Genomic DNA, 47,939 nt, shown 5'->3' on the forward strand with positions numbered 1-47,939 from the left:
GCGCGTCCCACTTCTCGGCGTGCGCCATCACCTCGCGTTCGAAGAAGTCACCGGCCAGTTCCGACAGTGCCCGGACTTCGTCGTCGTGCCAGGACGGCACGTGCTTGATCCCCATTGGTTCCCTTTGCTTTTCGACGGCCGCTACCGGCCGTGCATTCCCACCGACGGTAGTTCGCGGCTCACACCGCACGCAGTTCGCGCTTGAGCAGCTTGCCGCTCTGGTTGCGCGGGAGCGTGTCGACGAAGCGCACGATCTTGGGCACCTTGAACGGAGCGAGCCGTTCCTTGACGTGCACGATGAGATCGGACTCGGCGACCTCGTGGCCGTCCTTGAGCACGACGACGGCGGTGACCGCCTCGATCCACTTCTCGTCGGGCGTGCCGATCACTGCCACTTCCGCGACCGCCGGGTGCGTGTACAGCGCGTCCTCGACCTCGCGGGACGCGACGAGGATGCCACCGGTGTTGATGACGTCCTTGATGCGGTCGACGACGGTGATGTAGCCCTCCGCGTCGCGGGTGACCAGGTCGCCCGAGTGGAACCAGCCGTCGCGGAACGCTTCCGCGGTGGCCTCCGGGTTGTCCCAGTAACCCAGGCACAGCTGCGGCGACCGGTACAGGATCTCGCCGGGCTCGCCGTCGGGCACGTCGTTGCCGTCGGCGTCGACGACGCGGGTCTCGACGAACAGCACGGCCCGGCCGCAGGAGGACGGACGATCGGCGTGCTCGTCGGGGCCGAGCACGCATGCGAGCGGGCCGATCTCGGACTGTCCGAAGCAGTTGTAGAACCCGAGATCCGGGTAGCGCTCGCGCAGCCGGTTCAGCACGGTCACCGGCATGATCGACGCCCCGTACTGGGCCTTGCGCAGCGACGACAGGTCCCGGGTCTCGAGATCGGGATGGTTCGCGAGCGGCACCCACACGGTCGGAGCGAGGAACAGCGATCCGATGCGCTCGGATTCGATCAGCCGCAGGATCTCCGGGATGTCCGGGGACGGCAGCAGGGTGATCGTGGCGCCGACCGCGAGGTACGGCATGAGGAACACGTGCATGGCCGCCGAGTGGTACAGCGGCATGCAGATCAGCGGGTTGTCGTCGGCGGCGAGGTCGAGCGCGACGATCGACGACGTGTACTCGTGGACGAGCGCACCGTGGGTCATCATGGCGCCCTTGGGCTTCGACGTGGTGCCCGACGTGTAGAGCAGCTGAACCAGGTCGCCGCCGGACGCGCCGCCGTCCACGTCCGGGACCTCGCCCGCCGAGGCGACGGCGAGCAGCGAGTCGTCGGCGTCGCGCAGCGGCACCACGTGCTCGGCCGGCACGACCGGGAGGACGTCGTCGAGGTTGGTGCGCAGCGGCGGGTCGAAGAGCACGGCCTTCGCCCCGGACTGGCCGAGCAGGTAGCTCAGTTCCTCGCCGCGCAGCGCGTAGTTGATCGGCACGTGCACGAGCCCGGCGCGCGCGGCACCGAGGTAGCCGAGTACGTAGGCATCGGAGTTGGTGCCGTATCCGGCGACGCGGTCGCCCTGCTCGAGCCCGAGGGATCGCAGGTGAGCCGCAGTGCGGGAGACCGCGGCGTCGAGTTCCCGGTAGGTGAACGTGCGGTCCGCGAAGCGCAGCGCGACGCGGTCGGGGAAGCGGGCAGCCGAGCGGTGCAGCACACCGTCGACGGTGTTCGAGCGAGGATCGAGACTCATGGAAGTCAGGCTATAGGACGTCCAACCTTTGGTCGAGACCCAAGATCACCGCTCTTTCGACCCCGGTTCAGCGTCCCTGCCAGACCGGCGAACGCTTCTCGACGAACGCCGACATGCCCTCCTGCGCATCGCAGATCACCGCATTCGCCGCCATCGTCTCGGCCATCGCCTCGTACGCCTCGTCCTGCGGCAGATCGATCTGCCGGTAGAACGCTTCCTTGCCGATCCGCACCGTCGCCGACGACGCCGAGACGATCTTCGCCGCCAGTTCCGTCGTCCGGATCTCCAGCTCCTCGGGCGGCACCACGAAGTTCACCAGCCCCCAGTCGGCGGCCGTCTCGGCGTCGATCGTGTCGCCGGTCAGCAGCATCTGCAGCGCACGCTTGCGGCCGACGGCGCGGCTCACCGCGACCATCGGCGTCGAACAGAACAGGCCGATCCGCACACCCGGAGTTCCGAACACCGCGTCGGTCGCCGCGACCGCGAGATCGCACGACGCGACGAGCTGGCATCCCGCCGCGACGGCCGGGCCCTGCACCGATGCGATGACCGGCTGCGGAATCGACTGCACGGTGCGCATCATTTCGTTGCACACGTCGAAGATCGCGCGTTCCTCCTCGAGCGTGCGCCCGATCATCTCCCGCAGGTCGTGCCCCGCCGAGAACACCGGACCGTCCGCCCGGATCACGATCACCCGGCTGTCCGCGGAGAGCGCGCGCAATCCCCGGATCACCTCGCGCATCGTGTCGACCGACAGCGGGTTGCGCTGCTGCGGGCGATTGAGGGTGAGGACGCCGATTCCGCTGGCGTCGTCGACGGCGATGAGAACGGGAGCAACACTGGTCTCGGTCATGGCCCCAGACTGCCGCACGAATACGTCCGGCACCACCGCAACGGGCCGGCCCGTCAGCGCGGTTGCAGGACCCGGATGTCCCCCGCCGCGTGACGTACGTCGAACAGCAACTCCGTGACCCGCCAGCCGTCCGCGGTTCGGTGCAGCGTGTGCCGGTAGACGCCGAAGCATTCGTACGGCTCGAGCGAGACTCGCTCCCCGGCACCGAAGTGGCAGACGCGGGCCTTGCACGACGACCTGGCGAGGTCCCCGTCGATCTCGACGACGAGATTGCCGAACAGGTGCTGTGACGGGCCGCAACCGTCGAGATTCGACCGGATCATCCGGACGATCTCGGTCCGTCCCGTCAGCGGTGTGCTGTCCACGCTGCCGTAGCGTGCCACCGCGTCCTCGGTGAAGAAGTCGTCCAGGCTCGCCCAGTCGCGGTCGTCGAGGGCATCCGAGTAGCGGTTGATCACCGCGGCGACATCCGCGCGGTCGGTAGGGAGACTGCGTGTGGTGCCGCGCAGATGTTCACCCGTGTTCCCCGGCAGGTCGAACAACGAGTAGTCACGGAACGCGAAGCGCCACCGACCGTCCACTCGTTCGAACTCGTCGAGGTAACGGCCGGCTGCGACGACCTGCAACGGGAGATCCTCGGTCGCCTGCAGCACGGTGTAGTACGAGCGGCACGTGGCGCGCCCGACGGCGGCATCGACGTCGAGCAGCGGATTCGCGACGACATGCTTCGTTCGCGGGGTGCCGCATCGATGGATCTTCACCATCGAGCGCCACATGTCGGCCAGACCCGCTCCCCCGACGCTCTCGTGCTCGCCCCCGAACCGCACGCGTGCGTGCGAGAACAACGACGCCGCATCCTCGAACCTGCCCGCATCCATGTGCTCGGCGTAGCGGTAGAGCAGATTGGTGATCGCCGTGGCATCGGTGCTCGACTCGTGAGTCATCGCCCGAGGCTCGCACCGCATCGGCAAACGCACAACCGGCCGTACCGATGGACGGGAGGCCCGGATCGAACGGCCCGGGCGCCGGGCATTCGACGTGGGCAACGAGTCGCGGAGCAAGGACCGATCAGACCGCGCTGCGCTGCAGCGGTCCGTCGACCGGGCGGAAAGTACCGAGCAACCGCCCCAGCGCGGACGCCACCTGATCAGGGCATTCGGCGAGGATCCGATGCCCGGCCCCCACGATCCGCACGAACTCGGCGTGCGGCAGGAGATCGACGATCGCCTCCGAATGCGCGATGGGGACGTATCGATCCGCGGTTCCGGCGGCGACGACGACCGGCACCCTCGCGAGGGCGACCAGCGCCGCGGATTCGTCGAGCACCGCGAACGCCGCGAGCAGACGCGACCACGCCACCACCGACGTGGTGCTCGACAGCACCAGCCCGGCGGTCCGCAGCCACGAGTCGCCCTCGCGGCCGCGGGACAGCAATGAGCACAACCGGCCACCGGCCCGTTTCGACACCTCCATCGCCCGAGGTGCGCGCGCGACCGCCCCGTGCAGCATCGACGCGGCCGGGTGCCGCAGATAGCGACCCACCCCGTGTTCCGCGAGCCCCGACGCAGCGGTCGCGATGAGCGCGACCCCGACGATGCGGGCGCCGATCGCGGCGGGATACAGCCGCGCGTAGGCCATCGCCACCATGCCGCCCATCGAGTACCCGGCGAGCACGATCGGTCCCGTGGGCACCAGCGTCCGCAACACGGCGTCGAGGTCGCCTGCGAGGCCGTCGAGCGTAAGCGAGGACACTTCACCGGATCCCGAACGTCCGTGTCCCCGTTGGTCGTAACGCACGATGCGCACTTCGGCCGCCAGGTGGCGGCGGACGTCGTTCCAGCTGTCGGCGTCCTGACAGTGGCCGTGCACGAGGACGACGGTCAGCGCGGCGTCCCGCGGTCCCTCGATCGTCGCGGCCAGCGGCACCCCGTCGTCGGCCACTACTGTGACACGCGAGATCCCGCTACTGGCGGGCCTCCTCGGCATCACGGAGGCGGGCCTCCTCGGCATCTCGGAGGCGGGCCTCCTCGGCATCTCGGAGGCGGGCCTCCTCGGCGTCTCGGACATGGGCACTCCTGCGATGAGGTCTGCCCGAATAGTCGCCCGAGGGTCGAATGTCGTTAACCGCTTTCACCGAATCGTGATCACTGCTCGACGATCAGCCCGAGCGCGGAGGCCATCGCGACCGCCTGCGTGAGGTCGATCTTCGCGCCTTCGAGCTTCGCCGTCGTCCACAGCGCCGGTCCGGTCTGTGCGCCGCGCAGGTCCGCACCGTCGAGTCGCACACCCGTCGTGCGCGCACCCGTCAGGTCGACGCCGCGCAGCGTGGCGGTGCGCAGGTCCGCTTCGACGAGATTGGTCTCCCGCAGCCGGCAGCCGGTGAAGTCGACGCCGCGCAGATCGGCCCGGCCGAGCGAGGCCAGGGTCAGGTCCACCTCGTCGAGCACCACCGGCCGCATCCGGCACTGCTCGAAGGTCGAGCCCAGCAAACTGGAAAATCGGAATTCACTGTGCCACAGAGTTGTTCGATCGAAGGTGCAGGATCGGAAAGCGGTGGCGGTGTGGCGGGACCCGGACAGGTCCGCGCCTGTGAAGTCGCAGTCGGTGAACACCACGTGATCGGTGATCAGTCCACTGAGGTCGGCATCGCGGAACGTGCAATCGGTGTAGGTGTGGTTCGTCCACTCCCGGCCGTCCAGCCGCGCATCCGAGAAGTCCTCGCCGACGATCTCCACCGTGTCTTCCGCGCCCATGCACCCGATCCTGCCCGACGGCCGGGGCGGCACCGGCCCCGGCTCGCCGCGCAGTCGATCCCGTCAGTTGGCGGGTGTGTGGTGCTCGTGGGTGAACGGTTTCGTTCCGTGCACCTCGGGCCCGCCCTGCGGGTTGGTGTCCACGCCGTGGTTCTCCCGGATATCGGTGCCGAGCCACTGCTCCGTCGGCGCTTCGACGTACTTCCATTCCATGCCCTGGGGCCACGGTCCCTGGCCTTCGTTCCAGGGTCCTCGCACCGAGTCCGCACCGTTGGACATGTTGAACGCAAGGTTCTGGAATCGGTCGTCACCTGCGAGCGCACCGGGCGGGAAGTTCACCGGCAGTTCGTTCAGGGCCGCGGTGAACTGCTGGTAGTGCGCGACCTCGCGTGTCATCAGGAAGGTGAGCGTCTCCTGCACGCCGGGGTCGTCGGTGAACTGCTTGAGGTACTCGTAGACGATCTTCGCCCGCGTTTCCGCGCCGAGATTGCTGCGCAGGTCGACGGTCGGATCGCCGTTGGCGTTGACGTATGCACCCGTCCAGGGGACTCCGGCCGAGTTGCTCACGTCGGGACCGCCGCCGGTCAGCGCCAGGTACAGCGGATTCACGGCAACCTGATGGATCGCCTGTTCCTTACCGTCGGCGGTGGACACCAGCGGCATCCAGTCGCACCGTTCGTTCGCCATCTTCAGGTCGTCGTTGAGACCGTCCAACAGCATCGTGATCATCGATCCCACCATCTCGAGGTGACTCAACTCCTCGGTGGCGATGTCCATGAACAAGTCGTACATCTTCGGGTTCTTGCGGCGCAGAATGAACGCCTGCGTGAAGTACTGCATCGCGGCTTTCAGCTCGCCGTTGGCGCCACCGAACTGCTCTTGGAGCAACGTGGCGAATCGCGGGTCGGGTCGGTCGACCCGCACCTCGAACTGCAGGTCCTTGTTGTGGATGAACATGTCACTCCTCGTCTGTGTGTGCACAGGGTCTGGAGGCGGGTACCCGGGACGCACGCAGGGAAACTGCCTCCGCCGGACACCGTGCGTCGTTTACCGCAGGACCGCGCCGGGTATCACGTCGCGACCACCACCGAACCGGAGGCGATGACAATGGTGGATGCGTTCACAGTCCTGAGAAACGACCACGAGAGCGTGCTGGGCATGTTCGAGGTTCTCGACGGAGCCCCGCAGGGCAGCGGTGCCCAGCTCAGCGGATTGGGCACCATGGTGACCGATCTGGTCGTCGCGGAGTCGAGACACGAAGCGATCGAACAACAATACTTCTGGCCCCTGGTACGGGAACGACTCGAGGACGGCGACAAACTCGCCGACGACGCGATGTCACAGGAGAACTCGGGCAAGCATCTCCTTCAGAAGCTCGAGAACGGCAAACCCGGCGAAGACGAATACCACGGTGCACTGGCCGCTTTCATCACTGCGGGCCGTAAGCACATCGCGTACGAGCAGAACGTGGTCTGGCCGCGTCTGGCCGCCGAACTGAGCGAAAGCGAACTTCAGGAACTGGGGACAACTCTCCTCAACGCCAAGAAGAAAGCGCCCACGCGCCCGCATCCGGACACACCGTCCGGACCGGGCGCGCAGAAGATGATGGGCACGGCCGCCGCCACGCTCGACAAGATGCGCGATGCGGTCACCGGGCGCAGCCACCCACCGGACCCACCGACTCCGTAGTCGATCCGAGCGAGGCGATCAGCGCGGAGCCAGCGCGCGGATCGCTTCCGCGGGATCGCCCGGGGTCGCCAGCGCGATCGCCGGCGTCGTCACGCCGGCCTCGGTGTAGCGCTCGATGTGTTCCCTGCAGGCGTCCGGATGGCCGTGGATCACGAGGTCGTCGACGACGCTGTCCGGGATCGCGTCGAGCGCGCCCTTGCGGTCGCCTTCCTCCCACAGCCGCCACATGCCGGCGAACTCGTCCGATCGTCCGAGGAACTCGTGGAACGCGCGATAGACGGGGACGTTCATATAGGCGGCGATCATGCGCCGCCCGAGCGCGCGGGCGGTGTCGGTGTCGAAGCCCTGGAGCACGAAGATGCGCGCGACGATCTCCTTGCCGTCGCCGCCTTCGTGCACGTAGGGGGCCACGGTGCGCACGTCGTCCGCGGACAACCAGTTGACGATCGCCCCGTCCGCTTCCCGGCCGGCGAGCCGCAGCATGCCGGGTCGCAGGGCGGCGAGCAGCACCGGCGGTGCGGGATCGGCGACGAGTCCCGGACGGAACCCGTCGACCGTGAACGTGTCGTACTCCTGGCTCACCTTCTCCCCCGCGAGCGCGGACTTCAGGAAGCGCAGGGTGTCGCGGGCACGTTTGAACGGCTCCTCGAACGGTATGCCGTTCCACTTCTCGACGATCACGTTGGACGAGGTGCCCACGCCGAGCACGAACCGTCCCGGCGCCGCGCTCGCCAGGGTCGCCGCGGACATGGCGAGGGTTGCGGGGCCGCGCGTGCAGACGGGGACGATCGCGGTACCGAGACGGAGGGTCGGCGCCCACACGCTCGCGAGGGCGAGCGGAGTGAAGGCATCGGCGACGCCCGCCTCCGCCGACCACACGTCCGTGTAGCCGAGATCCGGGAGCTCTTCGATCAGTTTGCGCTGGTCCGGGAGCGGAATCCCGTCGAGGGGAACGGTCAGTCCCCAACGTCGTGTGGTGTGCGTCATGTTCGCCACCCTAACTGCACGGCGTCACCGGCAACATCGCCGACAGCACAGCGCCGGGCATGCTCGCCGCGCGCGACCCGTGACCAAACCGTTATAGTCGGCGTCATGACGTCAGTTCTCGGTATGTCGGTCGGTGCCAGCGCTGTGCGGTTCGCGCGCCGCGACACCGAGCGCCTCGACGGCCCCATCTTCCGATCGCACTCGGTGACCGCACTACTCGAACGGCCGGAGGAACCGGCCACAGAATCCCTCGAGACGGTCCTCACCCGAACCGGCGAGATCGACCAGATACAGGCCATCGGCGTCGCGTACCGGAACGAGGCACAGGCCGATGCCGTTCAAACCGCGATGGCCCGACTGGACATCGACAACTTCCAACTGGTCCCCGAAGTGACCGCCGCGCTCGAAATGCTGGAAGCGTCAGGCGATCTCGGCGACCACGAGACGCTCGTGCTCTACGATCTCGGCAGTTCCGGCCTCACCATCACGGTCGTCGACCGCGCCACGAGATTCGTGCTGAGCACCGCACGCTCGAACGAGATCAGCGGCGACCTCGTCGACCGGCTGATCTACGACTACCACCTCGAACAGCACCGCTTGACCGGCCCCACCGACACAGCGGCACAACTGGCCCTGACTGCCAGGTGCCGCGACGCGAAGGAGCAGCTGTCCACCAGCGGGGCGGTGTGCATGCCGGGCGAAGGCGGTCTGCTGCTGCTCTCCCAGGACAGCTTCGACTCGCTCATCGACGACCCCGTCAAGACGTCGGCTCGTCTCACCCGCGAAGTCATCCGCCGCTCGGGGCGCACCCCCGACGCCGCGGTACTCATCGGTGGCGGTGCCAACATCCCGCTGGTCACCTCCGTGATGGAGTCGTGGCTCAACATTCCGGTGATCGTGCCCGCACAGCCCGAACTCGTCGCGGCGGACGGTGCGGCCCTGCTCGCGCAGCCGGCGACCGACACCCTCACCAGCGCGGTGGTAGCCCCGACGGAAACACCCGCGCTCGGCCCGTCGAGCCACGACCTCGACACTGTCGAACTCCGGACCGTCGAAATCCGGCACACCACCGACACGACCGACACGGTCGACACGACCGCACTGCCGTCGAAACGTCTGGGCTTACTCATCGCCGGCGGTGTCGTCGCCGCTGTCGCTGTCGTCGGCCTCGCCATCGGCCTGCTTCCGGGTTCCGACGACGACGCGCAACCGGCCGTCACGCCACAGAACACCCAGGCACCCTCGGCTACGCAGACAGTGGCGCCACAGCCCACCACGATCGCGGGTGCGTCGACGTCTCCGGAAGACGCTCCGCCGGTGATCGACAACCAGCCGGTGATCGAAGACCAGCCGAGCGTCCCCGCACAGACCCGGGCGCCGGCCACCTATCAGTCTCGGACACAGTCTCCGACGCAGACGTTCACGACCCCGCAAACGCAGGAAAGTGCGTCGGACGACGCGTCGGATCCGGCGGCCCCACCGCAACCAGCGGGGCTCCTTCCCAACGTGCCGCAGTTCCAGCTGCCCGCACTTCCCGCGCCCCCGCAGATCCCCCTTCCCGAACTGCCCCGCAGACCAGGGTTCTGAATCCGGGTGCGACGACGAGATCGATGTTGTTTGCGGAATCTGCAGGGGAAGTCGCGAACAACACCGGTCTCGACCGACAAGTAATGCCCGGGACCTCGTGGGTCCCGGGCATCACTCTTGTGGTCCGACGTTCGTTCCAGAGGCGCTCCGGTTACTACGCGGACCTGGTCTCGATGAAGACCGGGCTCAGTTGCCGGCGCCGGTGGCGGGCAGGATCCGGGTGCGGACCTCGCCGAAGCCGATCCGGGAGCCGTTCGGGCCGGGCGCGGTCGCCGAGATCGCGATCTCGTCGCCGTCCTCGATGAAGGTGCGGGTCTCGTCGCCGACCTGGACGGGTTCGGCTCCACCCCACGTGAGTTCGATGAACGCGCCGCGCTGGTTCTTCTCCGGGCCGGAGATGGTGCCGGAGCCGAACAGGTCACCGGTGCGGGTGGCGGCGCCGTTGACGGACGTGTGCGCGAGCATCTGCGCGGGCGACCAGTACATCTGCGCATACGGCGGGCGGCTGACGACGACCCCGTTCCATTCGACCTCGAGGTCGATGTCCAGGCCCCACTTCTCGTTGCCCTGCAGGTACGGCAGCGGTTCCGGGTCCTGCACCGGAGTGTCGATGCGGGCGGCTTCGAGTGCGGCGAGCGGCACGACCCACGGGGAGATCGACGTCGCGAACGACTTGCCGAGGTTCGGGCCGAGCGGCACGTACTCCCAGGCCTGGATGTCGCGGGCGGACCAGTCGTTGAGGATGACCGCGCCGAAGCAGTGCTCGGCGAACTCGTCCGGCTCGATCTGCGAGCCCATCGGGCTGCCGACACCGACGATGAACCCCATCTCGGCTTCGATGTCGAGGCGGATGGACGGTCCGAAGACCGGCGCCGGATCGTTCGGGCCCTTGCGCTGGCCGCACGGGCGCACGATGTCGACACCCGAGGTGACCACCGTCGACGACCGGCCGTGGTAGCCGACGGGAAGGTGCTTCCAGTTCGGCATCAGCGGATCGGGGTTCTGCGGGCGGAACAACCGTCCGAGGTTCGACGCGTGGTTCTCCGACGCGTAGAAGTCGACGTAGTCCGCGACCTCGATCGGAAGGTGCAGCGTCACGTCCGCGATCGGGAACACCGCGTCGTCCGCGACCTCCCCGGACACGAGTTCCTTGATGGCGGAACGCACTTCGTCCCAGCGACGGCGGCCCTGTGCCATGAAGGCATTGAGCGACGGCTCGGCGAAGACCACGTCGTCCTCGAAGACCCGGCTCAGGTCGAGCACCGTGTCGCCGACGCGGACGCCGACGCGCGGTTCGGAGTCCTCGGTGGAGAAGATGCCGTAGGGAAGGTTGTCGATGCCGAAGAGCGAACCCTCGGGAATGTCGATGACGGTCATGCGGGTGATCCTTCGGTAATCGGGAGAACGGTTGCGGGCACCAGGCCGAGGTCGATCAGATCGACGAGCGGTTCGACGATGCTGCAGGTACCGAACGACCGGAACCGGCTGCGCACCTCGGTGATACGTGCCGGCGACAGCGCGGAGAGGCGGGTGGCGACGGCGGCACCGTCGCGGTCGGCGAGCACCGTCGCGAGGCCGGCCACGTCCGCGCCGTCCAGTGCGGCATCCACCGCGGCGAGCACGTTGAGGAAGCCGTGCTGCTCGAAGCCGGTGTGCGGGTCCGTGTTCCGGATCGCGTGGTGCAGACCCGCGGTCGCCTTGAACGGCACGCCGGCGTTGACTGCGGTCCGGATGGCTTCGGCCAGTTCGGTCTCGTCCGGGTAGGCCTCGGCGACGACACCGCCGGTGCGGAACTTGGCCGCGTGCGGCGTCCCGGCGAGCCCGGCCAGGAGGGCGGGCCGACGGTCGTCGCGGGGCACCTCGACGAACAGTGCGACGCCGGGGAGTTCGGCGGCGACAACGTCGAGCGCAGCGAGGAATTCCTCGGCGCTGCTGTCGGCGGGAACCGCGATCTCCGCCGCCTCGACGGTCACGCCGTCGAGTTCACGCAGCCGAGCCACCGCGGCGGACACGGTCGCGGGACCACCCGGAGCCGTGATGCTCAGAGCGAGTTCGCCGCCGAGCGGACGGGATTCGAGCGACTCGACCAGTTCTTCGATGCGCGGAACGGGAAAGACGAACAGCCCCACCAGATCCGAGTAGTCGGAGATACGGTGTCCGGCGTGCGCCGGCAGTGCCTGCTCCAGCGGGGCATTGCCCGGCGGGAACAGTGCGGCGTCGTCACACAGTCCGGTGAACAGAGTTCCGAGAGTTGTCACTTGCCTGCACCTCGATTGCGGTTCCAGCTTCCGGCGTAGGTGGTGTCCTCGCACGCGAACGCACCCTCGCCGAGTTCGAGCGGGCGGAACGTGTCGACCATGACGGCGAGTTCGTCGAAGAACTCGACGCCGATGCTGCGCTCGTATGCGCCGGGCTGCGGGCCGTGCGCGTGCCCACCCGGGTGGACCGAGATGGAGCCCTGCCCGATGCCGGATCCCTTGCGGGCCTCGTAGTCGCCGCCGCAGTAGAACATGATCTCGTCGGAGTCGACGTTGGAGTGGTAGTACGGCACCGGGACGGCGAGCGGGTGGTAGTCCACCTTGCGCGGCACGAAGTTGCAGATGACGAAGTTGTTGCCCTCGAACGCCTGGTGTGCCGGCGGCGGCTGGTGCACGCGACCGGTGATGGGCTCGTAGTCGTGGATGGAGAAGGTGTACGGGTAGAGGCAGCCGTCCCAGCCGACCACGTCGAACGGGTGCGTGGGCACCACGTAGCGGGTGCCGACGATGCCGTGCGACGTGCGGTGCTTGACGAGCACCTCGACCTCGCCCTCGAGGTTCTCGACCTCGACGAGGGCGGTCGGGCCGTGCAGGTCGCGCTCGCAGAACGGGGAGTTCTCGAGGAACTGGCCGAACCGCGACAGGTAACGCTTCGGCGGCACGATGTGGCTGTTGGCCTCGATGACGTAGGCGCGCAGCGGCTCGTCGCCGGTGGGGATCCAGCGGTGCGTCGTCGCCATCGGCAGCAGCACGTAGTCGCCGGACTTCGCCTCGAGCGTGCCGAAGACGGTTTCGACTGTGGCCGTGCCGGATTCGACGTAGACCATCTCGTCGCCGACGACGTTGCGGTACAGCGGCGATTCCTTCTTCGACACCACGTACGAGATGCGCACGTCGGCGTTGCCGAGGATCAGGCGGCGGCCGGTGACGACGTCGGTGTCCGCCCACAGGTTCTCGGGGAACAGGTCGTGGAGCTTGAGGTGCCGCGGCGTGAGCGGATGATTCGGCGTGGTCGTCTGGTCCGGCAGGTCCCACACGGTCGCGTCGACGATCGCCGACGGGATGTGCCGGTGGTACAGCAGCGACGAGTCGGACGAGAAGCCCTCCTCGCCCATCAGCTCCTCGTAGTAGAGGTTGCCGTTCTCGTCGCGGTGCTGGGTGTGACGCTTCGGCGGGATGACGCCGAGCTGTCGGTAGAACGCCATGGGGTTCAGCTCCTCGCAGGTTCCTCAGGCCGATCGAGGCGGTTGCGCCCCGGTATTAATAAACACATTAACTAGTTTTCCGGGACGAAAGCAACCACGGAACGGTCACGAGGTCGTGACGATCGGAGTATCCACACCCTTGACCGGGCACGGAGCTCCCGCGATCAGTTGCGTCCGCGCACGTCGAACTGGCTGCGGTTCGTGATCAGCTTGTTCAGGAGCATGACGAGGATCTGCTGTTCGGCCTCGGTCAGCACCTCGACCCACGCCGCCTCGCGCTCGTTCTGCGCGCGGAACGCCTCGGAGATCTCGCGCTCCCCCGCCTCGGTGAGCGACAACTGCACCGAACGGCCGTCGTGACTCGCCGGGGTCCGCTCCAGGAGACCTGCCTCGACCAGCGGTTTTGCTAGATTCGACACAGCCGCGCGGCTCATGCCGGTCAGCCGTGCGGCGCCCTTCGGCTCGATCGGCCCGGCCAGCCACACGACGAACAGCAGGCGGTAGGCGGACCACGAGCGGCCGTTGGGCCGGTGCACGGTGGATTCGAGGTCGTAGGTGACGACGTCCGACGCCCGGTTCAGGGTGAGCAGCACCTCGGTTGCGTTGCGGTGGTAGTCGCCGTATCTGCTGCCCAGCCGGCTTTTCGCGAGTTCGACGAACGACCAGTAGTCGACGTCGCGGGGGTCGGTCATGAGCGTGAGGGTACCGCAGAATCCATTTGATACATACATATACAAAAAGCCGGGCCGCCGGCGAAGATCGAGAGGGGATCGATCGATTCACCGGCGGCCCGGCCGCCTTGCACCCGAGAGGCTACGACTCGGCAGTCACGGCCTCGCGGGAGGATTCCTCACCGCGAACCATCGCCGGGACCTTCACCAGGACCAGCATGACTGCGGAGAGCACGAGGCAGCCGATCGGGAAGTACAGGCCGATCGTGACGTCGTCGGCGGAGGCGTTCTTGCCGATGACGTACGGCCCGAAGAAGCCGCCCAGCGCGGCGATCGTGTTGATCGCGGCCAACCCGACGACGGTTTCGGCGCGGGTGAGCACCTGAGAGGCCATCGCCCAGTACGGCGCCAGGTAGCCGAGCACACCGATCGCCGTCATCGACAGGAAGATCATCGCTACCACCGGCGTCGACACGAACTGGATCGTGCCGAACAGGCCGATCGCGGCGAGCACCAGCGATCCTGCGGTGTGGAACTTACGCTCGCCACTGCGGTCGGAATGCCGGGCGATGAGCACCATGCCGACGGCACCGACGAGGAACGGCAGGGCGCCGAGGAAGCCGATGTTCGTGGCGGAGTACTCCGGGTTCATCTGCTTGATGATCTGCGGCAGGAAGAACGTGAAGCCGTACAGACCACACGCGGCGAACAGGTTCGCGACCGCCATGTGCAGGATGCGCGGATTCTTGACGGCGGCGAGCTGCTGCTTGAAACCCTCGGCGTCGTGCGGCTCGGTGTACTCCGCCTTGATCGACCCCTCGAGCCATTCGGCCTCGCGACGGGTGAGGAACTTGGCCTTCGACGGGGTGTCCGGCAGGAGGAACAGAACGACGATGCCGAGCAGGATCGTCGGGACGCCCTGAAGGATGAAGACCCAGCGCCAGCCGCTCAGGTCGAACCACGTGATGTGGTCGAGGATGAGACCGCCGGTGAAGCTGCCGAGGATCATCGCGATCGGCTGGGCGAGCGCCATCGCGGCGATCGCGCGGCCCCGCTCACCCTGCCGGAACCAGAACGTCAGGTACAGCAGCAGACCGGGGTACAGACCGGCCTCGGCGATGCCGAGTGCGATCCGCGCCGCGTACAGCTGGGTGACGCTGTTGACGAAGCCCATGATCACGGTGACGATGCCCCACGTGATCGCGATGCGCGCCAACCAGATTCGCGCGCCGAACCGCTTGAGGGCCATGTTGCTCGGGATCTCGAAGACCACGTACGCGAGGAAGAAGATCGACGCGGCCGCACCGAACGTCGCTGCGGTGATCCCGAGCTCGTGCTGCATGCCGAGCTGGGCGTAGCTGATGTTGGTCCGGTCCATGTAGTTGAAGATGTACAACAACATGACGATCGGCATGATCCGGACGGCGACCTTCCGGATCGTCGCACGGCCGAGGTCGCTGTCCGCAACCTCCGTTGTCGTCGCTCCCATGGCATATCTCCTTGTCGATGGGGGCTCGGTGCGCTCGACATATCTCGCGCACCTGTCGCTGGGGGATGTGTATGGGGTCAGGCCCCGTGGGCTCGGCCGGCGGCGCGTTGTCCCGCGATCCGGCCCATGGTCAACGCGTTGGCGACGGCGTTGCCGCCACCGACGTAGCGAAGCCCGAGGATGCCGGCACCTGCTTCACCGGCGGCATATAGCCCCGGAACCGGCACTCCGCAGGCGTCGAGGACCTCCGCGTCGGCGTTGATCTCGAGGCCCGCATGAGTACAGACCAGTTCTGCGGGCAGCATACGCACCGCGTAGAACGGGCCGGCCTCGATGGGGTCCGGCGTGGACGTCGATCCCTTGTTCTCGAGGGTGCGGTGACGCAGGAAGTCCTCGTCGACACCGCGGGGAAGCTGATCGTTCCAGCGCGCGACCGTCGCCAGCAGACCCGCGGCGGGCACGCCCATGAGGTCGGCGAGGTGCTCGAGGCTGTCGGCGCGGAGCGTGCGCCCCGCGTCGGCCTCGGCGGTGATGCGGTCGGCGTCCCAGTCGGCGTAGCCGGCGGGCAGACCGATGCGGGCCTTCTCGTCGAAGATCGCCCAGACCGGCCCGTTCTGGCGGTCCATCAGCCCGCCCGACACCGCGTACGAGGCGTCCTCGTCCATGAAGCGGCGGCCGTGGCTGTTGACGTACATGCGCGACTTCGGCGGGAAACCGGCCTGCCAGTGGTGGTAGCGCTGGAAGTAAGCGGTGGGCAGCATCAGGCCCCAGCCGTCACCTGCGATCGCCGAGTCGACCTGCTCACCGAAACGGATGTGGTCACCGCGGCTACCGGGGGCGGCGACGACGAACAGCGACTCCCCCGCCTCGAGCGCGTACGGGTAGAACCGCTGCACGAGCTCGGGGTCCTGCGCGAGGCCACCACTGGCGATGACGACGGCGTGGGCGCGCACTTCGATGTCGTCGGCGACGACACCGGCGACGCGGCCGTCCTCGACGATCAGCGACTGGACCCTCGTGCCGAGGATCGCCTCGACCCCGTGCGCCCGCCGGGCCTTGTCGAGCGTCTGCACCAGGCCGTAGCCCTGGTCCTTGGGCACGTGACCGCGCCAGACGTCCTCGACACCGGCCTGACACAGGCCCGGCATGTGGGCGTTCGACGACACCCGTGCCGGGATCTCGGCGCCGAGGCCGATCAGCCATTCGAGCGTCGGACCCGCATTCTCACAGAACGCACGAACCAGACCGGGAGCGAGCAGCCACTGGTTCAGGTCCATGTAGTGCTGGAAGAACTTCTCCGCCGAGTCCTCGATGCCGAGACCGGCCTGCACACTGGTGCCGGCGGCGGTGAACACGCCCGCGGACAGCTGGGTGGAACCCCCGAGTTCGGTTTCGGCTTCGAACAGTAGGACGCTAGCGCCGGCTTCGGCTGCGGACACGGCGGCAGCCAGTCCTGCGCCCCCGCCGCCCACCACGACGACGTCGATGATGTCCTCGTCGTGTTCGCTCACGACAGCTCTCCTCCGGTTTCCTCGATGATGCGGTGGTACAGGCCGTTCGACACGAGGCCGCCGTCGACGGTGACCTCGCTTCCGGTCATGTAGGTGGACCGGTCGGACAGCAGGAACAGCACCGCGTCGGTGATTTCGTCGGGAGTTCCCATGCGGCCGAACGGGATACTGTCGACCGCGGCCTTCACGAACGCGTCGGCGCCTCCGAGCAGTGCCGTGCCGACCAGGCCCGGATGCACGGAATTGACCCGGATACCCCACCGCGCGAAGTTGCCTGCGGCGGACTTCGACAGCCCGGTCAGGCCCCATTTGCTCGACGAATAGGCCGGCGAGAAGTAGCCGATCTGCCCGGCGATCGACGAGATGTTGACGATGGAGCCACCGCCGGATTCGCGCATGAGCGGTGCGACGGCCTTCATCCCGTAGAAGGGGCCGAACAGGTTGATCCGCATGGTCAGTTCCCACACTTCGTCCGGGGTGTCGAGGAACTCGAGCCGGCGGGAGATACCCGCGTTGTTGACTAGGCCGCCCAGTTCACCTCGTTCCGAACGGATCTCGCCGACCACCCGCGACCACGCCGCGGAATCGGTGACGTCGAGCGCGTGTACCGAGGCCGAGCCCCCGGCCGCCGCGATCTCCTCGGCCACCGGCGTGGCATCCGAGACGTCGGCCAGGCACACGTGCACGCCGCGCGCGGCGAGCTCGCGGGAGTGGTTGGCGCCCATGCCTGCCGCCGCGCCGGTGACCAGCACGACCGACGGATAGTTCACGGTCTCAGACATGCTGCGACCCGCCGTCGACGGCGATGCAGTGCCCGGTGACGTAGCGCGAACTGTCGGACAGCAGGAACAGCAGAGGTCCGAAGACCTCCTCGGGCGAACCGAGGCGGTGCAGCGGCACGGTGTCGAGCGCGTGCTTCAGCGCGACCGGATCGTCCTGCACCCAGCGGGTCATCTCGGTGTCGATGTAGCCCGGCGCGATCGAGTTGACGCGGATTCCCTTGTCGCCGAACTCGACTGCGAGAGATTCGGTGAGGTGGTGCACGGCGGCCTTGGAAGCGCAGTAGGCCCCGCGGCCACGGCGCACACGCACGGCCGACACCGAGGCCATGTTCACGATGGCGCCACCCTCGGCCATGTGCCGCGCGGCGGCCTGTGCACCGAAGAGCACACCTTCGACGTTGACGTCGAGGGTGGCGGCGATCTGCTCGGCCGAGATCTCCTCGGCGAACGCGAACGGGAAGATTCCGGCGTTGTTGATCCAGAAGTCGATGCGTCCGTGCTCGCGCAGGGCGACCTGGGCGAGTTCCTCGTGGTCGTCGGGCACGGTCACGTCGACTCGGGCGGCGAGGACGGTGCCGGGCGTGGCGGCCAGGGACTCGGCGGCCAGATCCGTGTTGATCTGCTCGGCCGTTTCCTTCATCGCCGCGTCGTTGATGTCGGCGGCGACGACGTGCACGCCGCGGGTGGCCAGGCCACGAGTGAACCGGGCGCCCATGCCGCGGGCCGCGCCGGTGATGACGGCGACCTTGCCGGCCATCTCCGGGTACTCGGCGACGATCTGGGTGGTCACGGTGCGCCCGGGGTTCGGAACGTCTGCAGTCATTGGGGTGGTCCTCCGAAATTATTGCGAAACAAACAGGTTTCGAGTCGAGTCAGGAATCGTCGCGGGTGACGGACCGGCGTGCGATCCGCCAGTGCCCGTCGTGGCGCACGACCCGGTCGGCGACCGTGGTCATCCGCACCAGGCGGGAATCCCCGTCGAGGGTGGTCGCGACGATCTGCAGGTAGGCACGCACATCGAGGGCGTCACCGGCGTCGCCGACGACGCACAGGTTGGTGATCACGTGCCGGTACACCTCGCCCGCGGCGACTCCACCGTCGTGGAAGTTGCGCGCGAACTCGGTCAGTTCGGCGGCACCGACGGCCGGTGCCGGGTAGCTCGGCGAGTGGAATTCGCCGTCGGGCGTGAATGTTTCGGCCCAGCCGGCAGCCTCACCGCCGTCGATGAGGTGGCTCTGCCGCGCGTAGAGCTGATGCAACTCCACGAGTGCCGCCCCGTCGTATGTCGTCACCTTGAAACCCGTTCCTTGTGTGTGCGATAATCGCACTCACTGTGCGATTAATGACGATGCTAGGTGGCACAGTTCACAGGAGTCAAGACGGAGGGGTTGCCACACTATGGAAACGAGCGGGTTCGGGGCCGCACCGCGCATCGAGCCGGATTCGGGAATGTCCAAGACGCTGCACCACGGAATCGAGATCCTCGAAGCGCTCGCGGCACACCCGCACGGGCTGACGATCAGCGAGATCGCCGAGGTCGTCGGGGTGCATCGCACGGTCGCGCACCGGCTGGTGCGCACCCTCGAAGCGCACAGGTTGTGCCGGCGCGACGACCACAAGCGGATCTCACTGGCCACCGGACTGGTCACCCTCGCCGAGCCCGTCGAGCAGGACCTGCGCACGCTCGCACGACCCGTCCTCGAAGATCTGGCCGACGCGGTCGGCGCCACCGCCCACCTCGTGGTGCGCGAATCCGAACACGAGGCGCGTGCCCTGATGGTCGTCGAACCGCGGCGCGCGACCGTCCACATCGCGTTCCGGCCCGGTCAGAGCATCCCGATCGATCGTGGATCTGCCGCGATGGCGATCCTGTCCGCACTACCGCCGATGGAGGGGGAACGCCCCGAGATCACGGAGGGTCGCCGACGGGGCTGGACGATCTCGGAGGGCGAGGTCGTGCCGACCACGATCGGCATCTCGGCACCGGTACCGGCGCGCCGTGGCGGACTGCAGGCGGCGATCGGCATCTCGGTCTTCGACGACACGCGCGCCGAGGAACAGGCCGCGGCGGTCACGGTCGCAGCGCGGGAACTGGGTGGGCTGCTGCGCTGACGGATCGGCGCTGCGGAACAGGCGCTAGACGCGAGTCCCCCTGTCCCGCAGCGCCTTCACCCACCCTTCGCCGATGTCCCACACCGCGACGAGGGCGACCACGACGATCACCGCCGTCGAAGCGGCGCCGGCCGAGTCCGTCGCTTCGCCGAACGCGGCGACGAGATAGTCGGGGTTGAACAGTTCGTCGCTCGCGGCGAGCCAGATCACCGGCAGCGTGAACAGCAAACTGAGAACCGTGTTGATCACCGCCATGGAAATCGTCCATCCGCCGATGGCGTAGAGGACGACTTCGAAGACGGCGCTGAGCACCAGCAGGACGAGCAACGCCGGGATCCAGAACGACCAGAGATCGGGGTCGAGAATCGCAATTGCCGATCCGTCGTCGGATCGGAACCCGGAATAGGTTCGCTGGAGGATCAGGAACACGAACAGGAACACGTAGATCGCAACCGTGAACACGGTGTCGGACAACGGCACTCGTCGAGATTCGTCCACCTGCGGAAGCCGGTCGACGGTCCACGCGCCCGTCGGATTCGTGACGGAAGCGCCGGTGCGTTCGAGCACGGCGAAGACGACGGTCGTCCAGAATGCGATGTGCAGCGCGACCGTCCCCGCCGTCCAGATTCCGGACCCGAGTGCCGAGATCGCCGAGGCTCCGTCGAGGACATCCAGCACCAGCACGACGACCCCGGGGATCGGCGCGATCCACAGGAGCACCGACAGCAGCCGTCGCCAGTCCAGATACAGTTCCGGCCCGATGAGGTAGAGCGGCCGCTCCGAGTATTCGGCGGCGAGACGGGCCGGGTCACCGAGTTCGGTGAGCACGCGTTCTTCGGCTTGGGCCGGGTCGGAACCGGACTCGACCCGCGCGTCGACGGCGTCGGTGATCGACGCACGCAGTTCCCGGTCGATGTCGTCGCGCTTGTCCACCGGGATACTGCGCAAGGTCGCGGCGACGTAGCGATCGGTGAGAGTCATGGTGCGCCTCCTTCGGTGGTGGGTGGGGCGGTCCCGCGATCGAGCGCTTCGAGACTGCGACCGAGTGCCGTCCATTCCCGCAGCAACTCCGTCGCGAGTTCCTCGCCCGCGGCGGACGTTCGATAGAACTTGCGTGGTCGCGATTCGTCGGTGTTCCACTCGCTGACGAGCAACCCTTGCTTCTCGAGCCGCCGGAGCAGCGGATACAGCGTGTTCGCCTCGACGGCGAAGCCCGCATCGGCCAGCGCTTCGAGCAGTCCGTAGCCGTACCCGGGCGTGCGCAACATCAACAAGCTGGCGACCACGACGGATCCGCGGCGCACTTCCTGTCCGTGTACGGCGACGACCTCGGGATCGAGCATGGCCAACACGATAGTGTGTGCAACACACTATTGCAACGGACGCAAGTGGCTCGGGTCCTGCAGGTGACTCAGCGTTCGTAGCCGCGGCGCATGTCGTCGACGATGCGCGGCCGGTCCAATGTCGAGGGTTCGAGGGAGCGCCGCTCGCGGTCCAGCGGGAACACCGCCGCCGCCGCGAGGGTCGCGGGATCCAGGAAGCGCCGCGGCGCGGCAGTCGGCGACAACGCGAGTTCCGGTGCGGTGCCCGCCTGCGCCAGCGTGAATCCCCAGTCCCCGAAACTCGGCACGTACACGTGATAGGGGGTGACCCCCAGGCCCGCCGCTTCGACGCTGGCCACCGTCCGCCAGAACGCATCCGGCGTCGAATACGGACTGCCCGACTGCACGACGAGCAGGCCGCCCGGATTCAGGGCCGCAGCGGCCAGTCCGTAGAACTCCGTGGAGTAGAGCCGGCCCAGCGCCGGGGTGTCCGGGTCGGGCAGGTCCGCGATCACCGCGTCGAACCCGCCGCCGCTGCGTTCACGCAGCCACCGGAACGCGTCGTCGATCACGAGGGTGACCCGATCGTCCTGCAGCGCAGCCGCATTGAGATCCCGCAGGCGGGTGTTCGCCAGATCGACGACCGCGGGGTCCAGTTCGATCTGCACGATCTCGCGAACGGTGTCGTGGCGCAACACCTCTCGTGCCGCGAGACCGTCACCGCCGCCGAGGATCAGCACCCGCTCGGGGTTGCGCGCCAGCGCCGGGTACACCAGCGCCTCGGTGTAACGGTGTTCGTCGCGGCTCGAGAACTGCAGGTCTCCGTCGAGATACAACCGCACGTCACCGGCGCGGTCGGTGACGACGATCTCCTGGTACTGCGAACGCTGCGCGAACACCACCGGATCCGGGTACAACCGTTGCCGCGAAGTCGTCTCGATGTCGGCGGCGCGCACCAGCAGCCACCCCAGCACGACGGCCGCGAGCAGCAACGCGGCGACCGCCAGTATCCGTGCGGCCGGCCGCAACTGCCCGCGCAGCAGGAACAGTGCCGCGACCGCCGCGGCACCCAGATTCACCATCCCGGTCAGCGCCGCACCGCGGATCAGCCCGGCCATCGGCAGCAGAATCAGCGGCCACACCAGCCCGCCGAGCAGCGCGCCCGCGTAGTCGGCGGCATTGAGATTCGCCAGTACCTTCCCGGTTTCGCGGGCGTCGGAGTCCCGGCCGGTCTGCAGCAACGTCATCAGCAGCGGCACCTCGGCGCCGACGAGCATGCCGATCGCAGCGGTCGCGACGACGAGCACCCAGGTCGACGAGCCGACGAACGTGAACGCGACGTACAGCGCCGCCGCGCTGAGTCCCCCGACGAGCCCGAGCACCACCTCGACACCGACGAAGGCCTGCGCCGCGTACGGCAGGAGTGGCTTGGCGAGCAGCGCTCCGGCGCCGAGTGCCGCAACGAATCCGGCGACGATCAACGATGTTTCGGTGATGCCGCCGCCGGTCAGGCTCACCGACAGGGTGAGCAGCGCCAGTTCGTACACCAGCCCGCACGCCGCGCACGCCGCCACCGCGGCGAGCAGCACCACCCGCGCCCGGCGACCGAGGGGCCGCGCCGCCGTGATCGGTTCCGGGTCGAGAATCGTCACGACAATGCGGCGGCGTTGACCAGGCCCACGGAGACGAGCGTGACCGCGACGGCCCATGCCGCACCACTCATGTGGGGTTCGCCGACCAGCGACACGAGACGCCCGGGCAGCGCCCGATTCATGATCACCAGCGCCACCGCCTGCAACACGATTCCGACGAGTCCGTAGACAGCCGAATCCACCAGGCCCTGCGCGAATCCGTCGGAGCTGGTGAGGATCGCGGTGACCACGATGACGGCGAGCGCGAGATGGTTGGCACCGAGCAGCAACGCCGCATTCGGGTTTCGGTCCACGTACACCTGGTGGCGCAGATTACCGGGGGTCAGTGCGTCGAGCACGGCGAATCCTGCTGCCAGGACTCCGATTCCGACGACGAAGTAGGCGAGTGTCGCGAGGACGCCGCCGACCAGCAGTGCCGGGTCGACGGTGCCGATCTCGATGTCCGCAGCCAACCAGGTGACGGTCATGTTCTGTACTCCCGAATAGGTGTTCGCGGTCATTTTGCGTCTCCCGATCCGCCCGAGGTGTTCCCGGCCGCGGGTGATCCCGGCGTGAAACCTGGACCCAGATAGGCGTATCCGCCGCTGCTGTAGCGGCCGCCGAGGTCTTCGACGGTGATGGTGCTGCCGCCGCCGGCGGCCGCCCCGACGGTGACGATGTCGTCGTCGTACCGCAGGTACTCGCGACCACCGTCCGCACTGCGTGCTGCGGGTTCCATCTCGTCGACGATGTTCGCCACCGTGATGCCCACAGGATCCGGGCTGTAGTAGGTGGCGATGTCTCCGTTCCTGTCGCGCAGTTCGTAGGTGTCCGCGAGCCAGTCCCGGACCGGCGCACCACAACCGGCGACTGCCAGTGCCATCACGCCGAGCACGATCAGGGCGAACATCCGCTTCACGGCTGCCACCGGCTCTCGGTCTCGACGATCACCGACTCGTCCCGGTAGGGATACAGATGCCAGGTGCGCCAATGCCAGTGGCCTCCGGTAGCGGCGGCGGTCAGGACGGTGAGCGCGTCGCGGTCGCCGGGAAATTCGGCGCACAGCCAGCCGGACCGGTCGGCGGCCTCGGTGCGCAGCATCTCGGCGCGACGGCCCAGTGTCCGGCGGGAGACCGTCTCGGTGTGGCTGGCGAACCGGTAGCCCGGCCGGTGTTCGACGTCGGGCAACGGCCGGCCACCCGCTGCGATCGCGTCGCACGACACCTGCTCGGTGAGGGTGCGGCCGCGCGCGGTCGCGGTGACGACGTGCGAGGCACCGAGCACCCCGAGGGTCAGCTCCCCCGCTGCAGGATCGGTCAGATTCAACTCCACGAGCGGACGCGGCGCGGGGGCATCGACGACGAGACCCAGTTGCCCCGCCGAGATGTCCCGGGTCTCGACGTCGAGCAGATGCACACTCATTGCGCGGGACCGGCGTGGATGACGGTGAGCTCGCTGCGGGTGACGGCGCGCCCGGTGGACACCTCCCACGACGCGGTGCGCGCCCACCGTTCGAACGACAGCAGGCCGGTGCGGTCGGCCGTCGCGTAGTCGGCGTAGTCGACGGTGCCCGTCGGCGCGGTGCCGGTCGTTCCCTCCGCGGTGAACCGCGCGGTGCCGCGTTCGATCTGCCGGTACACGCGGTCGTCCAGGATCACGTCGCCGTTCGGTTCCAGACCGGTGCCCTCGCGACGCATCCACAGCGTCATCTCGAGTTCACCCTCGTCGTTCTCGACGGTGAGCCAGCGTCGGCCGGTGGAGCCGTCGAGCAGGTGCTCGTGCCAGCGGTATCCCTCCTCGTCGAGGGTGATGGTGCCGCGCACGACGTGGTCGATGCCCGCGTAGGTGATGATGTCGCCCACCCCGATGGTGTACGGATCCCACACCTCCGGATAGTCCGCGAGCGGATCGACCCGCGCGGCCGGCTTCGGCCTGCGAGTCCGGACCACGACGACGACCGCCGCCACGACGACGACCACGATCAGGACAGCGATCAGTATCTCGGTCACAGCTGTGAATCCCCCTCGGATGTATGTCCGGGCAGACCATACCGGTGCGGAGTGAGGCGTCTCGCGTCACGGGCTACGGCGTGGTTCTCGACACCAGCAGTTCGTCGGAGGTCGGTTTCGCAGGGGTGGGTGTGCACAATCTATGGGCCGGACCATCGGCCCGGTACACGTGGACGAAGGACCTCGCCACACGCTGTTCGCCGCCATCCCCCGGAAGGCCGGAATGAGTTCCACCGAGAGCATCGTCGATCCGCATCACGACACCCTGCGCGGTCCGCGCTTCTGGGTCGGACCGATCGTCGTGGTGACCGCCTTGATGGCGGCGCTCGCCTATCTGTACCTCGGCAGCATGATCAGCCCCGCCGATCACCTGCGGAAATTCCCGATGGCGATCGTCAATCAGGACGTCGGCGACGTGATGCCAGGATCGGACGCCCGCCGGAACCTCGGTGACGAGATCACCGCCGGGATCCTCGACGGCATCGACCCCGAGCGCATCGACATGCAGCCGATGGGTATCTCGGCGATGAACTCCGGGCTCGACAACGGCACGCTGTACGGCGCGATCGTCATCCCCAGCGACTTCACCAAGCGCACCTCGATCCTCGCGCAGGCCAGCGTCGTGCCCGGCGACATCGAGAAACCGATCATCACGGTCTACACCAACCCGCGTACCGGCACGTTCGGCACGAACATCACGCAGACCATCGCCAACCAGGCCATGGCCACGGTGAACGCCACGATCGGCGAACAGCTCACCCGCACGGTCGAGGACACCCTCGCGACCTCGGCACCGGACCTGCAACTGTCCGGCGGCAGCCGGATCACGCTGGCCGACCCCATCAATGTGCTCACCGTCCCGCACAAGCCGCTGCCCGACAACACCGGCGCCGGCCTGTCCGCGTTCTACTACACGCTGCTGCTGATCCTCGCCGGTTTCACCGGCGGCATGATCGTCAACACGATGGTCGACCAGGCCCTCGGCTTCCAGCCCGCCGAGTACGGCCCGCGGTTCATCGCCCGCGAGACGACCCACCTGTCCCGGATGCGGGTGCTGCTCATCAAGTGGGGAATCATGTTCGTCGTCGCGATGATCGTCTCGGCCCTGTATCTGTGGATCGGCACCGCGCTCGGTATGCCGTTCCCGCGCGCACTGCTGATGTGGGAGTACGGCACCCTCGCGATCACCGCCGTCGGGGTGACCGCACTGGCCGTGGTGTCGATCTTCGGTCAGGCCGGTCTGCTCGTGAACCTGCTGCTGTTCGTCGTGCTCGGCCTGCCGTCGTCCGGCGGCACGGTGCCCCTCGAGGCGATGCCACCGCTGTTCGATTGGCTCTCGACGTTCGAGCCGATGCACCAGATGTACATCGCGACCCGCGCGATCCTGTACTTCGACGGCCGCGGCGCCGCCGGGCTGGCGCACGGCGTGTGGATGACGCTGCTGGGTCTGGCGATCGGACTGGTGCTCGGCGCGGTGATCACGATGATCTACGACAAGCGCGGTTTCCACCGTCGCGCAGACGCCGCGCAACTGCCCGCGTAGCAACCCTGGCTCCGGTCGGCCCGGCGTGTTGTACTGATGCGACGCGTCTACCGACCGGACGATTCAGGGGGCCCGATGGCCGAATCGGTATCGACGGAAACTCGGAGCGACGACGGATCGATCCCGCCGCCGCGGCGAAAGCTGCCGATCTTCACGATCGTCGCGCTCGCGATCATCGCGTTCCTCGTCGGCGGCATCGGCGGGTCGTTCCAGGCCAAACTCACCGAGGTCCAGAAGAACGACAACGCCTCGTTCCTGTCACGCACCGCGGAATCGACGCTCGTCGCCGACGAGACGGAACGATTCGTGCCCGTCCAGTCCCTGCCGGGTTCCGTGGTGTTCCACCGCGACAGCGGCCTGACCGACGCGGACCGTGCCGCCGTTGAATCCGCGCGCACCGCGATCGCCGGAGTGGAGGGTGTCGACGTCGAGGGCATGACCCCGACCGCATTCTCCGCCGACGGCACCACCGCCGCGGTGCCCGTGCCGCTTCTCGCCAGCCGTGACGGCACCGACGTCACCGGCGATCAGCTCGTCGCCACCGAGGAGGCGGTGCTCGACGCCGCGCGCACCGCCGTCGGCGACACCGGGCTCGCGGTGTATCCGGCCGGGGTCGGCGGGTTGCTCACCGCATTCATCGGCGCATTCGAGGGCATCGACAGCTCGCTGCTGCTGACGGCGCTCGCGGTGGTCGTGCTGATCCTGCTCGTCGTCTACCGCTCCCCCGTGCTGTGGGTGTTTCCGCTGTTGTCGGCGCTGCTCGCCCTCGGCATGGCGTCGATGATCGTGTACTTCCTCGCGAAGGCCGACATACTCACCCTCAACGGGCAGAGCCAGGGCATCCTGTTCGTCCTCGTGATCGGTGCCGGCACCGACTACGCCCTGTTGCTGGTGTCGCGCTACCGCGAGGAACTGCACACCTACCCGAACCGGTTCGACGCGATGATCCGCGCGTGGCGGGAGTCGGTGGGGGCTATCACCGCTTCTGCGGCGACCGTGACCGTGGCGCTGCTGTGCCTGATGTTCTCCGAGCTCAATTCCAACAAGGGTCTCGGGCCGGTCGCGGCGATCGGCATAGCTTGCACCTACCTGGTGATGATGACGTTTTTGCCGGTGTCGCTGGCGGTCGCGGGCCGGTGGGTGTTCTGGCCGCGGCGGCCGATGCCCGATCATGCCGTCGACCTCGCCACGCACGGGATGTGGGGGCGGATCGCGTCGTGGGTGGGCCGGCACGACCGGCCGGCGTGGATCGGCACCACCCTCGCGCTGCTCGTGCTGTTCGCCGCGGGCATCGGCAGCCTGCACACCGACGGGCTCACGACCACCGAGAGTTTCACGACGAAACCGGACGCGGTTACCGGCCAGGAGCTCTATGCCCAGAAGTTCTCCCCCGGCGCCGGCGCACCCGCGGTCGTCACCGCGAACGCCGACACCGCCGATGCCGTAATCGCGGCGATCTCCGGGGTCGAGGGCATCGCGCCCGGTCCGGGCGCGGTGTGCCCGCAGATCGACTATGCGAAGGCGCGGGCCCTGCTCGCCGCGAACCCGGGTCTTGCGTCCGCGCCGGTTCAGGGATGTCCGCCCGCGGCGCTGACCGTCGCCCCGATCGACGGTCGCACCATGATCAACGCCGAGCTCGCCAACTCCTACGATTCACCCGCGGCGCTCGCCACGATCGAACGGCTGCGCGACGCCGTGCACGCCGTACCCGGCGCCGACGCGCGGGTCGGCGGCACCACGGCCGCGACACTGGACGTGCAGCAGTCCTCGGTGCGCGACCGGAACCTCATCATCCCGATCGTTCTGGTCGTTATCTTCGTGGTTCTGTCCGTGCTGCTCCGGTCGCTGCTCGCGCCGCTGCTGCTCATTGCGACGGTGGTGCTGTCGTTCGCGACGGCCCTCGGTGTCAGCGGCTTCTTCTTCACGCACGTCTTCGGATTCGCCGGCGCCGATCCAGCGTTCCCCCTGTTCGCCTTCGTGTTCCTCGTGGCGCTGGGCATCGACTACAACATCTTCCTGATGACGCGGGTTCGCGAGGAAACCGTCCAGCACGGCACCCGATCCGGAGTGCTGCGCGGGCTGGCCGTGACCGGCGGTGTCATCACCTCCGCGGGTGTGGTGCTGGCCGCGACATTTTCGGTGCTCGGAATCCTTCCGCTGGTGTTCCTCGCCGAGATCGGTTTCACGGTCGCGTTCGGGGTGCTGCTCGATACCATCGTGGTGCGCAGCATTCTCGTCCCGGCCCTGTCCCACGACCTCGGCCGGATCATCTGGTGGCCGTCGGCGATGGCTCGCGGACGCCCGTAGGGCTTTTCCGACGAATGCTTCGCCCAGACGACGGTGCTCACCACGGTTCCGCCCCTCGGGCGGTTCTCGTACTCTGTGAAATGGGGTTTTCCTCAACGAAGGAGGCTGCAATGAGTCAGCCGATCATGGACCCGACCTTCTATCGGACGGCAGCGGACGCGGCCGCCGCCCCGCCGGAGCGATTGGCCTACGTGGCCGCGTTCGATCGCGCGGCGGACAAGCCCGACGCGATGAGCGTGATCGACGTGGATCCCGACTCGGACACCTACGGCCGCGTGGTGGGCTGGACCGAGGTTCCCGGGCTGGGCAACGAGCTGCATCATTTCGGCTGGAACGCCTGCAGCAGCGCGTTGAAACACGAGGGCCACGATATGGCGGGGTTGGCGCGCCGATACCTGATCGTCCCGGGTCTGCGCTCGTCTTCCCTCAACGTGCTCGACACCCAGCCCGACCCGCGTCAACCCACCGTGACCAGGGTCGTGGACGCCGTCGACCTCGCCGCCAAGGCAGGCTACTCCCGGCCGCACACGTTGCATTGCGGGCCGGACGGCGTGTTCATGACCTGCCTGGGCAGTGCCGACGGATCGGACGGCCCGGGCGGGATCGCCCTGCTCGATCACGGCACGTTCGACGTGCTCCGTCAATGGGAAACCGACCGGGGGCCACAATATTTCGCGTACGACGCTTGGTGGCATCTCAACCAGAACACGCTGATCAGCAGCGAATGGGGCACACCGTCGATGATCGAGGACGGGTTGGTACCCGAGCTGCTGCTGGCGAACGAGTACGGCCATGCGATTCACTTCTGGGACCTGTCCACGGGCGCGCACCAGCAGCGAGTGGACCTCGGCGCGCAGCACCAGATGCCGCTCGAGCTGCGCCCCTCGCACGACCCGGAGGCCACGTGGGGTTTCGTCGGCGTAGTCGTCTCGACCGAGGACCTGTCCGCGTCGGTATGGCGTTGGCACCGTGACGATGGCGGCTGGGCAGTGGACAAGGTGATCACCATCGCCGCCGAGCCGGCCGAGCCGGACCTGCTGCCGCCGGCGCTGAAGCCGTTCGGAGCGGTGCCTCCGCTGATCACCGACATCGACCTGTCCGTCGACGACGCGTTCCTCTACGTCTCGTGCTGGGGCACCGGCGAACTCAAGCAGTTCGACGTGCGCGACCCCGCCCACCCGAGGCAGACCGGGTCCGTCCGGCTCGGCGGAATCGTCGGGCGCGGCGCACATCCGGCGGTACCGAGCGAGCCGCTGTCCGGCGGTCCACAGATGGTCGAGATCAGCCGGGACGGTAAGCGGGTCTACGTCACCAACTCCCTGTACGGCGCCTGGGACGACCAGTTCTACCCGGAGGGGGTCGGCGCCTGGATGGCACTGCTGCACACCGACCCTCGCGGCGGGATGGCCATCGACGAGCGCTTCTTCCCACACGGCGAGGACTTTCGGGGCCTGCGGGCGCACCAGGTTCGCCTCCAGGGTGGCGACGCTTCGTCCGATTCCTACTGCTACCGGTAGCGACCGCCGGCGGGAATGTCGGAGGGTGCGGGCACACTGGACCGATGCGAATGGTCGTGGTCCCCGACGCCGCTGCGGGCGGTGAGACGCCGGGCGCGAGCATCGTCGCCGTCGACGACGCCGGTGGTCCGCTGGGCGCGGTGACCCGGCATCGCGATCTCGCCGAGGCCGTGCGCGACATCGAGGCCGCGGATCGTCCCCGATGGGTCTGGTCGAACACCGCCGCCGTGTATCCGGCGCTGTTGCGCGCCGGCGTGCGGGTTCAGCGATGCCACGACCTCGCGACCACCCGCGCGATCCTGGGCATGCGCGCGGGTGTGCCGGTTCCCCTGGGCGACGAGCCGATCGACGACCGCCCCGGCCTGTTCGACGCGGCGCCCGCCGCCGACCCGAACGCGGTGATCACAGAATTCACCGAGCACCGGACGGCGCTGGCCGGCAACGCCCGGCTCGAACTGCTGGTGGCGGCGGAATCGGCGGGCACCCTCGCGGCCGCCGAGATGGGATTCGACGGACTGCCGTTCTCCGCCGACGCGCACCGGCGGCTACTCGAGGACGCGCTGGGGCCACGGCCGCTCGGATACGACCTGCCCGTGCGGATCGCGGAGTTGAACGAGCGGATCGGGGACGCCTTCGGCCGTCGGCTCAATCCCGCTTCCCCCGCCGAGGTGATCGACGCGTTCCGCCGCGCCGGAATCGAGCTGACGTCGACCCGCAAGTGGGTGCTGCGGGAAATCGACCATCCCGCCGTGCCGTTGCTGCTGCAACACCGCGACCTGTCGAAGCTGTTCAGCGCCAACGGGTGGCAGTGGCTCGACACCTGGGTACGCGGGTCGCGGTTCCGGCCCGTGTACGTGCCGGGCGCGGTGGTGTCGGGCCGGTGGGCCAGCCGCGGCGGCGGCGCACTGCAGATTCCGAAATCATTGCGGTCCAGTGTGATTGCCGACCCCGGGCACACATTCGTGATCGCCGACGCCGGGCAGCTCGAACCACGGATCCTCGCGGCGATCTCGGGCGATCCCCGCATGGTCGCCGCGGCCGGCGCCGACGATCTGTATGCACCGGTCGCGGCGGACGTGTTCGGCGGCGACCGTGGCAAGGCGAAGGTCGCGATTCTCGCCGTCCTGTACGGCGGGACATCCGGCGACGCGCGCCCGCTGTTGCCCTTGCTGCGCAGTCGTTTTCCGATCGCCGTCGATTATGTGGAGCGGGCTGCCCGCGCCGGTGAACGTGGCGAGGTGGTGCATTCGTGGCTGGGACGGGCGTGCCCACCGCCGGAGGACGGTTTCCACGAGCACGGTGATGCACGGGCGCGTGGTCGCTTCACTCGCAATTTCGTCGTGCAGGCCACCGCCGCCGAGTGGGCACTGTGCGTGCTCGCCGAACTGCGCCGACGACTCATGACGGACCCGGATCGTACCGTCGGCGAACTGGTGTTCTTCCAGCACGACGAGCTGGTGGTACACACCCGCAACCCGGATGCTGCGGCCGCGCACCTCCAGGCGTCGGTCGCGGTCGCGACGCGATTGTTGTTCGGCGACACTGCCGTCCGATTCCCGATGAAGATGTCGGTACGGACCTCCTACGCCGAGGGCGACGAACCGACACCGGACGATGCCGAGGACGCCGAATAGACGGCTTCGGTCCACAGGTGCGTCGCGGCGTAGGCACGCCACGGGCTCCACGATTCGGCGCGGGCTTCGGCTTCACGGGCCGTCGCGACTCCGAGCGCGCGCCGCAGCACCAGGTCGCCGGACGGGTAGGCGTCGCGGTCGCCGAGGGCACGCACCGACAGGTAGTCGACGGTCCACGGCCCGATTCCCGGCAGCGCCAGCAGCTCGGTCCGGAACTCCGGCAACGACGGGTGCAGGCCGTCGGCGACAGCACGGGCCAGGACCCGCACGGTCCGTGCACGCGACCGGGTCAGCCCCACAGCGGCGCGCAGTTCGTCGGGGTCGGCGTCGGCGAGCCGGTGTGGCAGCGGGAAGCACGTGTATCCCTGCGGCGCGGGGTCGCCGTAGGCCGCGACGAGCCGCGCGGTGAACGTGCACCCGGCCGCGACGCTGACCTGCTGGCCGATCACCGTCTGCACCGCCGTCTCGAACCAGTGGGTGGAGCCGAGCACCCGCAGCCCGGGACGCGCCGCCACCAGCGGCGCAAGCAGCGGGTCGACGCTCAGCGCGGTGTCGACGGCGACCGGGTCGGCGTCGAGATCGAGCCAGCGGCGCACAGCCTGCTCGAGTGCCGGGACGTCGCCGCGGTGGGTTGTATCGATCTCCGCCCGCACGATAGCGGTGTCGCCCAGCGTGACGGTGACGACGGCCGGGCCGAGTTCGCCGCGCACCGCCCGCGTGTGGGTGCCGAGGGCCGCGTCGTGTCGTCCGAGACCGGGCACGGTGTGACCGCGCAACGCCGCGAGCAGCGGCGCCGTCGCGAACGGCCCGGTCACCGGAAGGTCGACGACGGCGCTCACGCCGACGACTCCAGCTGCAACAGTGCGCGTTTGGCGTCGACACCGCCGACGTACTGCCCGATCCCGCCGTCGCTGCGCACCACCCGGTGACACGGAACGATCACCGGCAGAGGATTTTTCGCGCATGCGGTGCCCACGGCCCGGACCGCGCGGGGACTACCCGAGGCCGCGGCGACCTCCGCATAGCTCGCCGTGTGCCCGTAGGCGATGGTCGGTAGATGCACGATGACATCGCGTCGGAATCCGGTGGCGAGCCGCAGATCCAGCGGAAGGTCGAAGGTGTGGCGACGGCCGTGGAAGTACTCGTCGAGCTGTCGTGCCGCGGAGTCGAGCCGCGCGGGTGCTTCGAGGATGCGCGGACTGATCCGGGCGGCGAGGTCGTCGAGGATGTCGTCGTATCCATCGGATGCGAACGCGACCCGCACGATTCCGGCGCCGGTCGCGGCGACGAGCAGCGGTCCGACGGGCGAATCGACGACACGATAGGCGAGGTCGAGCAGACCGGCGGCTTCGGCGTCGACGACGAGGCGGGTGTGCAGCCACGCGAGATCCGTCGTGGACACCTCGGGGCGGGGAAGGTTCATCGCCGGGCTCCTGTCTCGAGCTGGTAGTGACGGCGCAGCGCGGCCCGTCCGTCGGCTGCGGCACGGCGGGCCGCGTCGGTGCTGTTCCCGAGGATCTCGGCGATCTCCGCGTACGGCAGACCCGCGACGTGGTGGTAGACGACGGCGGCGCGCTGTGTGAACGGCAGCGCCGCGACCGCCTGCCACAGTTCGTCGTCGCCGGAGCCTGGGATACCGGTGGAAGCCGGCCGCTCCGGCAGGGTCTCGGTGGGCACCGGGATGCGGGCGCGGACGCGGTGCACGTCGATCGCCTTGCGATGCGCGATGGTCACGAGCCACGCCTCGACATTGCGGCCGGGCTCGAGGTCCGGGTAGGCCCGCAATGCCGCGAGGAACGTTTCGGACCAGGCGTCGTCCGCGTCGACCGGCCCGAGCAGTGCCCGGCACACCCGCAGCACGGTCGCGCCGTGCGTCGCGACCACCCGTTCGAACGGCGGTAGCCGGTCAGGCCGGGGCATGAACGGTCCGGAACTCGCGGTCGAGGAGGAACCGTTTGCGATCGAGCCCACCCGCGTAACCGGTGAGGGTGCCGTCGCTGCCGATGACACGGTGGCACGGCACCACGATGCTCACCGGGTTCCGGCCGTTGGCCGCGGCGACCGCGCGGATCGCCGTGGGGCGACCGATCGCCGCTGCCAATTCCGCATACGTGCACGTGGAGCCGTACTCGATCGCGCGCAGCGCGGCCCAGACGCTGCGCTGGAACTCCGTTCCCACGAGCGTGAGCGGCATCGTGAACTCGGTGCGGTCCCCGGCGAAATACTCGTCGAGTTGCTCGCGGACCTGCTCGAAGCCGCGTTCGGTCTGCGAACCGAAGGTCGCCGGATCGGGACGATGCCGATGCTCGGCGAGGTACAGGCCGCTGAGTGCTCCGTCCGTCTGCACCAATGTCAGCGGTCCGATCGGTGAGTCGATGAACGTGTGGGTTCGCGTCGCGTTCACGGGTTCGATCCTTCCATCCGTCGTATACCGGGTAGACGCATCGACGGATGCAAACGTGAGATTACCGGCTCGATTTCCCGCTCGCCCCGAGCCGTCCTTCGGCCGCAGGCCCGTTGCGCGCAGCCTGAACAGAACCGGTGACAGGCGAAAGTTCCCGTGATCGAGTATCGAGCGTGCCCGAGGTGACCACAGCTTCTTCGACCACGATCGACACGACGGTGGACGAGGACGTCCACCCACTCGACGATCCCATCCGGCAGTCGCTGCGCGGAGTTCACGCGCATTTCGCGCGGTGGTCGGGTCGGATCGGCGGTTACCAACCGGACGTCGCGGGACACATCGGGCACCCGGCGGTGATGCGGGACGAGGATTGGGCGGATCTCGCCGCGCTCGTCGGACCGAGCACCGAGGTGGCGGTTCGCGGACCGGGACACGAGCCGCCGCAGGGCTGGGAGACGCTCGGCTCGTTCGGTCTCGTCCAGATGGACGGCACGGATCTGGTCGTCGAACCGGACCCCGACCTCGCGGTCCTCGGCACCGCCGACGTCCCGGAGATCCTCGATCTCGTGGCCCGCACCCGGCCGGGACCGTACCTTCCGCGGACCGTCGAGATGGGCACCTACCTGGGCATCAGGGTGGACGGGCGCCTGGTCGCGATGGCCGGGGAGCGTCTGCATCCGCCGGGATGGACCGAGATCAGCGCCGTGTGCACGGATGCCGAGTTCCGTGGGCGCGGGTTCGGCGCGCGCCTCGTGAGGGCCGTCGGTGCCGGGATCCGCGCACGCGGCGAGATCCCGTTCCTCCACGCGTCGGCGGCGAACACGACCGCGATCCGGCTCTACGAGAACCTGGGGTTCACCCTGCGCAAGCGATCCGTGTTGACGCGGGTGCGCACACCAGCCGAGCGGCCGATGGTCTGCCGGTAGAGGACATGCGTGGTTTCATTCTTCCGTCGGGTTCGATCTGTTCGACGGAGAAGACATGGAATCACCGGTAGCGACGTATGTGTCTGCGGTACGCAGTATCTCGGAGTTGGTCCGCACCGTTCCGGAGAACCGCTGGAGCGGACCGGGGCTCGGCGAGTGGGACCTTCGCTCCCTGATCGGTCACGCCTCGCGCTCACTGACGACGGTCATGACGTACATCGACAACTCTGCCGACGCCGAGGACATCGCGAGCCCGGAGCAGTACTACGAACGCGTGAAGGAGCTGTCCTCGGTTCTCGGCGCGGACGAGATACTCGAACGCGGCCGGCAGGCAGGTGCCGACCTCGGTGACGACCCGGTGGCGTCCGTCGATGCTCTTGCGAAGGCGGTGCTCGAGCGACTCGGTGCCGGTGAGGATCAACTGATCCGGGTGATCGGAGGGTCGGGGATACGGCTGCATTCCTATCTCCCCACGCGAACCTTCGAGCTCGCCGTCCACGGCCTCGATATCGCAGCCGCCGCGGGTGTCCCCTACACGCTTCCCGACGATGTCCTGGCGGAGTCCACGCTGCTGGCCGCGAGAATCGCGGTGGCGCTCGGAGACGGGGCGACCGTGCTGAGAGCTCTGACCGGCCGGATATCCCTGCCCCGAGACTATTCCGTCGTGTAAGTGCGTAGGCTCCCGCGCCGGTTGCCGAGAGCACTTCCCGACTCCTCCGCACGGACCGCCACAGCCCGTCCGGCAGGATGAGCGCATGCTGTCGCTTTTCGCCGTTCCTCTCGGTGCCGCCCGCATCGTTCTGGACAGGACCGTAGAGGTCGCCGAGTTCGCGGTGTCCGTCCCGGGCCGCGTCGTAAATCTGCTCGAAACGACCGAGGCCCTGGTGGGACGCATCGACGCCATCGCCACCGACGCCCGCGAGATCGTTGCCCGGATCGACGATGTGGTCACCGACGCCCGCGCGACCGTCGGTCGGGTCGACGCGGTCGTCGACCGCAGCTCCGCGGTGGTCGTGGAGGTGACCGCCGTCGCGGACAGTGCGCAGGAGGTGGTGGCCTCCGTTGCCCGTACGTCCGAAACGGCGAGCGAGCTGCTCGACACCTACGCGCCGGTGGCCCGGCAGGCGGCTCCGCTCGCCACACAGTTCATCGACGAGCTCAGCGCCGAGGAAGTGCACGCCGCGGTCGTGCTGCTCGATCAGCTGCCTGAGCTCGCGGATCGGATGACGGCACTGATGCCCATCCTCGGCACCCTCGAGACCGTCGCCCCGGAAATCCACGAACTGCTCGGGGTCGCGAAGGACGTGCGGCAGGCGATCGTCGGCGTGCCGGGATTCAACTTTCTGCGCCGACGCGGCGAGGAGAAGGAGAACGGCAACGACGCCTGACCGTGTGCGCGGTCAGGCGTCGTTGAAGTTCACCGTCGGTACAGGGACCTATGCCCGGTAGCCGTCCGTCCCGGCCCGGCTGAGCACGAGCCGCGACAGGACCGCTCGCGAGGACAGCTTGAGCAACGCGTCGACGATCTCGACGACGTCGTTCACCTCGAGCATCTCGTTCGCGGGGATCTTCTCCTTGATCCAGTCCGACATGTCGGTGTCGACGTAGGCCGGGGCGATCGCCGACGCGCTGATCCCGTTGCCCGATTCCTCGGCGTTCAGGGTCTCGACGAGGGAGATCAGCGCGGCCTTCGTCGCACCGTAGACGGACAGCCCCGGTTCCGAGTACACGCCGGTAATCGACGACAGTGCAATCACTTTCGCACCACGGTCCGGCTGGGCAGCGGCGGCGGCACGCAGCAGCGGCAGCGATGCCTGCAGCAGCGCGAAGGGTGCGGCCAGATTCACCGCGAGGGTCTTGTCGAAGCGCCGCATCGGGAACTCGGCGATGTTGCCGGCGGTGCCCACACCCGCGTTGAGCACGAGAGCCCGCATGGTCCCGAAGGTTTCCTCGTGGGCTTCGACGACCTGGACGGCTGCGGCCGGGTCGGCGAGATCGACTGCGACGGCCCGCACCTCGGGCGCTCCCGCCTCGAGCAGTTGCGCGGCGACCTTGTCGAGCCGCTCCGGGTCGCGGGCGCTGATGGTCAGGCCGTAGCCCTGCTCGGCGAGGCGGATGGCGACCCCGAGTCCGATTCCGCGGGAAGCGCCGGTGATCAGCGCGCTGCGGTTCAGCTTGCTATCGGAGCTCACGACGTCTGTCCTTTCAGCGCAGCTAGGCCGGCGGCCACGAACGCGGGGACGGAGTCCCCGGCCTTGTCGAATCCGTCTCCGATGGTCGCGCCGGCGCGCCAACGGTGGTCGATGCCCTGGGCGATCACTGCGAGTTTGAAGTTTGCAAGGGCGAGATAGAAATTCCAGTGCGGGATGTCCCGTCCGGTCGCGACCGCGTACTTCTGGACGAGGTCGTCGGTGGACGGCAGCCGCGGACTGGTCCACGCGGCGGGCATGCCGAGCACCAGATCGAGCGCGGGATTGCGATACACGCACATCAATGCGAGGTCGGTGAACGGGTCGCCGAGCGTCGCCAGCTCCCAGTCGACCACGGCCACAACCTTTCCCACGTCGTCGCCGGCGAGGATGGTGTTGTCGATGCGGTAGTCACCGTGGACGATGGACGGCGCGGGCGATTCGGGGATCGACTCGGCCAACGCCGCATGCAGCCGGTCGATGTCGGGCAGGTCGCGGGACTTGACCCGCTCCCACTGCCCTGCCCACAGCTTCACCTGGCGGGTCACGTAGCCGTCCGGGCGGCCGAACTCACCCAGCCCGGCGGCGCGGTAGTCGACGTTGTGCAGTTCGACGAGCACGCGCACGAGTTCGTCGGTGCACGACTCGATTTCGGCGTCACTGAGAGCGTCGAGATCGTCCTTGCTGCGGATCACCTGGCCGTCGACACGCTCGACGACGCTGAACGGTGCACCCATCACCGCGTCGTCCTCGCACAGCGCGACCGTGCGCGCGACCGGGACGGCGGAGTTCTGCAGCGCATCCGCGACGCGGTATTCACGGGCGACGTCGTGCGCCGACGGGGTGAGCCCCGCGGTGGGGGGACGACGCAGCACCCAGGCGGACACGCCGTCCGAGATGCCGTAGGTGAGGTTCGATTTGCCGCCGGAGATCAGTTCGGCGCGCAATTCGCCGCCGACGGGAACTCCGGAGGATTCGAGGAAGCGTTGCAGGGCAGGAAGATCCAGTCCCTCGTGCTTCACGGCCGTCACGACTGCGCCGCCTTCGCGGCAGCGGCCTTGCGGGCGGCGCCGACGGTGCGCTTGGCGATGGCCCAGCGGTGCACCTCGGACGGTCCGTCGTATACGCGGAACGGGCGGACCTCTCGGGACAGGCGCGCGAGCGGCAGGTCCTCGGACACGCCCAGGCCGCCGCACATCTGCACCGAACGGTCCACGATGCGGAAGATGGCCTCGGCCGCGAAGGTCTTGGCGATGGAGGTCTCGTTCCCCGCGTGCGATCCGCCGTCGAGCGCCCAGCACGCCTGCACGAGCAGAGCGCGGGTGGCGGCGATGTCGATCTCGTTGTCGGCGATCATCTTCTGGATCATGCCGAGGTCGCCGAGGCGGGAACCGAAACCCTCGCGTTCGGCGACGTAGCCGACGGCGACGTCGTGGCCGCGGCGGGCGGCGCCGAGCCAGCGCATCACGTGCGTCATGCGGGCGGGGCCGAGACGGACCTGTGCGTAGGCGAAGCCCTGGTCGACCTCACCGAGCACCGCGGAATCCGGAACGAAGACGTCCTCGAAGAAGACCTCGCAGTGGCCGCCGATCATCGACTTGTCGAGGGTGTTGATGTGCCGGCCCACCTTCAGACCGGGGGTGTCTGCGGGGGCGAGGAACATCGTCGCGCCGCCGCGCTGACCGGGCTCGCCGGACGTGCGGGCCATGATGATGAAGAATCCGGCACCGTCGGCTCCGGTGATGAAGTGCTTGTGGCCGTTGATCTTCCATCCACCAGCGACCTTCTCGGCCCGGGTGCGCAGCGCATTGGGATCGGCACCCGCGCCGGGAGCGGGTTCGGTCATGGCGAACGCGGAGCGGGTGTCACCGGCCGCGAGCGGTGCCAGGAACTGCTGCTTCTGCTCGTCGGTGGCGATGTGCGCGAGCATGTGCATGTTGCCCTCGTCGGGCGCGGCGATGTTCAGCGCGGTCGGCCCGAACAGGGAGTAGCCCGCCGCCTCGAACACCGGGGCACGATCGACCATGCCGAGTCCGTGACCGCCGTACTCGACCGCCACGTGCGGGGCGAAGACACCGGCTTCCTTGGCCGCCTTCTGCAGCTCGATGCGGGCAGCCTCGCCGCCGGCCGCGGCGATGTCACCGCCGTGGGCATCCTCGACGGGCAATACCACGTCGCGGATGAAGTCCTCGGTCTTCGCGACCAGGTCGACCACCTGATCGGGATACGACAAATCGACAGCCATCGCGCACTCCTTCCGTCACCGACCGATCGATCGCTCGGTCGTATCCACGGTGACACATCGACACCGGAAGGGTCAACCCTGGGGCGAAGTCAGCGAGCGCCGACGGCGCTGCGTGCGATGGCCAGATACCGCTCGACGATCTCGTCCGGCGGCAATGGACCGTCGGCCCGATACCAACTGGCCACCGCCACGCACATCGTCGTCACGGCCCGGCTCGCGTCCTCCGGATAGGGCGTCGTGAACTCTCCCGCGGCGACGCCGTCACGCACGATCTCGTCGACCATGCGCTGCTGGGTGTCCCTCAGTGCGACGAATGCCTCCCGGCTCTCGGGTTCCATGCTGCGCATCTCGGTGGATGCGATGAATGCCTCGTTGCGCCGGAACATGTGGAATCGCAGCAGCGACTCGACGACCGCATCGAACCGCTCCGACGGAGTCGGGCCCGCCTCGGCGAGAGCCCGGCGACTGCGGTCGAGCAGGTCGTTCATCACCGTCGTGGTCAGCGACATCAGCAGCGCCTGCTTCGACGGATAGTGGTGATAGAGCCCGGGAACCGAGAGTCCTGCACGCGAGGCGATCTCACGGATCGAGGTGCCGTCGTAGCCACGTTCGGCGAACGCCTCGAGCGCAGCTACCAGCGGTTTCGGCAGCACCGCCGGTTCGTACGTCCGCCACGAGCCGCGGCTGCCGGCGTCGGTTTCCTCTCGGGTGTCCATGGAGACACCGTAGGCGACGCCGGCAGCCCCGTTCGACCGTCCGCGCAGGAATCAGTAGTCGTTGTCGCCGTACAGGACGACCCCGCGCAGGTTCTTCCCGTCGTGCATGTCCGCGTAGCCCTGGTTGATGTCCTCGAGCTTGTACGTCGTGGTGACCAGGCCGTCGAGTTCGAGTTGCCCGCTGCGGTACAGGTCGAGCAGCTTCGGGATCTGCGATCGTGGTCCGACGCCACCGAAGATGGCACCCTGCAGGCGCTTCTGCAGGAGGGTGAGCTCGAACAGGCTCAACGTGACCTGGGTGTCGGTCGCCGCACCCATACCGGTCACGACGACCTGGCCGCCCTTGGCGGTCAGCCCCAGAGCCGGCGCGATCATGTCACCGTGGATCTCGCCGACGGTGATGATCGTGACCTCTGCCATTGCGCCCCAGGTGATCTCGCTGATGACCGGGGCTGCCTCCTCGATCGACGCGAACGTGTGGGTGGCGCCGAATTCGACGGCCTTGTCGCGCTTGAACTGCACCGGGTCGATCGCCACGACGTGCCGCGCGCCCGCGTGGGCCGCGCCCTGTACCGAGTTGATACCGACACCGCCGACGCCGATCACGACGACGGTGTCGCCGACCTGGGTGCCACCGATCGCAGTGGCCGATCCCCACCCGGTGGCGACACCGCAGCCGAGCAGCGCCGCCTTCTCGAGCGGGATATCTTTCTCGATCTTGATGACGGAGGCTTCGTTGACGGTGACGTACGGCGCGAACGTGCCCAGCAGGCACATCTGGATGACCGGTTCGCCGCGCAGGCTCACCCGATACGAGCCGTCCGAGATGGCCTGACCGGTGAGCAGGCCCGCACCCAGGTCGCAGATGTTCTGCAGGCCCTTCGCGCACGACCGGCAACGGCCGCACGCGGGAATGAACGCGAGGACGACGTGGTCGCCTTCCTCGAGGTTCGTCACGCCGGGCCCGACCTTGGTGACGACGCCGGCGCCCTCGTGGCCACCGAGGATCGGGTAGAACGGCAGCGGCGTCGCTCCGCTGCGGAGGTGTTCGTCGGAATGGCACAGACCGGATGCCGCCAGGCGAACCTGGACCTCGCCGGCAACCGGGTCGCCCAGGTCGATCTCGTCGATTTCCCAGGGCTGACCGATTCCCTTCAACACTGCGGCCTTGATCTTCACGAAGCCTCCATCCACTTGCTTGTGTGACACGAGTCACCGTGAGTGAAACAGGCCTACGGAGGTTCGGCAGCGAAATCGTCGAACCGTTTTCCTCGACCCGACTTCCCGCTACATTGGGTAACAGTAATTTGCGTCACGAAGGGTTCGACGATGATCCACGTCCGGCACAGCGCTGTCGCGGCAGTTCCTCTCGATATCGCGTTCGCATACGTGGACGATCACCGCACGGTCCCCGAGTGGATGTTCGGGGTCAGCCGGTTCGAGCCGGTCGGGGCCCAGGTCAGCGGGCTCGGCGCGGTCTTCGACGCCGCGATGCAGATCGGCCCGAAGAGCCTCGACACCCGCCTCGAGGTCGTCGAATGGGAACGCGACCGCATCATCGTGCTCAACTCGGTCGCGGGTTTCCGCACGTCGTCGAGTTGGACCTTCACCGACCTCGGCGACTCCTCCCGGCTCGACGTCGACTTCGGGTACGAGCTGCCCGGCGGCCTCGCCGGGCGCGCGCTGGGGATGCTCATCGAACCGGTCGTCGGCACCGCGGTCCGCCAGACCGAGCAGGCGCTGCGCACGCGCCTCGGCCAGTTGGTCTGATCAGAAGTTGCCGCGGGCGGCTGCTTTCGCCTATCGCCGCCCCGATGAATTCCGCTCCGCCCGGCGGTCTGATCCCTGTGGAACCCCCGAAGGGAGAAGCGGATGAAACTCACGGTGACCACGTTCGTCTCGATCGACGGAGTCGCACAGGGTCCGGGCGGACCCGAGGAGGATCTCAGCGGTGGCTTCGAGCGCGGTGGTTGGGTGGTGCCGCTGTTCGACGACGACACCGGCGCCTTCATCGAGGAGGTGTTCGGCCGCATCGATGCGTTCCTGCTCGGCAGGAAGACCTACGACATCTTCGCCGCGTCGTGGCCGAACGCCACCGACCCCGACGACATCGTCGCCAACCGGCTCAACACCCTGCCCAAGTTCGTCGCCTCCACCACGCTGACCGACCCGAAGTGGAGGCCGACCACCGTGCTCGACGGCGACATCGTGTCTGCCGTGGCCGAGCTGAAGACCCGTCCCGGTCGCGAACTACAGGTTCACGGCAGTCTCGAGCTCGTGCGCACGCTCCACGAACACGATCTCGTGGACGAGTACAACCTGCTGACGTTCCCGGTCGTCGTCGGTCAGGGTCGCCGGCTGTTCGCCGAGCGCGGTCTCGATACCGCGATGTCGCTCGTCGAGTCGCGCAGCACGAGCACGGGCGTGATCATCGCGGTGTACCGGCGGGATGGGCGTGCCGAATTCGGAACGATGGAAGTCGAGTGAGTTCGATCCGGTCGGGAACTCGGTGAGCCCAGTGACACCCGGTTCGTGCTCACCCCTCCTCGAGCACGAATCATGCTGGGCTACAGAAACTCTGATGTTCCCGACCGGATCAGCCGACCGGCCGAACCCTCCCCCGGTTTCGACCGGCCGGACGCTCTCGATACGGATGTTTCGACGTCGACGCCGACCCACCGACGGTCAGCGGTAGGAGTAGTCCGAGTACGACGGGAGATCGTTCATCGCCGACATGGCAGCGGCGAAGATGACCACGTAGAACACGATCAGCGCGACGACGAAGATCGCCCACACGAGCAACGCGATCCTGCCGAGTCGCTTCGCGCTCGCCGACGCCGCCTGCGCACCCGCGTAATCGCCCGTCGCCCACAGCGGGTACACCTTCGCGGCATGCGAGAACGCCGAGAACGCGAGCGGCCAGAAGAAGATCAGTGCCGCGACCGCCCAGCCCGTGTTCTGCGGCGGCAGCGCCGGGCGGATCTGCTCGACGGGAGCGTTGTACTGGAATCCGCCGGGCCGAATGTTCTGAGTCTGTTGAGCCATGTCGCCTCCGTGTGCATCCGTGTTGCCGTTCGTCCGAAGATGAGATGCAGCGGCGATGAGAAATGTTCCCGCGACTTTGTGGGCCTTCGGCCCCGGTGTGCCTTTCTGGCGGTCAGGGCCGCCAGAAAGGCACACCGTCGTCACAACGCCGCGCGCGCTCCGGCGATGTACGCCTCGGCGTCGAAGTCCTCGATCAACGCTTTCTGGACGATGAATCCCTGGGCGATACCCAGAACGATCGGCGCGAATTCGGTTGCCCAGGTATGCGAGTCGGTTTCGATCGCGGACGGATGCTCCTCGGCCCACGCGGCGAGCAGGTCCGTCACGAGGGCGCGCAGTCGGCCGAAGACCGTGCGGACGAGTTCACCGATTTCAGGATCGATCGTGCCGGCCGCCCACAGCTGGAGGACAGCACTGACGGCTTTGCCTTCGTCGAGTCGGTGCAGGAGTGCGGCGACGATATCGCCGGGACCTTCGATCTCGAAGCCGCTGTCGTCGATGAGGGCGCGACCTCGGTCGCCGAGTACGTGGTCGGCGACCGCGACGAACAGTTCCTGCTTGCCGCCACCGAAGTAGCCGTAGATCGCGCCGGCCGACAGGCCGGATTCGGTGATGATGTCGGCCATCGTCGTGCGCTGATATCCCGAGCGGGTGAAGCAGCGCAGAGCGGCGTCGATGATTTCCGCGCGCCGCGCGACACGATGCGCCTCGCTGACCCTGGGCACGACCGAGCCCCTCCGTTTCATGTGCGGTGTTGACAGCCCACCCTATCCGAACGAACTATAGAGAACGAATATTCGTTTTGGATAGGAGCGAGCACATGGGCAACACCTCTTCCCCTCCCGCTTCCAACGCGTTCGCGCGTGCCGTCGCGCTGGCTGTGGGGGCCGCTGTGGTGGTGGGCGTGATCCTCCTGGCGTTCGCTTGGCCGGCCGTCACGTCGGAACCCCGCGACCTCCCCGTCGCGATCGCGGGACCGGAAGCCGCGATCGCACAGGTCACCGGTGTCGTCGCGGCACAGGCCGGCGAGACGCTCGCCCCCACGCCCGTGAGCGATCGCGCGGCCGCGATCGGCGCCATCGAAAGGCGTGAGGTCTACGGTGCGATCGTCCTCGGCTCCGCACCCGGCGCAGCCCCCGAGATCCTCGTCGCCACGGCCGCGAATGCCCAGGTGGCCCAGATGCTTCAGACGATGGGCGCGCAGATGGGTCAGCAGACCGGTGCGACCGTCAGGGTGACCGATGTCGTTCCGTTCGCCGAGTCCGATCCGCGCGGCGCGAAAATGTCGGCGGCCGCGTTCCCGCTGGTGCTCGGTGGAATGGCCGGTGCGGTGCTCATCTCGATCGCGATCGCTACCGCCTTGCCGCGCGTCGTAGCCCTCGTGGCGTATGCGGTCGCGGCCGGATTGCTGCTCGCCGGCATCCTCCATGGCTGGTTCGGTGGGCTCCAAGGCAACTACTGGGTCAATGCCGCTGCGATCGGGTTGACGGTGGTCGCGATCTCCGCGCCGATCGTTGGGCTGCGGAGCCTTATCGGTATGCCCGGTATCGGTGTCGGGGCGTTGCTGATGATGCTGATCGCGAACCCGATCTCCGCCGCCGCGATGCCGGTCGAGTTCATCCTCGCCCCGTGGGGTGCGATCGGGCAGTGGTTCCCGCCAGGCGCGGGCGCGACCCTGCTGCGGGAACTGTCGTACTTCCCCGACGCGAACACCGCGTTCCCGTGGACGGTCCTGGCCGTGTGGGCGGCAGTCGGCGTGCTGTTGACGTGCATCGCCGCCGCGCGGGAATCGAAGGTCGTCGACGAGACCGAGGAACTCGCAGCCGTCGGCTGATCGGAGTTGAGTTTCACGTTGGTTGAAACCCCATGATGACGTGGTGCCACCTTCTGATCTCATGTCGATCGGGGTCTTCGCCGGGCGTTCCGGCCTGACCCCGAGCGCGCTGCGGTTCTACGCCGACTCCGAGCTGTTGGTGCCGGCAGAGGTCGATCCTGCATCCGGTTACCGCTTCTACCATCCCGACCAGCTGCCCCGTGCGGACATGCTCCGGCAGCTCCGTGAGATCGGCATGCCGCTGGCGTCGGTCAGAGCCGCCTTGGACGCGGGACCGGCCGAGGCGGCCCGGATGATCGACCTGCACGTCGCGAAGATGCTCGAGGATGCCGCCGCAGCGCGACGGCAAGCCGCTCGCCTCACCGCGGAGCTGACCGATGCACCCGGTATTCCGATCGCCACGTTGAAGGGACCGGTGCTGGCGGACGCGGTCGGACAGGTCTCGAGCGCGACAGCGCGGGAGCCGTCGATGCCGGTGCTCGACGGCATCCACATCGAGGCCGGTCCGCACGCGATCACCCTGACCGCAACCGATCGGTACCGGCTCTCGACGCGCACCCTGGTGCCCGACGAACCGACGGCTGCCACCTGGTCTGCGACGGTCGATGCAGGAGACCTGCGTGCCGCGGCAAACGAGATGCACCGCTGCGCAACAGTCCACGTGGAGGCGTCGGCGCGCGGAATCCGGTTGAGGGTCGCGGAGCGCGACGATCTGCACTGCAGGCTCGTCGCCGAGCCCTTCCCCGACTATCGGGCGATGCTCGCGAACCTACCGGAACCCACCACTCGGGTGACCGTCGCCAAGTACGCGCTCCTGCGCGCGCTGGAGGACAGCACCGGCGAGCACATCACGCTGAGCGTGACCGACGGCGCTCCCGAATTCCTCACCGGCGACGAACAATCCCTCGGATCACTGGACGCCACGGCGACGGGAGCAGATGTCCGAATCTCGTTCCAGCTCACGACGTTCTACCCGGCGATCAGTACCGCGATCGGCCCCGACGTGATGCTGGACCTACGGGGACCAGAACTGCCCGTCACGGTTCGATCCGCCGACCGCGGCGATCTCACGACCCTCGTCATGCCCATCGACCCCCGGGGAGCATCCCGATGACCGTCTCCGCTGATCCCGACCCGACCATGGATGCCATCGCGCAGGCCGTCACCGAAGGACGATCCGGCGACCCTGAGTTCGCTCGGAAACAGTTGCTGGCCTTGTGGTCCGAGATCGGCGTCCTCGGTGACCCACTGCACCGCTGCACACTCGCGCACTATCTGGCCGACCTCTACGCCGATCCCGCACAAGCCCTGGCCTGGGACATACGCGCCCTCGACGCAGCCGATGCCGTGACCGAGCAACGAGTGCAAGAACACCACGCCGATCTGCACATCGCCGGCTTCTATCCGTCACTGCACCTGAACCTGGCCGACAACTTCCGTCGACTCGGCTCTTTCGATGCCGCCGCCGATCACCTCGCCGCAGCCCGCAAGCACGCGCCGAACCTGCCGGACGGGCCGTACGGTGACACCATTCGGGCAGCCATCGACGAGGTCGGCGACGCCATCGTCAGGAAGGACCGCACGCAACGCGCTTCCGCGCCTGGCACTTCCACATAGCGCCGCGGAGGTTCAGCGGCGCACCACTCCGAGCACCCGACGCGCCATGTGCGCCATGCCCGCGGCGTTCGGGTGCAGGGCGCTCGACGACGGGCCCGCCTGGCGCCCCTCGAACCACCGTTGTCCGGGAGCGGCGCACGCGTCGTGTCCTTCCGCACCTGCGGTCACGTCGACGAACTCAGCACCGGCTGTGGCGGCCGCCGCGGCGAGGACGCCGTTCATCATCGCGAAGAAGCCCTTCGCCCAGACTGCGTCGGCGTCGCTGATCGGCAGATTCGGCCAGCATCCGCGATCACCGAAGATTCCACCGTGCCCGACCAGCACGATGCGCGCAGCCGGCGCCTTCAACCTGATCGCGGCGATGGTCGACCACACCTTCGGACCGAGTCCGGCGAGTGCGGACAGCGCCCGGCCGCTCACTGCCGGATCGTTTCGACATCCGGCGTCACCGCCGGGCGTAGCGGCGTAGCACTGGGAAACCAATGTGGGCCAACTGATGTCGTTGCCACCGATGCTGAGCGTCACGAGTGTGGTGTCCGACGGCATCTGCTCGATCTGCGGCGGCACCGGCCCCTTCGACGTGTGCTGCGGCGTGTTCGTCACGTGCACGGTGTGCGCTCCGGTGCACGACAGGTTATGGAACGACGCCGCGCCCACCCCCTGCGCGACGAGCATCGGATAGCCGAGGTCGGAGCGTTGGCACGCGTTGGTCTGCGCAACCTGGTCGAGGGATGGCCCGGCGGCCCTGGAGTCTCCGAGCGCGACGTACCGCACACCACCGTTCGCAGGGACGGCAGATGCCGTGGCCGGAAGCACGAACGAGACAGCGGCGGTGGTCGCGACGACGGCGGCGGTGACGGCGGCGCGGATTCCAACGGGCTTCATGATCAGCAGTATCTGTGACGAGCACCGTGACGACGGGGAGATTGGGCGTCGCGTTTCTGTGTCCGGGAACAACGAGCGCAGGTGGCGCACCCGTTTTTCCGCAGGTGGCGCACCCGTTTTCCGAGCGAGCGGCACATTCAGTCGATCTGAAGAGACGAGCGGTACATTCGCTCGGACGCGGCTCTCGCGACAGCGACACGCCGACACGCATAGAACAGCCGTTCGAGTTGACCGACCCCGCCTCGCGTGGCACCATCCCAAGATCACCTGAAAACAGGTCGACCCCGGCCGGTGCGCCAACACCGATCCGGGGTCTGGGCACACGACAGAAGCGAGACTGTCATGCACCGTAGGCTGGATTCTATCCACGCGCTCGATCGAGGCGCGCATCGGCGAGCGACTCCGCTCGATCCCCTGTCGACGTCTTGACACTTCCGCCCTTCGACCCCGCCGGTCGAGGGGCCACAGGCGTTTCACTTACACGGTTGTGTACGAGGGCCGTTCCGGTAACCGAGGCATGA

At 68.1% G+C, this 47,939-nt stretch carries 51 protein-coding genes (1 of these 51 only partly in view); 15 read left to right on the forward strand and 36 right to left on the reverse strand.

The features are described from left to right. The 7 genes from ACWDUD_RS15910 to ACWDUD_RS15940 form a co-directional block, all read right to left on the reverse strand. On the reverse strand, window positions 1-115 hold the beginning of the coding sequence (locus ACWDUD_RS15910) for an acyl-CoA dehydrogenase family protein (protein WP_197252813.1). The gene continues 1,037 nt to the left of window position 1, outside the view; 115 of the gene's 1,152 nt are visible here — the first part of the coding sequence; its start codon is at window positions 113-115; the stop codon falls past the left edge of the window. 64 nt (window positions 116-179) lie between these two features. Then, a complete protein-coding gene (locus tag ACWDUD_RS15915) occupies window positions 180-1,697 on the reverse strand; it encodes an acyl-CoA synthetase (RefSeq protein WP_450109904.1) in 1,518 nt (505 codons plus the stop codon). 67 nt (window positions 1,698-1,764) lie between these two features. After that, complete coding sequence (locus tag ACWDUD_RS15920) at window positions 1,765-2,550, reverse strand: enoyl-CoA hydratase (protein WP_450109905.1); 786 nt, start codon at window positions 2,548-2,550, stop codon at window positions 1,765-1,767. Between the two features lie 53 nt (window positions 2,551-2,603). Then, window positions 2,604-3,494: a nuclear transport factor 2 family protein gene (locus ACWDUD_RS15925; RefSeq protein WP_450109906.1), complete on the reverse strand. Its 891-nt coding sequence runs from the start codon at window positions 3,492-3,494 to the stop codon at window positions 2,604-2,606. A gap of 124 nt (window positions 3,495-3,618) precedes the next feature. Beyond that, window positions 3,619-4,491, reverse strand: a complete 873-nt coding sequence (locus tag ACWDUD_RS15930; protein ID WP_450109907.1) for an alpha/beta fold hydrolase — start codon at window positions 4,489-4,491, stop codon at window positions 3,619-3,621. 203 nt (window positions 4,492-4,694) lie between these two features. Next, on the reverse strand, window positions 4,695-5,303 hold the full coding sequence (locus ACWDUD_RS15935) for a pentapeptide repeat-containing protein (RefSeq protein WP_450109908.1): 609 nt from the start codon (window positions 5,301-5,303) through the stop codon (window positions 4,695-4,697). A gap of 63 nt (window positions 5,304-5,366) precedes the next feature. Continuing rightward, window positions 5,367-6,260, reverse strand: coding sequence for a manganese catalase family protein (locus tag ACWDUD_RS15940; RefSeq protein ID WP_197252816.1), 894 nt, complete (start codon window positions 6,258-6,260; stop codon window positions 5,367-5,369). A 153-nt stretch (window positions 6,261-6,413) separates the two neighbouring features. Here ACWDUD_RS15940 and ACWDUD_RS15945 point away from each other — a divergent pair, with 153 nt between their 5' ends. Beyond that, window positions 6,414-6,992, forward strand: a complete 579-nt coding sequence (locus ACWDUD_RS15945; protein ID WP_450109947.1) for a hemerythrin domain-containing protein — start codon at window positions 6,414-6,416, stop codon at window positions 6,990-6,992. Between the two features lie 18 nt (window positions 6,993-7,010). Here ACWDUD_RS15945 and ACWDUD_RS15950 read toward each other — a convergent pair whose 3' ends face one another. Beyond that, complete coding sequence (locus ACWDUD_RS15950) at window positions 7,011-7,979, reverse strand: LLM class F420-dependent oxidoreductase (protein WP_450109909.1); 969 nt, start codon at window positions 7,977-7,979, stop codon at window positions 7,011-7,013. 105 nt (window positions 7,980-8,084) lie between these two features. Between ACWDUD_RS15950 and ACWDUD_RS15955 the strand changes: the two genes are divergently transcribed. Further along, window positions 8,085-9,566 carry an Hsp70 family protein gene (locus ACWDUD_RS15955; protein WP_450109910.1) on the forward strand — a complete coding sequence of 494 codons (1,482 nt, stop codon included), beginning with the start codon at window positions 8,085-8,087 and terminating at the stop codon, window positions 9,564-9,566. A 186-nt stretch (window positions 9,567-9,752) separates the two neighbouring features. Here ACWDUD_RS15955 and fahA read toward each other — a convergent pair whose 3' ends face one another. From fahA to ACWDUD_RS16000, 9 genes are all read right to left on the reverse strand, one after another. Continuing rightward, window positions 9,753-10,943 carry a fumarylacetoacetase gene (gene fahA, locus ACWDUD_RS15960; protein WP_450109911.1) on the reverse strand — a complete coding sequence of 397 codons (1,191 nt, stop codon included), beginning with the start codon at window positions 10,941-10,943 and terminating at the stop codon, window positions 9,753-9,755. Further along, the gene (locus tag ACWDUD_RS15965) at window positions 10,940-11,824 is read right to left on the reverse strand and encodes a hypothetical protein (protein ID WP_450109912.1); all 885 of its coding nucleotides are present in this window, start codon (window positions 11,822-11,824) and stop codon (window positions 10,940-10,942) included. The genes fahA and ACWDUD_RS15965 overlap by 4 nt, the downstream gene beginning before the upstream one ends. Continuing rightward, window positions 11,821-13,029 (reverse strand): homogentisate 1,2-dioxygenase, encoded by a 1,209-nt coding sequence (locus ACWDUD_RS15970; RefSeq protein WP_197252980.1) that lies wholly within the window; start codon window positions 13,027-13,029, stop codon window positions 11,821-11,823. The genes ACWDUD_RS15965 and ACWDUD_RS15970 overlap by 4 nt, the downstream gene beginning before the upstream one ends. Before the next feature lie 164 nt (window positions 13,030-13,193). Beyond that, complete coding sequence (locus ACWDUD_RS15975; RefSeq protein WP_450109913.1) at window positions 13,194-13,721, reverse strand: MarR family winged helix-turn-helix transcriptional regulator; 528 nt, start codon at window positions 13,719-13,721, stop codon at window positions 13,194-13,196. Between the two features lie 121 nt (window positions 13,722-13,842). After that, entirely contained in the window at window positions 13,843-15,189 is a 1,347-nt protein-coding gene (locus tag ACWDUD_RS15980; protein ID WP_450109914.1) for an MFS transporter, read from the reverse strand. Between the two features lie 77 nt (window positions 15,190-15,266). Next, the gene (locus ACWDUD_RS15985; RefSeq protein WP_450109915.1) at window positions 15,267-16,700 is read right to left on the reverse strand and encodes an FAD-dependent oxidoreductase; all 1,434 of its coding nucleotides are present in this window, start codon (window positions 16,698-16,700) and stop codon (window positions 15,267-15,269) included. Then, window positions 16,697-17,482, reverse strand: coding sequence for an SDR family NAD(P)-dependent oxidoreductase (locus tag ACWDUD_RS15990; RefSeq protein ID WP_450109916.1), 786 nt, complete (start codon window positions 17,480-17,482; stop codon window positions 16,697-16,699). The genes ACWDUD_RS15985 and ACWDUD_RS15990 overlap by 4 nt, the downstream gene beginning before the upstream one ends. Further along, the gene (locus ACWDUD_RS15995; protein WP_450109917.1) at window positions 17,475-18,305 is read right to left on the reverse strand and encodes an SDR family NAD(P)-dependent oxidoreductase; all 831 of its coding nucleotides are present in this window, start codon (window positions 18,303-18,305) and stop codon (window positions 17,475-17,477) included. Before ACWDUD_RS15995 ends, ACWDUD_RS15990 begins: the two co-directional genes overlap by 8 nt. Window positions 18,306-18,354: 49 nt before the next feature. Beyond that, window positions 18,355-18,774: a nuclear transport factor 2 family protein gene (locus ACWDUD_RS16000; protein WP_450109918.1), complete on the reverse strand. Its 420-nt coding sequence runs from the start codon at window positions 18,772-18,774 to the stop codon at window positions 18,355-18,357. A gap of 157 nt (window positions 18,775-18,931) precedes the next feature. Here ACWDUD_RS16000 and ACWDUD_RS16005 point away from each other — a divergent pair, with 157 nt between their 5' ends. Continuing rightward, window positions 18,932-19,594: an IclR family transcriptional regulator gene (locus ACWDUD_RS16005; RefSeq protein ID WP_450109919.1), complete on the forward strand. Its 663-nt coding sequence runs from the start codon at window positions 18,932-18,934 to the stop codon at window positions 19,592-19,594. A 24-nt stretch (window positions 19,595-19,618) separates the two neighbouring features. Here the strand turns inward: ACWDUD_RS16005 and ACWDUD_RS16010 are convergent, their stop codons facing one another. The 7 genes from ACWDUD_RS16010 to ACWDUD_RS16040 form a co-directional block, all read right to left on the reverse strand. After that, complete coding sequence (locus tag ACWDUD_RS16010; protein ID WP_450109920.1) at window positions 19,619-20,575, reverse strand: permease prefix domain 1-containing protein; 957 nt, start codon at window positions 20,573-20,575, stop codon at window positions 19,619-19,621. Next, window positions 20,572-20,937, reverse strand: coding sequence for a PadR family transcriptional regulator (locus ACWDUD_RS16015; RefSeq protein WP_450109921.1), 366 nt, complete (start codon window positions 20,935-20,937; stop codon window positions 20,572-20,574). The genes ACWDUD_RS16010 and ACWDUD_RS16015 overlap by 4 nt, the downstream gene beginning before the upstream one ends. Window positions 20,938-21,005: 68 nt before the next feature. Then, complete coding sequence (locus tag ACWDUD_RS16020; protein ID WP_450109948.1) at window positions 21,006-22,574, reverse strand: polyamine aminopropyltransferase; 1,569 nt, start codon at window positions 22,572-22,574, stop codon at window positions 21,006-21,008. Continuing rightward, complete coding sequence (locus ACWDUD_RS16025) at window positions 22,565-23,035, reverse strand: DUF350 domain-containing protein (protein ID WP_450109949.1); 471 nt, start codon at window positions 23,033-23,035, stop codon at window positions 22,565-22,567. Before ACWDUD_RS16025 ends, ACWDUD_RS16020 begins: the two co-directional genes overlap by 10 nt. 29 nt (window positions 23,036-23,064) lie before the next feature. Further along, complete coding sequence (locus tag ACWDUD_RS16030) at window positions 23,065-23,475, reverse strand: DUF4247 domain-containing protein (RefSeq protein ID WP_450109922.1); 411 nt, start codon at window positions 23,473-23,475, stop codon at window positions 23,065-23,067. After that, complete coding sequence (locus ACWDUD_RS16035) at window positions 23,463-23,969, reverse strand: DUF2617 family protein (protein ID WP_450109923.1); 507 nt, start codon at window positions 23,967-23,969, stop codon at window positions 23,463-23,465. The genes ACWDUD_RS16030 and ACWDUD_RS16035 overlap by 13 nt, the downstream gene beginning before the upstream one ends. After that, window positions 23,966-24,556 carry a DUF4178 domain-containing protein gene (locus ACWDUD_RS16040; protein WP_450109924.1) on the reverse strand — a complete coding sequence of 197 codons (591 nt, stop codon included), beginning with the start codon at window positions 24,554-24,556 and terminating at the stop codon, window positions 23,966-23,968. The genes ACWDUD_RS16035 and ACWDUD_RS16040 overlap by 4 nt, the downstream gene beginning before the upstream one ends. 223 nt (window positions 24,557-24,779) lie before the next feature. Here ACWDUD_RS16040 and ACWDUD_RS16045 point away from each other — a divergent pair, with 223 nt between their 5' ends. From ACWDUD_RS16045 to ACWDUD_RS16060, 4 genes are all read left to right on the forward strand, one after another. Further along, a complete protein-coding gene (locus ACWDUD_RS16045) occupies window positions 24,780-26,099 on the forward strand; it encodes a YhgE/Pip domain-containing protein (RefSeq protein WP_450109925.1) in 1,320 nt (439 codons plus the stop codon). Between the two features lie 75 nt (window positions 26,100-26,174). Next, window positions 26,175-28,406: an MMPL family transporter gene (locus tag ACWDUD_RS16050; RefSeq protein ID WP_450109926.1), complete on the forward strand. Its 2,232-nt coding sequence runs from the start codon at window positions 26,175-26,177 to the stop codon at window positions 28,404-28,406. A gap of 110 nt (window positions 28,407-28,516) precedes the next feature. Further along, window positions 28,517-29,923 carry a selenium-binding protein SBP56-related protein gene (locus ACWDUD_RS16055; RefSeq protein WP_450109927.1) on the forward strand — a complete coding sequence of 469 codons (1,407 nt, stop codon included), beginning with the start codon at window positions 28,517-28,519 and terminating at the stop codon, window positions 29,921-29,923. 44 nt (window positions 29,924-29,967) lie between these two features. Further along, window positions 29,968-31,557, forward strand: a complete 1,590-nt coding sequence (locus ACWDUD_RS16060) for a bifunctional 3'-5' exonuclease/DNA polymerase (protein ID WP_450109928.1) — start codon at window positions 29,968-29,970, stop codon at window positions 31,555-31,557. Here ACWDUD_RS16060 and ACWDUD_RS16065 read toward each other — a convergent pair. The 4 genes from ACWDUD_RS16065 to ACWDUD_RS16080 are packed head-to-tail and all read right to left on the reverse strand — an operon-like array spanning window position 31,506 to window position 33,961. Continuing rightward, window positions 31,506-32,396: a DNA-3-methyladenine glycosylase family protein gene (locus ACWDUD_RS16065; RefSeq protein ID WP_450109929.1), complete on the reverse strand. Its 891-nt coding sequence runs from the start codon at window positions 32,394-32,396 to the stop codon at window positions 31,506-31,508. The two genes, ACWDUD_RS16060 and ACWDUD_RS16065, sit on opposite strands and share 52 nt — an antisense overlap. After that, the gene (locus tag ACWDUD_RS16070) at window positions 32,393-32,980 is read right to left on the reverse strand and encodes a methylated-DNA--[protein]-cysteine S-methyltransferase (protein WP_450109930.1); all 588 of its coding nucleotides are present in this window, start codon (window positions 32,978-32,980) and stop codon (window positions 32,393-32,395) included. Before ACWDUD_RS16070 ends, ACWDUD_RS16065 begins: the two co-directional genes overlap by 4 nt. After that, complete coding sequence (locus ACWDUD_RS16075) at window positions 32,977-33,477, reverse strand: RNA polymerase sigma factor (RefSeq protein ID WP_248674173.1); 501 nt, start codon at window positions 33,475-33,477, stop codon at window positions 32,977-32,979. Before ACWDUD_RS16075 ends, ACWDUD_RS16070 begins: the two co-directional genes overlap by 4 nt. Continuing rightward, window positions 33,464-33,961: a methylated-DNA--[protein]-cysteine S-methyltransferase gene (locus ACWDUD_RS16080; protein WP_248674174.1), complete on the reverse strand. Its 498-nt coding sequence runs from the start codon at window positions 33,959-33,961 to the stop codon at window positions 33,464-33,466. Before ACWDUD_RS16080 ends, ACWDUD_RS16075 begins: the two co-directional genes overlap by 14 nt. Before the next feature lie 182 nt (window positions 33,962-34,143). On the opposite strand from ACWDUD_RS16080, the gene ACWDUD_RS16085 reads away from it, so the two are divergent. From ACWDUD_RS16085 to ACWDUD_RS16095, 3 genes are all read left to right on the forward strand, one after another. Next, complete coding sequence (locus tag ACWDUD_RS16085; RefSeq protein ID WP_248674175.1) at window positions 34,144-34,887, forward strand: GNAT family N-acetyltransferase; 744 nt, start codon at window positions 34,144-34,146, stop codon at window positions 34,885-34,887. A gap of 55 nt (window positions 34,888-34,942) precedes the next feature. After that, window positions 34,943-35,557: a maleylpyruvate isomerase N-terminal domain-containing protein gene (locus tag ACWDUD_RS16090; RefSeq protein WP_450109931.1), complete on the forward strand. Its 615-nt coding sequence runs from the start codon at window positions 34,943-34,945 to the stop codon at window positions 35,555-35,557. Window positions 35,558-35,642: 85 nt separating this feature from the next. Continuing rightward, window positions 35,643-36,275 (forward strand): ribulose 1,5-bisphosphate carboxylase large subunit, encoded by a 633-nt coding sequence (locus ACWDUD_RS16095; RefSeq protein ID WP_420750178.1) that lies wholly within the window; start codon window positions 35,643-35,645, stop codon window positions 36,273-36,275. Window positions 36,276-36,323: 48 nt separating this feature from the next. Here ACWDUD_RS16095 and ACWDUD_RS16100 read toward each other — a convergent pair whose 3' ends face one another. The 5 genes from ACWDUD_RS16100 to ACWDUD_RS16120 all read right to left on the reverse strand — a co-directional run bounded on the left by ACWDUD_RS16100 (window position 36,324) and on the right by ACWDUD_RS16120 (window position 41,216). Next, a complete protein-coding gene (locus ACWDUD_RS16100) occupies window positions 36,324-37,061 on the reverse strand; it encodes an SDR family NAD(P)-dependent oxidoreductase (protein WP_420750199.1) in 738 nt (245 codons plus the stop codon). A 14-nt stretch (window positions 37,062-37,075) separates the two neighbouring features. Beyond that, the gene (locus tag ACWDUD_RS16105) at window positions 37,076-38,107 is read right to left on the reverse strand and encodes a phosphotransferase family protein (RefSeq protein WP_450109932.1); all 1,032 of its coding nucleotides are present in this window, start codon (window positions 38,105-38,107) and stop codon (window positions 37,076-37,078) included. Then, on the reverse strand, window positions 38,104-39,321 hold the full coding sequence (locus tag ACWDUD_RS16110; RefSeq protein WP_450109933.1) for an acyl-CoA dehydrogenase family protein: 1,218 nt from the start codon (window positions 39,319-39,321) through the stop codon (window positions 38,104-38,106). The genes ACWDUD_RS16105 and ACWDUD_RS16110 overlap by 4 nt, the downstream gene beginning before the upstream one ends. A gap of 89 nt (window positions 39,322-39,410) precedes the next feature. Beyond that, the gene (locus ACWDUD_RS16115; RefSeq protein WP_450109934.1) at window positions 39,411-40,037 is read right to left on the reverse strand and encodes a TetR/AcrR family transcriptional regulator; all 627 of its coding nucleotides are present in this window, start codon (window positions 40,035-40,037) and stop codon (window positions 39,411-39,413) included. 51 nt (window positions 40,038-40,088) lie between these two features. Further along, entirely contained in the window at window positions 40,089-41,216 is a 1,128-nt protein-coding gene (locus ACWDUD_RS16120; protein ID WP_248674177.1) for an NDMA-dependent alcohol dehydrogenase, read from the reverse strand. 150 nt (window positions 41,217-41,366) lie between these two features. Between ACWDUD_RS16120 and ACWDUD_RS16125 the strand changes: the two genes are divergently transcribed. Together ACWDUD_RS16125 and ACWDUD_RS16130 are read left to right on the forward strand one after the other, a co-directional pair. Continuing rightward, window positions 41,367-41,807: an SRPBCC family protein gene (locus ACWDUD_RS16125; RefSeq protein ID WP_450109935.1), complete on the forward strand. Its 441-nt coding sequence runs from the start codon at window positions 41,367-41,369 to the stop codon at window positions 41,805-41,807. A 102-nt stretch (window positions 41,808-41,909) separates the two neighbouring features. Then, window positions 41,910-42,524 carry a dihydrofolate reductase family protein gene (locus ACWDUD_RS16130; RefSeq protein ID WP_450109936.1) on the forward strand — a complete coding sequence of 205 codons (615 nt, stop codon included), beginning with the start codon at window positions 41,910-41,912 and terminating at the stop codon, window positions 42,522-42,524. A gap of 198 nt (window positions 42,525-42,722) precedes the next feature. Here ACWDUD_RS16130 and ACWDUD_RS16135 read toward each other — a convergent pair whose 3' ends face one another. Both ACWDUD_RS16135 and ACWDUD_RS16140 read right to left on the reverse strand, forming a co-directional pair. Next, a complete protein-coding gene (locus ACWDUD_RS16135) occupies window positions 42,723-43,082 on the reverse strand; it encodes a CD225/dispanin family protein (protein WP_450109937.1) in 360 nt (119 codons plus the stop codon). A gap of 140 nt (window positions 43,083-43,222) precedes the next feature. Continuing rightward, window positions 43,223-43,807, reverse strand: a complete 585-nt coding sequence (locus tag ACWDUD_RS16140) for a TetR/AcrR family transcriptional regulator (protein ID WP_450109938.1) — start codon at window positions 43,805-43,807, stop codon at window positions 43,223-43,225. Between the two features lie 95 nt (window positions 43,808-43,902). Between ACWDUD_RS16140 and ACWDUD_RS16145 the strand changes: the two genes are divergently transcribed. The 3 genes from ACWDUD_RS16145 to ACWDUD_RS16155 are packed head-to-tail and all read left to right on the forward strand — an operon-like array spanning window position 43,903 to window position 46,533. After that, on the forward strand, window positions 43,903-44,916 hold the full coding sequence (locus tag ACWDUD_RS16145; RefSeq protein WP_450109939.1) for a hypothetical protein: 1,014 nt from the start codon (window positions 43,903-43,905) through the stop codon (window positions 44,914-44,916). Between the two features lie 43 nt (window positions 44,917-44,959). Then, window positions 44,960-46,030 carry a DNA polymerase III subunit beta family protein gene (locus tag ACWDUD_RS16150; protein WP_450109940.1) on the forward strand — a complete coding sequence of 357 codons (1,071 nt, stop codon included), beginning with the start codon at window positions 44,960-44,962 and terminating at the stop codon, window positions 46,028-46,030. Next, the gene (locus tag ACWDUD_RS16155) at window positions 46,027-46,533 is read left to right on the forward strand and encodes a hypothetical protein (protein WP_450109941.1); all 507 of its coding nucleotides are present in this window, start codon (window positions 46,027-46,029) and stop codon (window positions 46,531-46,533) included. The genes ACWDUD_RS16150 and ACWDUD_RS16155 overlap by 4 nt, the downstream gene beginning before the upstream one ends. A gap of 12 nt (window positions 46,534-46,545) precedes the next feature. On the opposite strand, the gene ACWDUD_RS16160 is transcribed toward ACWDUD_RS16155, so the two are convergent. Continuing rightward, on the reverse strand, window positions 46,546-47,418 hold the full coding sequence (locus ACWDUD_RS16160; RefSeq protein ID WP_450109942.1) for an SGNH/GDSL hydrolase family protein: 873 nt from the start codon (window positions 47,416-47,418) through the stop codon (window positions 46,546-46,548). Window positions 47,419-47,939 lie beyond the last annotated feature (521 nt).

Source organism: Rhodococcus sp. NPDC003382 (assembly GCF_053589135.1).

What these genes read in the sequence shown, in the direction of transcription:
- ACWDUD_RS15915 (WP_450109904.1), bottom strand. Translation starts at nt 1,697, where the DNA reads ATGAGTCTCGATCCTCGCTCGAACACCGTCGACGGTGTGCTGCACCGC.
- ACWDUD_RS15920 (WP_450109905.1), bottom strand. Translation starts at nt 2,550, where the DNA reads ATGACCGAGACCAGTGTTGCTCCCGTTCTCATCGCCGTCGACGACGCC.
- ACWDUD_RS15925 (WP_450109906.1), bottom strand. Translation starts at nt 3,494, where the DNA reads ATGACTCACGAGTCGAGCACCGATGCCACGGCGATCACCAATCTGCTC.
- ACWDUD_RS15935 (WP_450109908.1), bottom strand. Translation starts at nt 5,303, where the DNA reads ATGGGCGCGGAAGACACGGTGGAGATCGTCGGCGAGGACTTCTCGGAT.
- ACWDUD_RS15940 (WP_197252816.1), bottom strand. Translation starts at nt 6,260, where the DNA reads ATGTTCATCCACAACAAGGACCTGCAGTTCGAGGTGCGGGTCGACCGA.
- ACWDUD_RS15950 (WP_450109909.1), bottom strand. Translation starts at nt 7,979, where the DNA reads ATGACGCACACCACACGACGTTGGGGACTGACCGTTCCCCTCGACGGG.
- ACWDUD_RS15955 (WP_450109910.1), top strand. Translation starts at nt 8,085, where the DNA reads ATGACGTCAGTTCTCGGTATGTCGGTCGGTGCCAGCGCTGTGCGGTTC.
- fahA (WP_450109911.1), bottom strand. Translation starts at nt 10,943, where the DNA reads ATGACCGTCATCGACATTCCCGAGGGTTCGCTCTTCGGCATCGACAAC.
- ACWDUD_RS15970 (WP_197252980.1), bottom strand. Translation starts at nt 13,029, where the DNA reads ATGGCGTTCTACCGACAGCTCGGCGTCATCCCGCCGAAGCGTCACACC.
- ACWDUD_RS15975 (WP_450109913.1), bottom strand. Translation starts at nt 13,721, where the DNA reads ATGACCGACCCCCGCGACGTCGACTACTGGTCGTTCGTCGAACTCGCG.
- ACWDUD_RS15980 (WP_450109914.1), bottom strand. Translation starts at nt 15,189, where the DNA reads ATGGGAGCGACGACAACGGAGGTTGCGGACAGCGACCTCGGCCGTGCG.
- ACWDUD_RS15990 (WP_450109916.1), bottom strand. Translation starts at nt 17,482, where the DNA reads ATGTCTGAGACCGTGAACTATCCGTCGGTCGTGCTGGTCACCGGCGCG.
- ACWDUD_RS15995 (WP_450109917.1), bottom strand. Translation starts at nt 18,305, where the DNA reads ATGACTGCAGACGTTCCGAACCCCGGGCGCACCGTGACCACCCAGATC.
- ACWDUD_RS16005 (WP_450109919.1), top strand. Translation starts at nt 18,932, where the DNA reads ATGTCCAAGACGCTGCACCACGGAATCGAGATCCTCGAAGCGCTCGCG.
- ACWDUD_RS16010 (WP_450109920.1), bottom strand. Translation starts at nt 20,575, where the DNA reads ATGACTCTCACCGATCGCTACGTCGCCGCGACCTTGCGCAGTATCCCG.
- ACWDUD_RS16015 (WP_450109921.1), bottom strand. Translation starts at nt 20,937, where the DNA reads ATGCTCGATCCCGAGGTCGTCGCCGTACACGGACAGGAAGTGCGCCGC.
- ACWDUD_RS16025 (WP_450109949.1), bottom strand. Translation starts at nt 23,035, where the DNA reads ATGACCGTCACCTGGTTGGCTGCGGACATCGAGATCGGCACCGTCGAC.
- ACWDUD_RS16035 (WP_450109923.1), bottom strand. Translation starts at nt 23,969, where the DNA reads ATGAGTGTGCATCTGCTCGACGTCGAGACCCGGGACATCTCGGCGGGG.
- ACWDUD_RS16045 (WP_450109925.1), top strand. Translation starts at nt 24,780, where the DNA reads ATGAGTTCCACCGAGAGCATCGTCGATCCGCATCACGACACCCTGCGC.
- ACWDUD_RS16050 (WP_450109926.1), top strand. Translation starts at nt 26,175, where the DNA reads ATGGCCGAATCGGTATCGACGGAAACTCGGAGCGACGACGGATCGATC.
- ACWDUD_RS16055 (WP_450109927.1), top strand. Translation starts at nt 28,517, where the DNA reads ATGAGTCAGCCGATCATGGACCCGACCTTCTATCGGACGGCAGCGGAC.
- ACWDUD_RS16060 (WP_450109928.1), top strand. Translation starts at nt 29,968, where the DNA reads ATGCGAATGGTCGTGGTCCCCGACGCCGCTGCGGGCGGTGAGACGCCG.
- ACWDUD_RS16070 (WP_450109930.1), bottom strand. Translation starts at nt 32,980, where the DNA reads ATGAACCTTCCCCGCCCCGAGGTGTCCACGACGGATCTCGCGTGGCTG.
- ACWDUD_RS16075 (WP_248674173.1), bottom strand. Translation starts at nt 33,477, where the DNA reads ATGCCCCGGCCTGACCGGCTACCGCCGTTCGAACGGGTGGTCGCGACG.
- ACWDUD_RS16090 (WP_450109931.1), top strand. Translation starts at nt 34,943, where the DNA reads ATGGAATCACCGGTAGCGACGTATGTGTCTGCGGTACGCAGTATCTCG.
- ACWDUD_RS16095 (WP_420750178.1), top strand. Translation starts at nt 35,643, where the DNA reads ATGCTGTCGCTTTTCGCCGTTCCTCTCGGTGCCGCCCGCATCGTTCTG.
- ACWDUD_RS16110 (WP_450109933.1), bottom strand. Translation starts at nt 39,321, where the DNA reads ATGGCTGTCGATTTGTCGTATCCCGATCAGGTGGTCGACCTGGTCGCG.
- ACWDUD_RS16115 (WP_450109934.1), bottom strand. Translation starts at nt 40,037, where the DNA reads ATGGACACCCGAGAGGAAACCGACGCCGGCAGCCGCGGCTCGTGGCGG.
- ACWDUD_RS16125 (WP_450109935.1), top strand. Translation starts at nt 41,367, where the DNA reads ATGATCCACGTCCGGCACAGCGCTGTCGCGGCAGTTCCTCTCGATATC.
- ACWDUD_RS16130 (WP_450109936.1), top strand. Translation starts at nt 41,910, where the DNA reads ATGAAACTCACGGTGACCACGTTCGTCTCGATCGACGGAGTCGCACAG.
- ACWDUD_RS16135 (WP_450109937.1), bottom strand. Translation starts at nt 43,082, where the DNA reads ATGGCTCAACAGACTCAGAACATTCGGCCCGGCGGATTCCAGTACAAC.
- ACWDUD_RS16145 (WP_450109939.1), top strand. Translation starts at nt 43,903, where the DNA reads ATGGGCAACACCTCTTCCCCTCCCGCTTCCAACGCGTTCGCGCGTGCC.
- ACWDUD_RS16155 (WP_450109941.1), top strand. Translation starts at nt 46,027, where the DNA reads ATGACCGTCTCCGCTGATCCCGACCCGACCATGGATGCCATCGCGCAG.
- ACWDUD_RS16160 (WP_450109942.1), bottom strand. Translation starts at nt 47,418, where the DNA reads ATGAAGCCCGTTGGAATCCGCGCCGCCGTCACCGCCGCCGTCGTCGCG.